We start from the raw sequence: 56,337 nt of genomic DNA, 5'->3' as shown, positions 1-56,337 counted from the left end.
CCTTTGGCTGCATCCATTAACGTTGCACTGCTGACCAGCGCATCTCCCACTATGACCAGTTTCATGGTTATTCTCCTTTATTCAGTGAGGGGCTTTTGTTCGTCATCAAGGCTGACTTGTCTTTCAAGATAAGCATGAATGGCATCTCGTTTGATGCGTACGAAAAGGTAGAACACGATGTAAACAACGACGCTAAGCGCAATATAAAGTGGGTTTTGCGTAAGGAAGATAAGGAATAATCCACCCATAAGATGGTTAGTCATTACGGCAAAACTGCAGATTAACAACGCGCCCGCGGGGAGAATAACGCCAACACTTTTGGCGACGTCGGTGAAGACCGGAGCCACTGCGGTAATAATATATAACCCGCCAACGCACCAGATTGCGCCAGAAATAAGCGATTTGAAAATGTTGCCACCCGAGATAGCGATAATAAGTTCAATCATATACGGGATAGCAATCAGGTCGACCATGGGGAGCGTCTGATTACCGGGTAAGATAATGGCCAAAATAAAGATGACAGGAATAAGCAACATTCCGGTCAGTAAGGTGGCGGATTCGCCATAGCCTGCGGCATCGTTAATCGCCAGATACCAGACCCGATTCTGGCCACTGCTTTTGGCGGTTCTTCTGGAGGCATCGGTAATGGTAGTGAATGCTGAGGCGAAAACCCCGGCGATTTTAGGGAAGATGCACATCACGGCTGCTGTGGCGATCCCCACTTTGCAGACTTCACCCCAGGCTTCTAAGGTCTCCAGGCGGGTATAGTTGCCGGCAAGCCCTATTAAGCAGCCTAATACCAGTCCCAGACTGATGGGCTCGCCCATAAAACCTAATTTTTGCTGTAAGGTTTCCGGGTTCCATTTAACTTTGTTGGCACCTAACTTATTCAGGATCCAGTCGACGACGATAGCTAAGGGAACCGAACAGACGTGGTGTGGAGCAGTCATGGTACAGCCGGGGTAGCCATAGTAAGTTGACCAGCGTTTGGCGACAATTTCGGAACAAACCAAAGAATATAAATTCGACAACAGCATTAACCCAATGGCCAGGTAAATGTTGCCTGTGGCGATATAGAGCATTGATCCCCAGAGCATAAAGGAAAAATTATTCCACATGTCCGAGGGCATAAAGATATTCGTGAAGCGGGTGATAAATAAAATTGTCTGAAACAGCAGCCCAAGGCCCAGAAAAATCATTCCCACATTGGTTGAGTAAGCGACAACGCTGGTTGCCTGCCAGCCAGTGTCCAGAATACGCAGCGAAATGCCGGAGGTTTCCACCATACGGGTGATAACGGGCGTCACGACAGGTGTATAGGCACCAATCAGCATGCCGAAGCCGGTTAAACCAATACCGGCATTCAAGCCTGCCTTCAGTGCCTTTTTATGATTCACCTTCATGATCAGCGCGATAATATAAATAATAAATGGAACAATTATCGCAGCGCCGAAGGAGTTCATGATTTTCGACAGAAGATCTAACATTTTCCCCTCTCATGCTTCTTGTGATCAGAATGAAGCTGAGAACGGTTGACTGTTCAGCAACACTTTCTGATGAATAGATAAAATCTACAGAGATCGTAAGCTGCAACCAAAAAGCAGAGTGCAGCGGCGGGTAGAAACGCTTTCTCCACAAACTCAGGTTTATGGAGATGTCGCGATTAAATGTTTAATTTCTCTACGGCGTTGAGTAACTCTTCGATAAAACCATCTTCGTCAGTGCCTATTAATAATCCTACGGCATTAATGGTCGGGATATCGTAGGTATCCTTGAGCGGGCTGGTATGAACAATAATGTCCCACTTGCCTGAACTCAATTGTCCTTCGACGCCGCCAGGATTGACTTCAACCGTTTTGGCTTTGTATCCATTGACCTCAAGAATATCTTTTACTTTTTCGGCAACCATGGAACTGGTTACGGTGCCGGACCCACAAACAGAAATGACATTGATATTTTTCATTTGTGCTTCCTTTATAGATTTATTGTTGGGTTATAAAATCCCTGGTCGTGGTGTGACATTGAATGTGTCGGCCAGCGCTCTGAGTTCATCGTTAGTGATCGATTGTTTGATTCCGGAGGATACCGCAGAGGCTCGCAGGTAAATCTCTGCGGCTTTGTCGACGGTTTCGACCAGACCGAATGCGTCATCCAGATTACAGCCTGCACCCATAATGCCGTGATGCGCCCAGATGACGATTCGGCAATATTCCATCTTTGCGGCTGAGGCCAGGCCGAGGTCAATGGTGCCAGCCACCATCCACGGCACAATCCCAACGCCTTCCGGGAACACCACCAGGCATTCGGTTATCTGCTGCCAGAGCGTGTTAGAAAATTTCTTTTCATCAAGGTCGTGGACAAATGTCATCGCAATAGTGGCTGTGGCATGGGTGTGTAAAATGACCCGATGACAGGGGTCTTGCTTCAGACGAGTGTCATGACATTTTAAATGGGAGGCTAATTCACTGGTGGGCGTGCCACCGTTAACCAGACCCCACAGGCGGTGATAATACCGGCCATCTGCGGAGACTTTCAGGATAACCAGCGTATCGGCAGGATTTTTGATCACATTGCGAAAATATTTCCCGGATCCCGATACCAGAAAGATTTTGTTGGCCAGATCCGGGAGAGCAACAGGCAGTTCGATTTGGTCGAGCAACTGTTCCGTATTCAGGTAAGGTGCAACCTCTTCTTCTTTCAGAAGATAGCTGATATTGCCGCCATTTCTTTCCGCCCACCCTTTCTCCCATAATTTAAGGGTAATATCGCTCATCTCTTTGATAAACGGCGCTTCATTAATGTTATAGATAATCATAGTGTCACCTTATAATGAGACTGAATTGAAAAAGGCAAAAACGTCATCGGCAGAAGTTAATGCCTTCAGCGCTTCGACTCTCTCGTGATGTGAAAATATGGACATCAATGTCTGCAACAGGAAAATTTGATTTTCTGCCTGGGTGACGCCCAGTGAAAATATCCAGTCGACATCGACTCTTTCATCCGTCGTCCCCATAACAAAAAAGGGCAGAGGGGTGGCCAACTGGGTGATCGCAATAAAAGGCTTCTTAATGTGCTGAGGATCGGTATGGGGAATAGCGATATTCAGCCCGGCGGCCACTAAGCCTGTTGGGTACTCTTTTTCCCTGGCTACTATCTTATTGAGGTAGCTTGCTTCGACGTACTCCTGCAGATACAAAGCCTGAAATGAGTGCTTAAAAAAATCCTCCTGACAATCATAGGCAGCCTTTAAGGTGATCAAAGAAGGCGAGATAAATTCACTTATCGTACTTCCCATCATGTGTTGTCCCTGCGTTTTATGTCCGGCCAGTGGCTAAGGTCGCCAGATAATGTTGCTGACAGCCATATTAGGGCGCAGAGCGGGGAATTCTTTAAGGCTGTGGACGGGTAACGATAAAAGCTGTCTGTATGATTAAAATGCGGGTGATACTCATCACAAGTTGCCAATCATTGTTTTCGGGGCGATAGCGGGAAGAAAAAAAGGAAGGGAGATGGCTCACCCTTCCTTATATATGGCATGTTGTCAAAAGTGTTGTGGTGGCCCTTAAGCCTTCTTCACCTTAGCCAACTCTTTCATCAATGGCAGCATCACGCGCACGACATCGCGGCTACGGTGTTCGATGCGGCCTGGCAGCGTTTTGTCGATGTACTGCTGGTTATCCAACTGGACGTTATGCCAGCTGGTGCCCTCCGGGAAGGCATGCGATTTTGCGCGCTGCTGGAATCCATCTTTATTGCCCAGCGACCAGTTAGTGGCCTCGACAGAAAGCACCGGAATACCCGCTTTATCAAAAATCTCGGCATCGTTACAGCAGCCGGTCCCTTTTGGATAGGCAGGGTTTAGCCCAGGATTGCTGATGGCTTGAATACCGTGGCTGTGCGCAATTTTCAGCGCCCGATCGCGCGTCAGTTTGCGCACGGAGGCAGGCGTGGTTTTGCCGCTGTTGAAATAGAGTTTGTCGCCCACCACCAGGTTATCAAGGTTAATCACCAGAAGGGTGTTTTTCTTCTCTTCAGGGCTCATGCGTTTGAGGATATTTTCTGCGCCCAGTTTCCCTTCTTCTTCACCGCTGGTGGCGATGAAACGAATACTGTATTCGGTAGGAATATCTTTCAGGCGCTCGGCCAGTTCGAGCATCACGCCAACGCCCATCGCGTTATCGTCGATGCCCTGTAGCGTCAAACCGCCGAGATTCTTTTCCACGTCGGTGTCGCTGTGCGGAGCATAGGTATCAAGGTGTGCCATCACGATAATCTGCTGGCTGGCTTTACCTTCGTGCGCGGCGATGACCGTACTGCCGGTGACGTTATGCCAGTTCTGTCGATTATCTTTGCTGGTATAAATGAAGCGGCTTTTAAACGTGCGGATATCGCTCTCATAACCCATCAGGGAGAACTGCTGACGGACATAATCGGCTGAAAGCATTTCGGCCGGGCTACCTGTCATTCGCCCAGGGAAATAGGTGGCGATGTGGCGTGCTTGCTCATTGGCGATATGACCGGCGGGCACCGCGGCGGCGAAAACAGAGGTCGAAAAACATGCGCCAATCGCGAGCGGCAGCAGGCGGCGGCACAATGCGGAAAACATAATGTGTCCTTACATGAGGGCAAAATAATTAACCGCACTAGTATGAAACTGTGACCGGCTCAACACAATTTCATTTCGTCTTAAACTGCCCAGAAAACGCGCACTAAGCACTTTTTTATCTGAACAATTCTGAAGTGTTATTCCTTTGCGGAACTACTCATTCCATTTCGTAATTTCATTTGCTCTAAGCCTCCCCCTATAGTCGCCCTATGACTGAATGTGAACGAGTGTCGCCCTGTGGACTATTTGCCTCTCTTTGCTGAACTGAAAGACCGCCCGGTTTTGGTTATCGGCGCAGGCGACATTGCTGCCCGTAAAATCATGCTGCTTCGCCGGGCAGGGGCTCGCGTGCTCCTGGTTGCCCGTGAGATCGCGTCGGAAATCGCCGAGCAGGTGAAGAGCGGTGATATCACTGTGCTTGCGGAAGAGTTTGACGAGGCCCAAATTGACACCGTGTTCCTGGTGGTTGCCGCGACGGACGATGCTGAACTCAATCAGCGCGTATTTGCGGCGGCGGATGCTCGCCAGCGTCTGGTGAATGTGGTGGATAACCCGCCGCTCTGCTCGTTCATTTTCCCCTCGATTGTCGACCGCTCACCATTGATGGTGGCTATCTCCTCCAGTGGTTCAGCGCCGGTACTGGCAAGACTGCTGCGGGAAAAAATTGAGGCGCTGTTGCCAACCAACCTTGGGCGCATGGCGCAAGCGGCGAGCTATTGGCGTCATCACTTGCAGACGCGGGTGACCAGTGTGGCTGAACGTCGTCGTTTCTGGGAGCGCGTCTTCACCGGGCGTTTCGCCAGCCAGATGCTGGCCGGAAATGAAGCGGCAGCTCAGCAGGCGCTGGAAGATGAGCTCAACCAGCCTGAACGTCGCATGGGCGATATCACGCTTGTTGGCGCAGGGCCGGGCGATGCAGGTTTGCTGACGCTTCGTGGGTTGCAGGTTATCCAGCAGGCCGATGTGGTGTTTTACGACCATCTGGTAACGGACTCGGTGCTTGAGCTTGTTCGCCGCGATGCAGATCTCATCTGCGTGGGCAAACGCGCAGGCAGCCATAGTGTGCCTCAGCATGAAACGAATCGGCTGCTGGTGGAGGCGGCGCTTCAGGGCAAAAGTGTGGTGCGTTTGAAAGGCGGTGACCCATTTATTTTCGGTCGCGGCGGCGAAGAGTTGCAAGCGGCAGCAGAAGCTGGCGTGCCGTTCCAGGTGGTGCCAGGTGTGACCGCAGCGGCAGGGGCAACGGCCTATGCCGGGATCCCATTAACTCACCGGGATCACGCCCAAAGTGTGACCTTCGTGACCGGACATTACAAAGCCGACAGCACGCCGTTTGACTGGGCGCACCTGGCGCAAAGCCGTCAGACGCTGGCGATTTACATGGGCACCATGAAGGCGGCGGACATCAGCCAACAGCTTATCCAGCACGGGCGCGATGCTTCGACCCCGGTGGCGGTGATAAGCCGTGGCACTCGCGCCGATCAACAGGTCAGCGTCGGCACATTACAACAACTCGAGAGCCTTGCGAAAGACGCCCCGATGCCAGCGCTGCTGGTGGTCGGTGAGGTGGTGCAACTGCATCATCAGCTCGCCTGGTTTCAACACAACCCACAACAGGAGGGCTTTAACTCCTCCGTGGTGAATCTGGCTTAAGGAACGGTTATGGACCAAAAACGACTCACTCACTTGCGGCAGCTGGAGGCGGAAAGCATCCACATCATCCGTGAAGTGGCGGCTGAATTTTCCAATCCGGTGATGATGTACTCCATCGGCAAGGATTCCAGCGTGATGCTGCATCTGGCGCGCAAGGCGTTCTACCCAGGAACCCTGCCATTCCCGTTGCTGCACGTGGATACCGGCTGGAAATTCCGTGAGATGTACGAATTCCGTGACCGCACTGCGAAAGCCTACGGCTGCGAGCTGTTGGTGCATAAAAACCCGGAAGGGGTGGCGATGGGCATCAACCCGTTCGTGCACGGCAGCGCTAAACACACTGACATCATGAAAACCGAAGGCCTGAAGCAGGCGCTGAATAAATACGGTTTTGACGCCGCATTCGGTGGGGCTCGTCGTGATGAAGAAAAGTCTCGAGCGAAAGAACGTATCTATTCTTTCCGCGACCGCTTCCACCGCTGGGACCCGAAAAACCAGCGTCCGGAGCTGTGGCACAACTACAACGGTCAGATTAACAAAGGCGAAAGCATTCGCGTGTTCCCGCTCTCTAACTGGACCGAGCTGGATATCTGGCAGTACATCTATCTGGAAAATATTGAAATCGTTCCGCTGTATCTGGCTGCCCCTCGTCCGGTGCTGGAGCGTGACGGCATGCTGATGATGATCGACGACGATCGTATTGATTTGCAGCCAGGCGAGGTTATCAAGCAGCGCATGGTGCGTTTCCGTACCCTCGGCTGCTGGCCGCTGACCGGCGCGGTGGAGTCTGAAGCGCAGACGCTGCCGGAAATCATCGAAGAGATGCTGGTCTCGACCACCAGTGAACGTCAGGGCCGCATGATCGACCGCGACCAGGCAGGCTCCATGGAGCTTAAGAAACGTCAGGGTTATTTCTAAGGAGCCGCCATGAACACAACGATTGCACAACAGATTGCCGATGAAGGCGGCGTGGAAGCGTATCTGCATGCGCAGCAGCACAAAAGCCTGCTGCGCTTTTTGACCTGCGGCAGCGTCGACGATGGCAAAAGTACGCTGATTGGCCGTCTGCTGCACGATACCCGTCAGATTTACGAAGATCAGCTCTCTTCGCTGCACAATGACAGCAAGCGTCACGGCACCCAGGGCGAAAAACTGGATCTGGCGCTGCTGGTGGATGGCTTGCAGGCTGAGCGCGAGCAGGGCATTACTATCGATGTGGCGTACCGCTATTTCTCCACCGAGAAGCGCAAATTTATTATCGCCGACACCCCGGGGCATGAGCAGTACACCCGAAATATGGCCACTGGCGCATCAACCTGTGAACTTGCCATCCTGTTGATGGATGCGCGTAAAGGCGTGCTGGACCAAACCCGTCGCCACAGCTTTATTTCCACCTTGCTGGGGATTAAGCACCTGGTGGTCGCGGTCAATAAAATGGATCTGGTGAACTACAGCGAAGAGACCTTCAACGAAATCCGTGAAGCTTATCTGACGTTTGCCGGGCAGTTGCCGGGTGATCTGGATATCCGCTTTGTGCCGTTGTCTGCCCTGGAAGGCGATAACGTTGCAAGCCAGAGCGAGAAAATGCCCTGGTACAGCGGCCCGACGCTGCTGGAAGTGCTCGAAACGGTGGAAATCAAACGCGTTGTGGAAAGCCAGCCGCTGCGTTTCCCGGTGCAGTATGTGAACCGTCCAAATCTCGATTTCCGTGGTTTTTCGGGAACGCTGGCTTCCGGCACAGTAAGCGTTGGTCAGCGCTTAAAAGTGCTGCCATCGGGCGTGGAATCTGCTGTCGCGCGGATCGTCACTTTTGACGGTGATCTGCAACAGGCGGCGGCGGGCGAGGCCATCACGCTGGTGCTGAAAGATGAAATCGACATCAGCCGTGGCGATCTGCTGGTGGATGTGACGGAAACACTGCCTGCGGTACAAAGCGCGAGTGTGGACGTGGTGTGGATGGCGGAACAGCCACTGCAACCCGGTCAAAGCTACGAGATTAAAATTGCAGGTAAGAAAACCCGGGCGCGTGTGGATGGCGTGCAGTACCAGGTGGATATCAACAACCTGACTCAGCTTGAAGCGACGCAGCTGCCATTGAACGGGATCGGGCTGGTTGATCTGACCTTTGATGAGCCGCTGGTGCTGGATAAATATCAGCAAAATCCGGTGACGGGTGGCCTTATCTTTATCGACCGTCTGAGCAACGTGACGGTCGGTGCGGGCATGGTGCGTGAACCGCAGCAAGAAAAAGCGGCACAGGCCGGTACGGATTACAGCGCTTTTGAGCTGGAACTGAACGCGCTGGTGCGCAAACACTTCCCGCACTGGGGCGCACGCGACCTGCTGGGAGGCAAGTAATGGCCCAGCATGACGAAAACGTCGTCTGGCACGCGCATCCGGTTACACAGCAGCAGCGCGAACAACTCCACGGGCATCGTGGGGTTGTGCTGTGGTTTACCGGGCTTTCGGGCTCGGGAAAATCCACTGTCGCCGGTGCGCTGGAAGAAGCGCTGCACGAAATTGGTGTCAGCACTTATCTGCTGGATGGCGATAACGTGCGTCACGGTCTGTGCAGCGATCTGGGCTTTAGCGATGACGATCGTAAAGAGAACATTCGCCGTGTGGGTGAAGTGGCAAAGCTGATGGTCGATGCCGGGCTGGTCGTGCTGACGGCGTTTATCTCGCCGCATCGTGCAGAACGGCAAATGGTTCGCGAACGTGTGGGTGAAACTCGCTTTATTGAGGTGTTTGTCGATACGCCGCTTGAGGTGTGCGAAACGCGCGATCCTAAAGGCCTGTACAAGAAAGCACGAGCCGGTGAACTGCGTAATTTCACCGGAATCGACTCCGTTTACGAAGCGCCTGAAAAGGCAGAAATCCACCTTGATGGCGAACAATTGGTAACAAATTTGGTTAACCAATTATTAGACCTGCTGAGACAGGGCGATATTATCAGATCCTGAGACCCGGCCGGTTTTCCGGCCAAGTCAGGAAACAGGATTTGATATGCGTAATACCCAAAATATAACCTTAAGCCGTGCAGAACCCATGAACAGCGACAGCGAAGAGACCACCTGGTCTTTTTCGGGCGCGGTCGTGGGTTTTGTTGCGTGGCTATTGGCGTTGGGTATCCCGGTTTTGTTCTACGGCAGCAACACCCTGTTTTTCTTCCTCTACACCTGGCCCTTCTTCCTGGCGCTGCTACCTGTCTCGGTGGTGATTGGTATCGCGCTGCATTCGTTGCTCAACGGCAGACTGCTTTATAGCATTGTGGTGACACTCATCACCGTGGCGGCGCTGTTCGCTTTGCTGTTTTTATGGCTGTTGGGTTGAGCCCTGTCTGATATGCTTTCTGATTGCAATGAGTCATACGACTCGACGAGCAAAATGTGGTACATTCCCGGCGTTATGCGGCATCGTCCGCACGCCAGAGGCGAGTACTCCGGCAAGTTACGGGATGATGATGCCGTTTTTCAGGGGGCAGGATGGGTAAATTAACGCTGCTATTGCTGGCTTTACTGGTCTGGCTACAGTATTCACTGTGGTTCGGCAAGAATGGTCTTCACGACTACAGTCGCGTCAATGACGACGTGGTCGCACAGCAGGCAACTAACGCCAAACTTAAAGCGCGCAACGATCAGCTTTTCGCCGAAATTGACGATCTCAATGGCGGCCAGGAAGCTATCGAAGAACGCGCTCGCAACGAACTGAGCATGACGCGCCCGGGCGAAACCTTTTATCGTCTGGTGCCTGATGCGTCAAAACGTAATCAAAGCCAAAGCTCAGGGCAAAACAATCGATAAACAAACGCCAGGATAACGACATGGCAGCCACTTTTCCGGGCATTTGTGCCGTGGTGCCGGCAGCCGGCTTTGGCCGCCGCATGCAAACGGAATGCCCGAAACAATACCTTTCAATCGGTAACAAAACGATTCTGGAACACTCTGTAGCCGCACTGCTGGCGCATCCGGGTGTGGAACGCGTGATCATCGCGATTAGCGACGGTGATGTGCGTTTCCAGCAACTTCCCCTCGCGCAACACCCCCAAATCACTGTTGTCGAAGGCGGCGCTGAACGTGCGGATTCCGTTCTGGCGGGCCTGCGTGCGGCGGGTGATGCGCAATGGGTACTGGTGCACGATGCGGCGCGGCCTTGTCTGCATCAGGACGACCTTGAGCGCCTGATCGCGCTACGTGAAACAAGCCATGTCGGCGGCATTCTGGCGGCACCCGTGCGTGACACCATGAAACGCGCCGAGCCGGGCAAAGACGCCATCGCCCACACTGTCGACAGAAACGATCTCTGGCACGCGCTCACCCCCCAATTTTTCCCCCGTGAATTATTGTTTGACTGCCTGACCCGGGCGCTCAACGAAGGCGCGGTGATAACGGATGAAGCGTCGGCGCTGGAATATTGTGGCTTCCATCCACAGTTAGTCGCCGGACGTGCTGATAATATTAAAGTGACCCGCCCGGAAGACCTGGCGCTGGCAGAATTTTACCTTACCCGATGCGGACTTCAGGAGCAGGCATAATGCGAATTGGACACGGTTTTGACGTACACGCTTTTGGCGGTGAAGGCCCGATTATCATTGGCGGCGTACGTATCCCTTACGAAAAAGGCCTGCTGGCGCATTCCGACGGTGACGTAGCGCTGCACGCGCTGACCGACGCGCTGTTAGGCGCCGCCGCTCTGGGCGACATTGGCAAATTATTCCCGGACACCGACCCGGCGTTTAAAGGCGCAGACAGCCGCGAACTGCTGCGGGAAGCCTGGCGTCGCATTCAGGCGAAAGGCTACAGCCTTGGAAACGTCGATGTCACCATTATTGCGCAGGCCCCGAAAATGCTGCCGCACATTCCACAGATGCGTGTATTTATTGCTGAAGATCTCGGTTGCCACATGGATGACGTTAACGTCAAAGCGACCACCACCGAAAAACTCGGGTTTACCGGGCGTGGAGAAGGGATCGCCTGTGAAGCCGTGGCGCTGCTGCATAAGGTCAAGCCATGATTGCCTTCGATGAACTCACTTACCTGCACGGAAAACCGCAGGGTCAGGGGCTGCTGAAAGCCAATCCTGAAGATTTTCTGGTGGTCGAGGACTTAGGGTTTGAGCCTGACGGCGAAGGCGAGCACGTGTTGGTGCGCATTCTGAAAAACGGCTGCAACACTCGCTTTGTGGCCGATGCGCTGGCAAAGTTCCTGAAAATTCATGCCCGTGAAGTGAGCTTTGCCGGACAGAAAGACAAACACGCCGTGACCGAGCAATGGCTTTGCGCGCGCGTGCCGGGCAAAGAGATGCCTGATTTAAGTAAATTTGAGCTTGAGGGCTGTAAAGTCCTTGAGTATGCCCGCCATAAACGCAAGCTGCGTTTGGGGGCGCTGAAAGGCAACGCGTTCACGCTGGTTCTGCGGGAAATCAGCAACCGCGATGACGTCGAAGCTCGTCTTCAGGCTATCGTGGAAAAGGGTGTGCCAAACTATTTTGGCGCACAACGATTCGGTATTGGTGGCAGCAATCTGCAGGGCGCACTGCGCTGGGCGCAGAGTGATGCGCCTGTCCGCGATCGTAATAAGCGCAGTTTTTGGTTGTCGGCAGCCCGTAGCGCGTTGTTTAATCAACTGGTCAGTGAACGGTTAAAAAAACCGGACTTTAATCAAGTTGTTGACGGCGATGCGCTACAATTAGCGGGACGGGGAAGCTGGTTCGTGGCAACGGACGAAGAGATGCCCGAACTTCAGTCCCGGGTCGACAGCCGCGCCCTGATGATCACCGCGTCGCTGCCTGGCAGTGGCGAGTGGGGAACACAGCGCGCCGCACTGGATTTTGAGCAACAAACGCTGGCTGACGACACGCTGCTGCAATCCTTATTGCTGCGCGAAAAAGTCGAGGCGGCGCGACGAGCAGTGCTGCTCTATCCGCAACAACTTAGCTGGAACTGGTGGGATGACGTCACCGTCGAGGTGCGTTTCTGGCTGCCTGCAGGCAGTTTTGCCACCAGTGTGGTAAGGGAACTTATCAACACAACAGGTGATTATGCGAATATTGCTGAGTAACGATGACGGGGTCCATGCGCCGGGCATTCAGACACTAGCCAAAGCCTTGCGCGAGTTTGCCGAGGTTCAGGTTGTCGCACCCGATCGTAACCGCAGCGGAGCGTCTAATTCGCTGACTCTGGAATCGTCGCTTCGCACTTTCAGCTTTGAAAATGGTGATATTGCCGTGCAGATGGGCACGCCGACCGATTGCGTGTTCCTTGGCGTCAATACGCTGATGCGACCACGCCCGGATGTGGTGGTCTCCGGCATCAATGCCGGGCCGAATCTTGGCGACGATGTCATCTATTCCGGCACGGTAGCGGCAGCAATGGAAGGCCGTCACCTTGGTTTTCCCGCACTGGCAGTCTCCCTCAATGGGCACAAACACTACGATACGGCAGCGGCGGTCACCTGCTCGATTCTGCGTGCCCTTGCCCGGGAGCCCCTGCGCACCGGCCGCATTCTGAATATCAACGTGCCGGACCTGCCGCTCTCTGAAATCAAAGGCATTCGTGTTACTCGCTGCGGCAGCCGCCATCCGGCCGATAAAGTCATTCCTCAACAAGATCCGCGCGGCAACACGCTTTACTGGATTGGGCCGCCTGGTGATGCCTGCGATGCGAGCCCTGACACAGACTTTGCCGCCGTTGATGAAGGCTATGTTTCTGTCACGCCGCTGCACGTAGATTTAACGGCTTACAGCGCTCAGGACGTGGTGGCTGGCTGGTTAGATCGTGTTGGAGTTGATGTGCAATGGTAAGCAAACGCGTACAAAGCCTTCTCAATCAACTGCGTAACCAGGGCATTCTGGACGAGCACGTGCTCGACGCCATCGCTCAGGTTCCGCGCGAAAAGTTTATTGACGAAGCCTTTGAACACAAAGCCTGGGAAAACGTTGCGCTGCCAATAGGTCAGGGACAAACCATCTCGCAACCGTACATGGTGGCGCGAATGACCGAGCTGCTTGAGCTGACACCGGAATCCAGGGTGTTGGAAATTGGCACCGGTTCAGGCTATCAGACGGCCATTCTTGCACACCTGGTGCATCACGTTTGTTCCGTCGAACGAATCAAAAGCCTGCAATGGCAGGCTCGCCGCCGGTTAAAGCAGCTTGATTTACATAATGTTTCAACTCGTCATGGCGACGGCTGGCAAGGTTGGCACGCACGAGCGCCATTTGATGCCATTATTGTTACCGCAGCGCCGCAGGAAATTCCGGCCGCGTTGATGTCACAGCTTGCTGAAGGCGGCATTCTGGTTTTACCCGTCGGCGAAGAACATCAGTTATTGAAACGTGTTCGCCGTCGGGGAAATGACTTTATTATCGATACCGTAGAAGCGGTTCGCTTTGTGCCACTGGTGAAGGGCGAACTGGCGTAATACAGGAGTTTTCCTGTTTCTTTCACTGCGCCCTTTGGCGTAGGGTTAGCACACTTTTTTTGTGTGATTACCGCTGCGCTATGCGGTTTCTAAGACACTGGCAGTTAACACATTCCTGGGGGATAAATGAGCACGGGAAGCCCAAAATTCACCGTTAGTCGCGTTGCGGCATTATCACTGGTTTCACTCTGGCTGGCAGGATGCACCTCGTCCAATAATGCGCCAGCTCCGGTCAGTTCTGTCGGCGGCAATGCCTCATCTGGCACCAATTCTGGAATGTTGATTACCCCGGCGCAAAAAGGGGGCATGGCACCGCAGACGGCTCCACAGCCGCAGCCTGTGCAAACGGCCCCTGTGCAACCCCAAATTCAGCCGATGCAGACGCAGCCTGCAGCCAGCCCGCAAAGCACTGTGCAGATTGTTAATGGCCATGCTGTCTATAACCGTAAATACGGTGATATTCCAAAAGGCAGCTATACCGGTGGCAGCACTTATACCGTTAAACGCGGCGACACCCTGTTCTATATCGCATGGGTAACCGGGAACGATTTCCGCGACCTGGCGCAGCGCAACAATGTGGCTGAACCTTATGCGCTGAACGTCGGTCAGGTGCTGCAAGTGGGCAGTGCGAGTGGTCAGCCAATTACCGGCAATAACGCCGTAGCACAGGCCAGCGAACAAGCCAGCACCGCCTCGCCTGGATTAGTCTCAAAACCTGCACAAAATTCCTCCGCAGTGGTTGCGTCTCAACCAACAATTACGTATTCTGAGGATTCAGGTGAACAAAGTGCTAACAAAATGTTGCCTAACAATAAGCCTGCGACACCAGTCACAGCGCCTGTTACGGCACCTGTTGTAAGCACAACCCAACCGACTGCAAGCAGTACGTCTACCAGTTCGCCGATCTCTTCCTGGCGCTGGCCGACTGACGGCAAAATTATCGAAAACTTCAGTGGCGGCGATGGCGGCAACAAAGGTATCGATATTGCAGGCAGTAAAGGACAGGCTATCGTCGCGACCGCAGATGGGCGCGTCGTCTATGCCGGTAACGCACTGCGCGGTTACGGTAATCTTATTATCATCAAACACAACGATGATTACCTGAGTGCCTACGCCCATAACGACACAATGCTGGTCCGGGAACAACAAGAAATAAAGGCGGGGCAGAAGATAGCTACCATGGGTAGCACCGGAACCAGTTCAACACGCTTGCATTTTGAAATTCGTTACAAGGGGAAATCCGTCAACCCGCTGCAGTATTTGCCGCAGCGATAATTTGGCGAAACAACCGTGAGGTGTGTTTCGTCCAGGGATCACGGGTAGGAGCCACCTTATGAGTCAGAATACGCTGAAAGTTCATGATTTAAATGAAGATGCGGAATTTGATGAGAACGGAGCAGAGACTTTCGATGAGAAAGCCTTAGTAGAAGAGGAACCCAGTGATAACGACCTGGCTGAGGAAGAGCTGTTATCGCAGGGCGCCACACAGCGTGTGCTTGATGCGACTCAGCTTTACCTTGGGGAGATTGGTTACTCCCCACTGCTAACGGCCGAAGAAGAAGTGTATTTCGCACGTCGCGCATTGCGTGGTGATGTCGCTTCACGCCGCCGGATGATAGAAAGTAACCTGCGTCTGGTGGTGAAAATTGCCCGTCGTTATAGCAATCGTGGTCTGGCATTGCTGGACCTGATTGAAGAGGGCAACCTGGGGCTGATTCGCGCGGTCGAAAAATTCGACCCGGAACGCGGATTCCGTTTCTCGACCTACGCAACCTGGTGGATTCGTCAGACCATTGAACGGGCAATCATGAACCAAACCCGTACCATTCGTCTGCCGATTCACATTGTCAAAGAGCTCAACGTTTACCTGCGTACCGCACGTGAGTTGTCCCATAAACTGGACCACGAACCGAGCGCCGAAGAGATCGCTGAGCAACTGGACAAACCGGTTGATGACGTCAGCCGTATGCTGCGTCTCAACGAGCGCATTACCTCGGTCGACACCCCGCTGGGTGGCGATTCAGAAAAAGCGCTGCTGGACATCCTGGCCGATGAAAAAGACAACGGCCCGGAAGACACCACGCAGGACGATGACATGAAACAGAGCATCGTCAAATGGCTGTTCGAACTGAACGCCAAACAGCGTGAAGTGCTGGCACGTCGTTTCGGTTTACTGGGGTATGAAGCGGCGACACTGGAAGATGTTGGCCGTGAAATTGGCCTGACTCGTGAACGTGTTCGTCAGATTCAGGTAGAAGGTTTGCGTCGCCTGCGTGAAATTTTGCAGGGGCAAGGGCTGAATATCGAAGCGCTGTTCCGTGAGTAATCAGTTAGATTAGCTTATCCGCATAAGCAAGTTTTCATCAAAAAGGCCAGATCGTCATGATCTGGCCTTTTTCTTTGGTGCTTTCCCCTCACCCCGACCCTCTCCCCAAAGGGGCGAGGGAGAAAAATTAGCCGGACAATTCTCTTACTCCAAAAGGGCGAGGGAGAAAAACGGCTCGATCAGTCCCCTCTCCCTTGAGGGAGAGGGCCAGGGAGAGGGGGAAAGCTTACACCAGACTCTTCAGTCGGTAGATCCACTCCAGCGCCTGGCGCGGGGTCAGGGAATCCGGGTCCAGGTTTTCCAATGCTTCTACAGCAGGAGACGTTTCTTCCGGAGCGGCAAGCAACGACATTTGCGTGCCATCGACCTGCGTCGCTGCTGCATTCGGTGACAGGCTTTCCAGCTCGCGCAGTTTCTGGCGCGCACGCTTGATAACTTCTTTTGGCACGCCAGCCAAAGCGGCTACTGCCAGACCATAGCTTTTGCTTGCCGCGCCATCTTGCACGGTGTGCATGAAGGCAATGGTGTCTCCGTGCTCCAGCGCATCAAGATGCACGTTTGCCACGCCTTCCATTTTCTCCGGCAGCTGCGTCAGCTCGAAATAGTGGGTCGCAAACAGCGTCAGTGCTTTGATGCGGTTTGCCAGGCTTTCGGCGCAAGCCCAGGCCAGAGACAGGCCATCGTACGTTGATGTCCCACGCCCGATTTCATCCATCAATACCAGACTTTGTTCGGTGGCGTTATGCAGAATATTGGCGGTTTCGGTCATTTCCACCATGAAGGTCGAACGGCCGCTGGCGAGATCGTCCGCGGCACCGACACGGGTGAAGATTCGGTCGATTGGGCCGATTTCCACTTTTTGCGCGGGAACGTAACTGCCGATATAAGCCAGTAACGCAATCAACGCAGTCTGGCGCATATAGGTACTTTTACCGCCCATGTTTGGCCCGGTAATGATCAGCATTCTGCGCTGGGGCGACAAGCTCAGCGGGTTAGCAATAAACGGCTCATTCAGCACCTGTTCCACCACCGGGTGGCGGCCCTCAGTGATGCGAATGCCCGGTTTGTCACTAAATTGTGGGCAGCTGTAATTCAGGGTGTAGGCGCGCTCAGCAAGGTTAACCAATACATCAAGTTCAGCCAGCGCCGTGGCACTTTGCTGAAGGTCAGCCAGATGAGGCAGCAGCATATCGAACAGCTCGTCATAAAGCTGTTTTTCCAGCGCCAGCGCTTTCCCTTTGGAAGTCAGTACTTTGTCTTCGTACTCTTTCAGTTCGGGAATGATGTAGCGTTCGGCATTTTTGAGCGTCTGACGGCGCACGTAGTGGATCGGCGCCATGTGGCTTTGACCGCGGCTAATCTGGATGTAGTAACCATGAACGGCGTTATAGCCGACCTTCAGGGTATCCAGACCCAAACGCTCACGTTCGCGGATCTCCAGCTTGTCGAGATAGTCGGTCGCACCGTCAGCCAGTGCGCGCCACTCATCCAGCTCTTCATGGTAACCCGGGGCGATCACACCACCGTCGCGCACTAGCACCGGTGGTGACTCAATGATGGAGCGCTCAAGCAGTTCGCGAAGCTCGCTGAACTCACCCATGGTTTCACGCAGTTTCTGCACGGCTGGGCTATTAACGTCAGCCAGTTGTTGGCGTAGCTCGGGTAGCTGCTGGAAAGCATGGCGCATACGGGCGAGATCGCGCGGGCGTGCGGTACGTAAGGCCAGACGAGCAAGAATACGTTCCAGATCGCCAACCTGACGCAGCACAGGCTGCAATTCGTCGCATCTGTCCTGTAAAGCGCCAATGGTTTGCTGGCGTTCGGTCAGAATACTGGTGTCGCGAACGGGCATGTGCAGCCAGCGTTTGAGCATACGGCTGCCCATCGGTGTGACGGTGCGATCCAGTACCGCGGCCAGCGTGTTGTCGAAACCACCAGCGAGATTCTGGGTGATCTCCAGATTACGGCGTGTGGCGGCATCCATGATAATGCTGTCCTGCTGACGTTCCATGGTGATGGAACGAATATGCGGCAGGGAGGTGCGCTGCGTATCTTTGACATACTGAAGCAAACAACCCGCAGCACACAGGCCGCGCGGCGCGTTCTCTACGCCAAAGCCAACCAGATCGCGCGTGCCAAATTGCAGGTTCAGCTGCTGGCGCGCCGTGTCAATTTCGAATTCCCACAACGGGCGACGACGCAGGCCACGACGACCTTCAATCAGCGCCGTTTCGGCAAAGTCTTCGGCATACAGTAATTCTGCCGGATTAGTGCGCTGCAGCTCGGCAGCCATGGTTTCGCGGTCTGCCGGTTCGCTCAGACGAAAACGCCCGGAGCTGATATCCAGCGTGGCGTAACCGTAGCCTTTGCTGTCCTGCCAGATGGCTGCCAGCAGGTTGTCCTGACGTTCCTGAAGCAGGGCTTCGTCACTGATGGTGCCAGGCGTGACGATGCGAACAACCTTGCGTTCAACCGGGCCTTTACTGGTCGCCGGGTCGCCAACCTGTTCGCAAATGGCCGCCGATTCACCCAGATTGACCAGCTTCGCCAGATAGTTTTCGACAGCATGATGCGGCACGCCTGCCATAGGGATGGGCTCACCTGCGGAGGCACCACGCTTGGTCAGTGAGATATCGAGCAACTGCGAGGCACGTTTGGCATCGTCATAAAAAAGCTCGTAAAAATCGCCCATACGATAAAACAGCAGGATCTCCGGATGCTGAGCTTTCAGCTTCAGGTACTGCTGCATCATGGGGGTATGGGCTTCGAAATTTTCAGTCGTGGTCATGGAGGCAAGATGTCCATTTCGTTGAAAAAAAATAATATTCAGGCATTTTTCATACTCATCGTTGCCGTTATTGTCGCATGAACGGCAACGATCACGCAGCAAAAACTGCGCCTGTGAGTGTGCCAAAACTTCAACAAAAAGTGACACCCCATTGGCCTCAACCAGAGGTTGTGTCTCCTTGCTGTTTTGCCTGCAAAATCAACCTACCTTGTTGTATCGACACGTTAACGCCAACGCCTGTTGCGAAGCCGGCTTCTTCCAGCCAGTTTCCGGTGAGCACCAGGCTTGGATGGCGGCTGTAATGCCGCGTGCGTCTTGTTTTGGGGTCCTGATGGCGTTTTCTGACATAGCTCACTGTCAGTTGACGAGTCACTTTGGAAATTTCATTGGCAACGGTTTGTCCTTGAATCATTGTTCGTCACTCCTTATCAGCCTGCGCAGAGTATACGTTTACTGGATAAAAAATCAGGAGTGGCTGGCAGGGAATGTTCCTGATTGCGAGCTGGGTTCCAGCCTTTCTCTACGGTATGCACTGTTTCATGGAACGCTGGATTGCAGCTCGCTGTTTTTCTGCTGTGCCCGAATCCTCAGGGCGAGGATTATCGCCGATAGCGCAATGCCTAAACCGAGCGTAAGCGAAAACCACAGCGTCCCCTGAACACCCGTATGCATCGTGAGCCATGCCCAGACATAAGGCGAAGCCGCGGCCAGTAACTGGGCCGGGAGCAAAAGCAGGCCGGTACGTTCTGCGTAGTTAAGGGGGTCAAACAGTTGTAAAGGGAGCGTGGCCTTAACGACCGTCATCAGGCCATTCACTGCGCCATATCCGAACACAAAACTAATAATGCAGGCAGGGGCGTGCTGAGCTGACAATGCCAGCCAAAAACAGCAAGGAATAAGCAACGAGGTGACCAGCGCCAATGAAACAGGCGAAAGGCGTGAACCTGTCAGCACATCCAGTAGACGCGCACCGGTTTGCCCCACACCCCAGAGCATGCCGAGGGCAACAGGAAAACCAAAGCTGCTGATAAGTTCAGGCAAATGGGTCGACGTCCCGTTCGACACAAACGTCATCAGCGCGATAAACAGGGCATAGAGAAGGGCTGAAAACCGCTCATTGTGGGGGATGCTGTTGCCACGTTGCTGGCATGACAGAGGCGTTTTTTTATTCCTTAAAATACTGAGGATGGCGGCATTGATAAGGCCTGCACAGCCATACACCCACACCACTTCGCGCCAGCTCAATTCCGTTAACAGCCAGGAGCCCAACGGCCAGAAGAGTGCCGAAGCGAGGCCACCAAAAAGCGCAATCTGTGAAATGCTTCGGCGAGCGTGCTGCCCATAAAGACTGACGAACACGGCAAACAGGGCGTCATACAACGACAGACGCATGCCAGCCCCAATCACTAACCAGGACAGCATCCACAGGGATTTTGATGTGGTTAACGCAATCGCAAAACAGCCGCTGGCAATTAGCAGCGTGCCGATAATCAGCGTTCTCTGCCCGCCGAGGCTGGCAAGTATTCTGGCTATCAACGGCGAAATGACGGCCATGGTCAGCATGGCGAGCGTGAGCCCGCCATAAATAAAAGAAGATGACCAACCGCTCTGTGAGGTGATGGCTCCGGCAAGCGTGCCGGGCATGTAGAACGATATCCCCCAGTTGATGAGCTGGCTGATACCGGCACAGGTCGTGATGCGTCGGGTGGGCAGAAGAGTTTCGCTGGTCATTGTTTTCGCTGAATGTTATTACAAAGGCTCTCAGCATATGCCCGCTGCGGCTCGTCAGGCAGGGGCCTCCCTTAATGTGAAGTATGAGAAAAACTTTGAGATGACCCACCTCAATCTGAGTCACCTGGCCACCTTTCGTCTGGTGGTGGGCTGCGGGAGTTTTTCCGCGGCCGCCGATGCGCTGGGGCTTTCGCAGCCTGCTGTTAGCTTGCAGATTCGGCATCTGGAGCAATTTCTGCGAACCCGGCTCGTCGAACGAACGGGGCGGGGAATTAGCCCAACGGCCGCCGGGTTAGCTCTTTTAGATCACAGCGAGCAGATCGGCATTGCCGTTGATAACGCCGTGCGCGCGGTCAGTGAAGCTTCGCAAGAAGTGAGCGGCGTCGTCAGAATTGGCACCGGCGCGACAGCCTGTATTCACCTTTTGCCGCCGCTTTTACAGACGTTACGTACACAATGGCCTGCGTTACAGGTCAGCGTCACAACGGGCAATACCGTTGATATCACCAGGGCCGTTGAGGCAAATCTTCTGGATGTCGGTTTAGTCACGCTGCCTGTTCATCGATCACAGCTAAGTGTGAGTCACTGCCGCGACGAAGAGTTTGTTTTTATTGGTCAAACATCGATGAACTTAACGACGCCGGAAAGTTTGCAGCAGCAACCGTTTATCGCTTTCGAAACGGGCAGCGGAACACGAACGCTCATTGATAGCTGGTTTGCTGAGCGAGGGATGACATTGGTGCCGGTTATGGAATCGGGCAGTGTGGAAGCCATAAAACGAATGGTGAGAGCGGGGCTTGGCATCAGTATTGTGCCGCGCATGGCCGTGGAGCAGGAAGAGGACAGGGAAGGGTTAAGCTTCTCTTCGCTAACCCCTGTTCTTCATCGCCAGTTGGCGCTGGTTATGCGTCCGGATAAAGTTTTGAACCGCGGGCTAACAGAAGTGGTGCGTTTATTGGCATAAAAAAGCCTCTCGCGTTGAGAGGCTTTGTGCACAAACGTTATGCGTCAGCATCCAGCCTGCGGGCGGTTTCGTAGTGAGCCAGCCAGTATTCATTATCAAGGTTCGAGACGGTAACGCCTTTCTTCTTCGAGGCGTGAATGAACTCGTTATTCCCCACGTACACACCGACATGGCGAGTCGCCCGGGACGTTTTAAAGAACACCAAATCACCCGGTTTTAACTCCCCTTTACTGATGCGATAGCCGTTGTGCATCTGCTCACCCGTGGTGCGGGGCAGGTTCACGCTCATTGAGCCCTGAAATATTTCCTGCATCAACGCAGAGCAGTCGATCCCGCGATGCGAATGCCCCCCTAAATGGTAGCGGGTGCCTTTCCATTGCGAATATTCGGCGAGAATTTTTGCTTTTACGGCTTCGGTCTGAGGGTGAGAAACCTGACGGGTCAGGCTGTGGTCATTAAGCGACGTAAAATTTGAGGGCAGATTAAAAGCGCAAGCGTGACCGGCAATGAGCGTGGAGGCGCACAGCACCATGGCAGGAAAAAGTTTCGTTAAGAGCATAAAAGAGAAGTTCTACAAAAAAGAGCGAAGACATCCTTACGAGAAAGTGACCGGACTCCTCCCGGAAAGTGCGCAAATAATAACCACTGTTTATTTTTCATCCAACAAAAAAGGAGTCTCTTTTTGGACTCTGGCCCAGCGGATGGTGCCGGATAGCGTTAAGGAGTATTATTGATGCAACTTATTGGTTGAAGGTTTGGGATCATGGGAAACCGCATCCGCAGAGAAAAATTGACGATAAACAGGATGATCGCGTTATACGAACAACGCTGCCCGCAGGCGAATCAGCAACCCGGACATTATGCCGCGTTGAATGCGTATGCTGACAAAAGGCTGGATAAATGTGTCTTTGGCGAAGAAAAGCCTGCCTGCAAGCAGTGCCCCGTGCACTGTTATCAGCCAGCGAAGCGCGAAGAGATGAAGCAGATTATGCGCTGGGCGGGGCCGAGAATGCTGTGGCGACACCCGATTTTAACGGTGTTGCACCTGATTGATGATCGTCGTGCCGTACCGGCACTGCCGGAAAAGTATCGCCCTAAGAAATAAGTAAACGCTGCAAAATCACAGCGTCTCTTTCTCGATCCCCAACCGTTTCATACGGGAAAGCAGCGTGGTGCGCTTTAAGCCGAGACGCTGTGCGGCACCTTTCGGACCCGCGACCACACCATTGGTTTCTCGCAATATACGGACGATTTGTTGATATTCATCCTCGCCTTCGAGCGGCGGTTCTACAGGGGTTATCGCTGTCGCCACTTGCGTCAAAAAAGGGTCCTGTAGCGAAAGTTGCAACACGTTTCCTGGGCTCAACAGCACCGCCCGCTCAATGACATTTTCCAGTTCGCGCACGTTGCCCGGCCACGGCATCTGGCTCAGGGCACGTAATGTTTCCGCTGGAATGCTGTCAATTTTACGGCCAAGGCGTTGTGCAATTTTGCTGGTGAACGCCTTTGCCAGCAGGGGAATGTCTTCTGCTCTGTCACGCAGTGGCGGAAGCTCGATGGGAAAGACGTTCAGGCGATAGTACAGATCGCTGCGAAACTCCCGATCTTCCACCATCTGGCGCAGATCGCGGTTGGTGGCGGCGATCAGTCTGACATCCGTCTGGATCAGTTTATGGCTACCGAGTCGTTCGAATTCCTGCTCCTGAAGCACGCGCAGCAGTTTAGGCTGTAGTTCCAGCGGCATATCGCCGACTTCATCCAGAAACAGCGAACTCTTATCGGCCAGTTCGAAGCGCCCCGTTCGGGGGGCACTGGCCCCTGTAAATGCGCCTTTGGAGTGGCCAAACAGATCGCTTTCCAGCAGCCCGGAAGGCATTGCGGCGCAGTTCATCTTGATCATTCGCCGTTCGCGACGGTGACTTAGATGATGAATGGCACGCGCAATCAGCTCTTTTCCGGTGCCGGTTTCACCCAGAATCAGCACTGTGCTGTCGCTTTGCGCGACCATCTCGACTTGTTTAAGCACTTTGAGCATGGCGTCGCTGCGACCGATTATCTCGCCAAAGTCGTTATCGAGACTGTTCAGTTGTTCCGTCAGGACTTTGTTTTCATCCGTCAGCCGTTCCTTCAGCCTGCGAATTTCCTGATAGGCCAGCGCGTTATCGACGGCGATGGCGACACGCCCGGCAATCTGGCGCAATAAGCGAAGGTTGCTGGCGCTGAACACTTCTTCACTGCACTGCGCCAGTTTCAGCACACCCAACAGTGTCGAGCCGGACATCAGCGGCAGCAAGCACAGGCTTTTCAGTTCGTTGCCCCACATGGCAAACAGGTTGCGATCGCCCTGTGCCAGCAGGCTTAACGTGGGATTCGGCAAAAGCAGCATCTCTCTGCTTTTGAAAACCTGCTCGCTGAGCGTGCCGTTCTCATCCATTTCACTCAGGCTGTGCAGCGGCGTTTCACCATCCAGATAGTGGCTGGTGAAGACGTTGAGCTTGCCTTCTTCATTCCCGCGCAGCACCACACTGATGGCATCAATGCGGAAATAGTGATGGATTTCTTTTGCGACTTCGCTCACCAGTTCGTCGATATCCAGCCGCGAGAGCACAGCGTTGGTGATATCCACCAGAATGCGGAAGTTATCGCGTTCCTGGCACAACTGCTGGTAATCGCTGCTGGAACGTTGCCGCGTCTGGAATTGTTCCGTGACGACGGCGAGCAACTGAGCCAGCGTTTGCAGGCGCTGAAGTTCTTTACTGCTCCAGGGGCGATTTTCACCACGCAGCACCTCGAAGCCACCAAAAATACGGCCCTCGGTCGCCAGTGGCAGTAATCCGTAGCGAGCAAATTTCTCGTAATGAGGATGCTGACGAAGCTCGGGCCAGGTTTCACAAAACGCGGCGTAATCGCAATTCAGCGTATCTGGCCGGGAAAGCAGACGCCGCATCGGCCCCTGTTCCAGCGGAAGTTTATCGCCATTAGCGAGCGTGCTGCTGTGGACATTCAGCGTTTGGTAGCTTTGCTGCCAAAACAGTAAGGCGACCCGGTCGGCAAGCCCTGCTTGCCTTACCAGATGCGTGATTGTCTCACTGACAGCGGTTAAATCTGTCTGTTGCAGCAAAGTACGGGTCAGCTCAAACAAGCCCTGCTGGCTAAGATCGCTTATCGGTGTCGTTGGCATGATTCTGTCCTGGCGCGGAGTCAGTGCTTAGCAAATCCGCGGCAGCGGTTCGGCATGCGGTAAATCGAGCGTGCGCTTCACGCCGTAAAGCCCTTGCAGATGGACGCCTCTTTGCTCTGTCACTTCACCAATGATGGCGGCATCGCGACCAAGAGGATGCGCTCGCAACTGGCTAAGCACACGCTCGGCGGCTTCAGCGGCTACGCCAATCACCAGTTTGCCTTCATTGGCGAAATTTAGTGCATCCAGCCCCAGCAGCTCGCAAACGCCACGCACGGCGAGTTTAACTGGCAATTGAGCTTCGTTGAGCAAGACACCGCAGCCGCAAGCCGCCGCAAACTCATGGGCGACAGCATTCACGCCACCGCGCGTCGCATCACGCAGCGCTTTTACGCCGGGGATATCCCGCAGGGACTGAATCAGCGGGGTTAAGACTGCGCAGTCGCTTTGCAGGTCGCCATCAAGCCCAAGATTTTCGCGCAGGTTGAGAATGGCCGCGCCGTGATCGCCGAGCGTGCCGCTCACCAGCAACACATCCCCTGGAGTTAATTGCGAAGCGCCCCAGTGAATGTTTTGCGGAATTGCGCCAATGCCCGCGGTGTTGATAAACAGCTTGTCTGCCGCGCCTCTCGGCACCACTTTGGTGTCGCCGGTGACTATCGAGATATCCGCCGCTTTTGCCGTCTGAGCCATGCTCATCACAACCTGTTCCAGCACAGCCATTTCCAGACCTTCTTCCAGGATAAAGCCGCAGGAAAGATAGCGGGGAATGGCACCACTGACGGCAACATCATTGGCCGTGCCGCAAATGGCCAGCTTGCCGATATCACCGCCCGGGAAAAACAGCGGGTCGATAACATAGCTGTCGGTCGAGAAAGCCAGGCGGTCGCCGCTGGCGGTGAGCGTTGACAGGCTGATACGCGCCTGATCTTCCTGTTCAGCCAGCCAGGGATTGGAAAATGCCTGCATAAACAGCGTGTTGATTAACTGCTGCATGGCCTGGCCGCCGCTGCCGTGAGCGAGTTGTACGGTTTTCATTGTTGACCTTCCTGACTGCGATACTGATACCAGGCCGCGCACGCGCCTTCTGAAGACACCATCAGCGCGCCAAAGGCGCTTTGTGGATTACAGGTTTTGCCAAACAGCGGACATTGATGCGGTTTGCAACGCCCGGTTAGTACTTCGCCGCAACGGGCCAGGGGATCGTCGCTGACTTCACGCTGCGGTGGCTGGAAATGCGCTTCGGCATCAAAGCGTTGATAGTCTGCTGTTAACTGCACTCCGGATTCAGCGATCACGCCAAGGCCGCGCCATTCGCTGTCGCCTTTCACCGCAAAAACCTCCGCGATGGCTTTTTGCGCCAGCGCGTTGCCAGCATCGGGAACCACGCGGCGATACTGATTTTCAACCTGCGAATGCCCGGCAATTTTCTGCTCGACCAGCATGCAAACGCCTTGCAGAAGATCCAGTGGCTCAAACCCGGCAACCACCAGCGGGCGCTGAAAATCAGCGGCGATAAAGTTATAGCTTTCGGTGCCAATCACCATGCTGACATGGCCTGGGGCGAGGAAGGCGTCGATGCTGTTATCGGGTTGCTCAAGCAAACTGCGGAGCGTGGGGATGAGCGTGATGTGCTGGCAGAAAAAGAAAAAATTCTCAAGATGCTGCGCGCGAGCCTGTTGCAACGTGATGGCGGTGGCGGGCATCGTGGTTTCAAACCCGAGGCCGAAGAACACCACTTTGCGCTGCGGGTTTTCCTTCGCAATCCTCAGGGCATCTATCGGGGAATAAACGATGCGGATATCTGCGCCACGCGCTTTGGCCTGCATCAGCGAACCGTTTTTACCCGGCACGCGCATCGCATCGCCAAAGGTGCAGAAGATAACTTCCGGCAGCGTAGCGATATCAATGCAGGTATCAATGCGGCCCATCGGCAGAACGCAGACCGGGCAGCCTGGCCCATGAATAAACTCGATGTTGTCGGGCAACAGTTGGTCGAGGCCGAAGCGGAAAATGGCGTGAGTGTGCCCGCCGCACACTTCCATGATGCGCAGTGGGTGTTCTGCGGACCAGGGCAGCAGCGGTGCTCGCTTTTTCAGGTGCTCAATAAGCTGCATCACCTGTTCTGGCGCGCGGTATTCATCGACGAAACGCATTATCGCTCCTCACCCCACATCAAAGCCCCAACGTCAGGTTCAACTTCGAACATGTTCTGGAGCGCCGCGAGGGTGTCACGGGCTTCGTGCTCATCAATCACGCTCATGGCAAAACCGACGTGCACCAGCACCCACTGGCCCATGCGCGGCTGACCTTGCTCGTCCTGTGCGCCGACCAGCGTCAGGTCGACATCTCGCTGCACGCCGCAGACATCTACTTTGGCCTGATTGCCATTAATGGCGCAGATTTGCCCCGGAACGCCTATGCACATCGCTGTGTCTCCAGCCAGGTCAGCCACTGGTCCATGCCTTCACCGCTGGTGGCTGAAATCAGGATGGCTTCAATATCAGGATTCACCTGCCGCGCGTAGGCCAGGCATTTTTCTACATCAAAATTCAGGTAGGGCAGCAGGTCGATTTTGTTCAGCAATAGCAGGGAAGCGGCGGCAAACATTTGTGGGTATTTCAGCGGTTTGTCTTCACCTTCAGTGACCGAAAGCACCGCGACTTTGTGGCGCTCGCCCAGGTCGAAACTCGCAGGGCACACCAGATTGCCCACGTTTTCGATAAACAGAATGCCGTTCTCTTTCAACGGCAGGCGCGGCGCGGCATCCGCAATCATCTGCGCATCCAGATGGCAGCCTTTGCCGGTATTCACCTGAATCGCGGGGGTGCCTGTGGCGCGAATGCGTTCGGCATCGTTAACGGTTTGCTGATCGCCTTCGATAACCGCACAGGGGACTTTTTCTTTCAGCCTTTGCAGCGTTTCGGTCAGCAGCGTCGTTTTACCGGAACCCGGGCTGGAAACCAGATTCAACACCAGTAACTTGCTGGCCGCGAAACGGGCCCGGTTACGTGCGGCAAGCTGGTTATTTTTATCCAGCACGTCGATTTCCACTTCCAGCATTTTGCGCTGGCTCATGCCGGGCGCGTGCGTGCCTGCTTCGCCGTGACCGTAATGCAAGTCACCGTCGGTGGATTGCTGTGGGCTAAAGTCTTGTTTGAGTCCCGTTATCGTCATTGCCGGGCGTGACGCCGGGGCGAAAGGGGCACTGCGAAACGCAGAATGGGGATTATGTTCGTCCCCTTCGATATAACGGTTGCCGTCCGCGCAACCACAGGTTGTACACATGTCTTATTCCTCTATCACTTCGATGCGCTGAATTTGCAGGCCGTCATCCGCGACGATTTGCAGCTTGTCGCTGTTGCACTGCGGGCAGCGACGAACGTGTTGCGACACCAGTTGCACATAGGCCTGACACTCTGGGCACCAGCACTCGGCGGTCTGTTCTTCTAAGTGCAGTTCACAGCCTTCCGCCAGCGTGCCGCGGCACACCAGTTCAAAACAGAAATTCAGCGCCGAAGGCTCAACGCAGGAAAACGCCCCCACTTTCAACCACACGGCGCTGACCCGGCGAGCGCCATTGGCCTGCGCCTGTTGTTCAATGATTTCTACTGCCCGCTGGCAGAGGGTTATCTCGTGCATAACGACTCCGGACTGAATGCTTCCTCGCGTCAAAGCAAGATGCAGGCCACTTTTTATCTCTTTGATTTTTAGTATTTAAGTGCGAGTCGACACCTCGTGAATGACATTTCTGACGTGAGTTCGCCACAAGTGACGGCGGCGAATGGATGCCGTCAAACACCATCGACACAAACGTCGTCATGCTGTCGATGACAGTCGTCGTTGCGTGTTGAATGCCGTTATTTCATTGGTTTTTATGGTGATTTTTATGTGGCATGCAATTTGCTAGACCAGCGCAAATCCTTTTCTTCCGTTCACGAGGAATCACCATGAACCGCTTTGTGATTGCGGACCCTCAGTGGTGCATCGGGTGCAATACCTGCCTGGCAGCTTGCTCTGATGTCCATAAATCTGTGGGACTTCAGCAACATCCGAGGCTAACGATGGCGCGAACTGATGACCACACGGCCCCGGTGCTGTGTCGTCATTGTGAAGATGCGCCCTGCAAACGCGTTTGTCCGGTCAACGCCATCGCCCTGCAAGGGGACTGCGTGCAGATCAACGAAAGCCTGTGCATTGGCTGCAAACTGTGTGGCCTGGTTTGCCCGTTCGGCGCGATAACGCCCGCGGGCAGCACACCGCTGGACGTACCGACTCAGTTTGAGCACTTCGTGCCAGCCTCATTGCTGAGTGATGTGCCGGTTAGCAACGACAGTATGAATCCTTTCCTGAGCTGGAATGCGGGTGTGCGCACCATCGCGGTGAAATGCGATATGTGCCACTTCCTGCCGGAAGGCCCGGCCTGTGTGCGTTCGTGCCCGACACATGCGCTGCATCTGGTTGAACCTGATGCCGTTGCGGAGCAGATGAAACAGCGTCGGGCGCAAACGGCTCTGTTGATGCCAGATACGCTGACCAACCACGCCGGGGAGCAACGCTAATGGACTCACTGCAATTACTGTTGTGGTCGGTGGGGCTGTACGTCCTTGGGAGCGTGCTCTCTTTGCTGCTGCAAAAAAATGAAGCGCTGGCAATCAAACTCGCCGGTATCAGCGCTATTGCGGGCGGCCTGCTGGGGTTGTGCAGCGCGGTGCCTGTTCTGCTGAGCGGGGAAGTGCACACCTGGCTTGCCGCCGGGCCTTTCCCTTTCGCGGCCTTCAGCGTGCGAATGGACAGTCTCGCCGCGTTTATGGTGATGGTTATCTCGCTGCTGGTGACCCTGTGCGCGCTCTACTCGCTCTCTTATATGCAGGAGTACTTGGGCAAAGGCGCGGCCTCGATGGGGTTCTTTATGAACCTGTTTATCGCCTCGATGGTTGGCCTGGTGGTGATGGATAACGGCTTCTGGTTCATCATTCTGTTCGAGATGATGTCGCTGGCGTCCTGGTTCCTGGTGATCGCCGACCAGAGCGAAGAGTCGATCAAAGCGGGCTTGCTTTACTTCTTCATTGCCCACGCCGGATCGGTGCTGATCATGGTGGCGTTTTTCCTGATGTGGCGGGAAAGTGGCAGCCTGGAATTTGAATCCTTCCGTCAGTTACACCTGTCGCCTGCTGTGGCGTCGTGGGTCTTTATCCTCGCGTTTCTGGGCTTCGGCGCGAAAGCGGGGATGCTGCCATTACATAGCTGGTTACCCCGTGCGCACCCGGCGGCACCTTCCCACGCTTCGGCATTGATGTCGGGCGTGATGGTGAAAATCGGGATTTTCGGCATTCTCAAAGTCGGGGTCAATCTCCTTGGTGCCACTGAAAGCTGGTGGGGGATTGTGGTGCTGGCCTTTGGCGCAGTCTCTTCCGTACTGGGCGTGTTGTATGCGCTGGCAGAACACGACATCAAACGCTTGCTGGCGTGGCATACCGTCGAGAACATCGGCATCATCCTGATGGGCGTTGGTGTCGGCATGGTCGGCATTGCCACTCATCATCCTGTGCTGGCGACCATTGGTCTGCTCGGCGCACTGTTCCATTTGCTCAACCACGCCTTGTTTAAAGGGCTGCTGTTCCTTGGCGCAGGCGCGGTGATTTTCCGTGTTCATACCCGTGATATGGAAAAAATGGGCGGCCTGGCGAAGCTGATGCCGCTGACCGGCACCGCGTTCCTGATTGGTTGTATGTCCATTTCTGCCTTACCGCCGTTAAACGGCTTTGTCAGTGAATGGTTCACCTATCAGTCGCTGTTCACCATGAGCCACGACGGTGATTTCGCGATGCGTCTGGCGGGGCCGATTGCCATTGTGATGCTGGCGATCACCGGTGCGCTGGCGGCGATGTGTTTCGTGAAAGTGTACGGCATTAGCTTCTGCGGCGGCGCTCGCAGCGAACAGGCTGAGCACGCACGCGAAGTGCCGTGGCCGATGACAGCGGCGATGATTGTGATGGCGCTGCTCTGTGTCGCGCTGGGCGTGGGGGCCTCTGTCGCCGCACCGATCCTGACGAAAGTCGCCACTTCCTTAACGCACGCTTCAGATGTGATTGTTGCCGGCAACGCTGTCTTACAGCCGGGTAACAGCGCTCAGGCCATGCTTTCTCCTGCGATTTCCTTCCTGTTGCTGATTGCTCTGCCTGTGCTGCCGCTGGCGGTGTGGTGGGTGCTGCGTGGCGAGCGCGGTGCTTTCCGTCGTCGCGGTGAGCCATGGGCTTGTGGTTATGCGTGGGAAGAATCCATGTCGGCTTCGGCGGGCAGTTTCACCCAGCCTTTGCGCGTGATGTTCGCGCCGCTCTACAGGATGCGTAAACAGCTCGATCCTTCGGCCGCACTTGGCCGCGGTCTGACCAAAGCGACAGACGGCGCGGCAGCCGTCGAACCGTTCTGGGATGAGCGAATTATCTGGCCTGTGGTGCGTGCCGTTCAGCGCGTGGGTGCGGTCGTTCAACGGATGCAGAGCGGCGATTTCCGCCTGTATTGCCTGTACGTGGTGGTGGCGCTGGTGGTGCTGCTACTGACCGTGGCCTTGTGAGGAGAGTGAAATGTTAATCCAACAAACGCCAGAGTGGGGCATGGGGCTGTTTGCGGTTTGTCAGGCCGCCATTCTGCTGGCGCTGACGCCGTTAATGACCGGAATTTCCCGCCAGATCCGCGCCCGTATGCACTCACGCCGTGGGCCGGGCATTCTTCAGGATTATCGGGATCTCGGCAAACTGTTCAAACGCCAGCCCGTCGGGCCCGATCAATCCGGAGCGATGTTCCGCGTGATGCCGTGGGTGCTGCTCAGCAGCATGCTGCTGGTGGCAATGGCTCTGCCCGTGTTCACCCAAACGTCACCGTTCGGCGGGGCAGGCGATTTAATCACTCTGTTGTACCTGTTCGCGCTGTTTCGTTTCTTCTTCTCGCTCTCCGGGCTGGACAGCAGTTCGCCATTTGCCGGAATTGGCGCCAGCCGCGAGCTGACGCTGGGCATTCTGGTCGAACCGATTCTGATCCTCGGCCTGATTGTGGTGGCGCTGATTGTCGGCTCCACCAACATCGGCACCATCAGCGCCACGCTGGCAGACGGCTGGTCTTCGCCGCTGGCGATTTTCATGGCATTTCTGGCCTGCGGTTTCGCCTCGTTTATCGAAATGGGCAAAATCCCGTTTGATGTCGCCGAAGCCGAGCAGGAGCTACAGGAAGGGCCGCTTACCGAATATTCAGGGTCTGACTTCGCGCTGGTGAAATGGGGGATTGGCCTCAAGCAGGTGGTGGTCGCCGAACTGTTCCTCGCGGTGTTTATTCCGTTCGGCAAAGCCGCAAGCCTGACGGCATCGGCGTTGCTGCTGGCGCTTGGGGTGATGGTCGTCAAGCTGCTGGTGGTGTTTGTGCTGGCATCGCTTGTGGAAAACTCGCTGGCGCGAGGCCGTTTCCTGCTGACGCACCGCGTGACCTGGCTTGGCTTCGGCGTGTCCGCGCTGGCCTTCGTCTTCTATTTTACCGGTCTGTAAGGAGCGCCGTTAAATGATGGAAAACATAGCTCTGACGACTCTGCTGGTGCCGTTTGTCGGTGCGCTGCTGACGGCCTGTGCGCCGCAGCGGCTGGCGAAAAAAATCTGCACCTTGTTTGCCTTGCTGGCAACACTTGGCACGGTGATCCTGGGGTGGCAGTTTCTTGCGGGCGGTAAAGTTGATGTGACTTATACGCTCATCAGCGTGCACGGCGTGGCGCTGTTTGGCTTTACGGTCGACCGAATCAGCACGCTGATTGCGTTTGCGGTAGTGTTCCTCGGGTTATTGGTGAGCCTTTATTCCATGGGCTACCTGACCAGAGGCAACCGCGAGCATCCGCATGATGGCGGCAATCGCTATTACGCTTTTCTGCTTATCTTCATCGGTGCGATGGCGGGGCTGGTCCTTTCTTCCACCCTGCTGGGGCAACTGCTGTTCTTCGAAATTACCGGTGGCTGTTCGTGGGCGCTGATTGGCTATTACCAGACGCCAAAATCTCAGCGTTCAGCGATGAAAGCGTTGCTGATAACCCACGTGGCCTCCCTTGGGCTTTACCTCGCAGCAGCCACCTTATTCCTCAACACTGGCACATTTGCGCTTAGCGCATTAAGCCAGCTGCACGGCACCGCCAGCTACGTGGTTTACGGCGGGATCCTGTTTGCGGCGTGGGGCAAATCAGCCCAATTGCCGATGCAAGCCTGGCTGCCGGATGCGATGGAAGCGCCAACCCCAGTTAGTGCTTACTTACACGCCGCGTCAATGGTCAAGGTAGGTGTTTACATCTTTGCCCGCGCCATTCTGGAAGGCGGCAACGTGCCGCACGCCATCGGTTGGGTCGGCATTGTGATGGCGACGATCACCATGATTTACGGCTTCATGATGTACCTGCCGCAGAAGGACATGAAACGCCTGCTGGCCTGGTCGACCATCACTCAACTGGCGTGGATGTTCCTCGCGTTATCGATGGCGGCGTTGGGGTCAAAACAGGCGCTGGACGGCGGCATTGCCTACATCTTCAACCACGCGTTTGCCAAAAGCCTGTTCTTCCTCGTTGCCGGGGCATTCAGCTACAGCTGCGGGACTCGTCTGCTGCCAAAACTGCGCGGCGTGATGAGCAAATCCCCACTGCTGGGGATTGGTTTCTGCGTCGCCGCCCTGGCGATCGCCGGGGTGCCACCGTTCAACGGCTTCTTCAGCAAATTCCCTGTCTTTGCCGCCGGGTTCACGCTCTCGTCAGAACACTGGCAACTGCTGCCCGTCATGGTGCTGGCGCTGGTGGAATCCGTGGCGAGCTTCGCCTGGCTGATTTACTGGTTCGGGCGTGTGGTGCCTGGGGAGTCGAGCCCGGAAGTGGCGCAGATGTCACCGCTGCCGCTGGCGATGCGCGCTGTGTTGGTCGTTCTGGTAGTGATGTCGCTGCTTTCCAGCGTCATGGCTGCGTACTGGCTTAATTAAGGGAGTCGATGATGACCGGAGCCTTACTCGTTAATAACCTCGCCGGGCTGATGATGGTGACATCACTGCTGGTGATTGGGGCGAAACACCCACGCAGCTCCTGCTGGTTCTATGCCCTGCAGTCGCTGGTGTTGGTGCTGATTTTCTTCACGCTCTCCCGGACGCTCGATTCTGAACAACTGCTGATGTGGTCTTTCAGCGCGTTGCTCACCAAAGTGATTCTGGTGCCGCTGATCATGGGCTTTGCGCTACGCAAACTGGCAGACCCGAAAGCGGATGTCAGCCTTATTAGCCCGACGGTGCTGACGATCGCCGCCGCGGTGATTGTGGTGCTGTGCTGGTATGTGGTGCGCCCGGTGCAGTTGCCGCTGTTGCAGGATTTAAAACCTGCGCTGTCGGTGGCGCTGGGCCATTTCCTGCTTGGCCTGCTGTGCATCGTCACCCAGCGCAACATTCTCAAACAGGTGTTTGGCTACTGCCTGATGGAGAACGGCTCGCACCTGGTGCTGGCGCTGCTGGCGCATAAAGCGCCGGAGCTGGTGGAGATTGGCATCGCCACCGACGCGATTTTCGCGGTGATTGTCATGGTGCTGCTGGTGAGAAAAATCTGGCGCACGCTCGGCACGCTCGATGTGGATCAACTGACGGCGCTGAAGGGATAACACAATGAGTCATACTGCTATTTTCACCCTGTTACTGCTGACGCCGCTGCTGTTTTCGCTGCTGGCGTTTGCCTGTCAATTGTTGGGTTCTGGCTCGCGTGCGGCGGTAACATTTCTGCACGCTGTAGGCATTGCCGCGCTGTTGGGCGTAACGCTTTATGCCGTCAGCGTGGTTTATCAGCAAGGCGAGATGTTCTCGGACAACCTGTGGCTGCACGTTGATAGCCTGAGCGCGCTGTTCCTTGCGCTTCTGGGGATTATTGGCTGCCTGACTGGCCTTTATTCGATTGGCTATATGCGCCACGAAGTGGACGAGGGGGAAATTTCCGTCGCCACGCTGTGTAACTACTACGGCTTCTTCCACCTGTTCCTGTTCACCATGATGCTGGTCGTCACCAGCAACAACCTGATTGTGATGTGGGCGGCAATCGAAGCCACCACGCTCAGTTCGGCATTTTTGGTGGGCATTTACGGCCAGCGTTCTTCGCTTGAAGCAGCCTGGAAGTACATCATCATTTGTACGGTGGGCGTGGCGTTTGGCCTGTTTGGCACCATTCTGGTGTACGCCAACGCAGCCAGTTTTATGCCGGATGCGCACAACGCTATTTTCTGGAGTGAAGTGCTCAAACACGCGAGCCAGCTTGATCCGACCTTAATGCACCTCGCCTTTGTTTTCGTGCTGATTGGCTTTGGCACCAAAACCGGGCTGTTCCCGATGCACGCCTGGCTGCCTGATGCGCACAGTGAAGCGCCAAGCCCAACGAGTGCGCTGCTTTCCGCGGTGCTGCTCAACTGCGCGCTGCTGGTCATCATTCGTTTCCACATCATTATCACCAGCGCAATTGGCACCCCGTTCCCGAACATGCTGCTGATGATTTTTGGCCTGCTGTCGGTGGCGGTGGCCGCGTTCTTCATTCTGGTGCAACAGGATGTGAAACGCCTGCTGGCTTATTCCAGCGTCGAGAACATGGGGCTTATCGCCGTGGCGCTGGGCATTGGTGGGCCACTGGGCGTGCTGGCAGCATTGCTGCACACCCTCAACCACAGCCTGGCGAAAACGCTGTTGTTTTGTGGTTCCGGTAACGTGCTGCTGAAGTACGGCACCCGTGATTTAGGCGTGGTGCGCGGCATGCTGAAGCTGATGCCTTTTAGCGCCGTGCTGTTGGCTGGCGGTGCGCTCGCCCTTGGCGGTATGCCACCGTTCAACGTTTTCCTCAGTGAGTTTATGACCGTCACCGCGGGCCTGGCTGCGGGACATATCTGGCTGACTATCGGCCTGCTGCTGTTGCTGACGGTGGTGCTCGGCGGGTTGGTACGAATGGTGGCTTGCCTGTTGTTTGGTACCGCGCCAGAAGCCACCAGCAAAGGCGAACTGGGTCTGCTGACCACGCTGCCGATGGCGATTCTGCTGGTGCTTATGTTGGTGATGGGCACTCACATTCCGCAGCCGGTGAGCCGCCTGCTGGAAAACGCCGCGTCGATTGTGATGAAAACATCCCCGCAGCAAGGTTTTCAGTGGCCGTGGGCAGGAACGTCTGCCGCGGTCACTTCCCATTGTAATAGCACCCGCGAGTGCGCTGGAGAAATGAAGTGAGTTATCAACAATATATGAACGGTCTCGCGCAGGGCGATGTACGTGGGTTGGGGTATCTGGCCGCAGTGAGGGAAAAATTCCCTGGCGCGATTCTGGATGAAGAGCGTCAGACCGGCGATCAGGTAACCATTACTGTCAAAATTAACCTGCTGCCAGAGATTGTTGAATTTCTCTATTACGGCTGCGGCGGCTGGTTGCCGGTGCTGTTCGGCAACGATGAACGTACGCTGAACGGACATTTTGCGGTGTATTACGCGCTGTCGATGGAAGAGGGAGAGAAGTGCTGGGTGGTGGTGAAAGCGTTAGTCGATCATTCGCTCGAATTTCCTTCCGTCACGCCTCGCGTACCGGCTGCTGTCTGGGGCGAGCGCGAAATTCGCGACATGTATGGCCTGAAGCCAATTGGCCTGCCGGATGAGCGTCGTCTGGTGCTACCGGATGACTGGCCGGATGATATGTATCCGCTGCGCAAAGACGCAATGGATTATCGCCAGCGCCCGGCTCCGACGACGGAAACAGAAACCTATTCGTTTATCAACGACGGTGACAAAAAAGCTCGCGTGGTGCCGATTGGCCCAATGCACATCACTTCGGACGAACCGGGCCACTTCCGTCTGTTTGTCGACGGCGAGACGATTGTCGATGCGGATTACCGTCTGTTCTACGTTCACCGCGGTATGGAAAAACTCGCTGAAACCCGCATGGGCTATAACGAAGTGACTTTCCTTTCTGACCGAGTGTGCGGCATCTGCGGGTTTGCACACAGCGTGGCGTACACCACATCAGTCGAAAATGCGCTGGGGATTGTGGTGCCGCAGCGTGCGCACACCATTCGTTCCATCTTGCTGGAAGTCGAACGCCTGCACAGCCATCTGCTGAACATCGGGCTTTCGAGCCACTTTGTCGGCTTCGACACGGGCTTCATGCAGTTTTTCCGCGTGCGTGAAAAATCGATGATGATGGCGGAAATGCTGACCGGCTCGCGCAAAACCTACGGCCTGAACCTGATTGGCGGCATTCGTCGCGACATCCTCAAAGAGCAGCGCATCAAGACTATCCAGCTGGTTCGTGAGATGCGTGCCGAAGTGACTCAACTGGTCGATATGCTGCTCTCTACGCCAAACATTGGCGAGCGTACGCAGGGCGTCGGCATCCTCGACAGACAAGTAGCGCGTGATTACAGCCCGGTTGGGCCACTGATCCGCGGCAGCGGGTTCAAACGCGACATGCGATTCGATCACCCGTATTCCGACTACGGCAATCTGCCAAAAACGCTGTTTGCCTATGACGGCGGCGATGTGTTCTCGCGCGTGATGGTGCGCGTCAAAGAGACGTTTGATTCGCTGGCGATGATTGAGTATGCGCTGGACACCATGGGCAACGGCCCACTGCTGACGGAAGGCTTCACCTATCAGCCGCATAAATTTGCGCTGGGCTACGTGGAGGCACCGCGTGGGGAAGACGTTCACTGGAGCATGCTTGGCGACAACCAGAAGCTGTTCCGCTGGCGCTGCCGTGCGGCGACTTACGCCAACTGGCCGGTGCTGCGCTATATGCTGCGCGGCAACACGGTGTCTGATGCGCCACTCATCATCGGCAGTCTTGATCCTTGCTACTCCTGCACCGACCGCGTAACGCTGGTGGATGTGCGCAAACGCAAGTCCACCACGGTGCCGTACAAAGAGATTGAACGTTATAGCATTGAGCGCAAGCACTCGCCGCTCAAGTAAGGACTGAACAATGCTGAAACTGTTTAAAACCATCCTTAAAGCGGGCGAGCCGACGGTCAAATACCCGTTTGCGCCACTGGAGATCAGCCCGGATTTTCGTGGCAGACCAGAGCTGAACCCGGAGCAGTGTATTGCCTGCGCCGCCTGCACTATGGCTTGCCCGGCGAATGCGCTGACCATGGAAACGCATCCTGAAAATAACGAGCGCCTCTGGCAGCTGTTTATCGGCCGCTGCATTTTCTGCGGGCGCTGCGAAGAAGTGTGCCCAACCAAAGCGATTCGTTTGACCAACGACTTCGAGCTGGCGGTCACCAACAAAGCGGATTTGTATGTGAAAGCGGTGTTTCGTCTGCAGCACTGCGAAGTCTGCCAGCAGCCCTTTACGCCGGAAAAATCCGCGCACTATGCCGTGGAATTGCTGCGCCAGTCGGGCGTCAGCGACGAAGCGCTGGAAAGCATGAAATCTCAGTTCACCACCTGCCCGGCGTGCAAACGCAAGCAAACCGTGGGTCGTCACGATCAACAAGGGCTCAGTTTTAACGTCGTGGAGAAAGCCGATGAGCGAGTTTAATCATCACGTCAGCCAGCCCGTCACTCTGGCGGACGATGCGGCCCGCATGAAGCAAATGCTACTCAAAGACATCAAACGTTCAGCCTACGTGTATCGCGTGGACTGCGGCGGGTGTAACGGCTGTGAGATTGAGATTTTCTCCGCCATTACGCCGGTTTTCGATGCGGAGCGCTTCGGCATCAAAGTGGTGGCTTCCCCTCGTCACGCAGATATTTTGCTGTTTACCGGTGCGGTCACTCGCGCGATGCGTGTCCCTGCGTTGCGTGCCTATGAGTCTGCGCCCGATCCGAAAATCTGCATTTCCTACGGGGCTTGTGGCGTGGGCGGCGGTATCTTCCACGATCTTTACTGCGTGTGGGGCGGCAGTGACACCATTGTGCCCATTGACGTGTGGATCCCAGGTTGCCCACCAACGCCCGCCGCGACCATTCATGGTTTTGCCGTGGCGTTGGGCTTGCTGGATCAAAAACTCAAAGGCGTGGATCACGTTCAGGGCGCAAAAGAAAAACCAGCGTTGATCCTACCTGATGTGCCGCTGGCGCTGCGCGTGGCGGTGGAAAGGGAAGCTCGCAGAATGGCGGGTTATCGTCAGGGCGGAGATATCTGCCAGCGGTTCCTGACGCTGATTCAGCATAAGCAGCCGAAACAAGCGGCGCAGGAGGTTGAAGCCTGGCTTCGCAAAGAGAACGATCCGCGCCTGGGCGAAATTATCCATAACCTGATGGCGGTGGTCGCCGGGGAGGTCACGGCGTGAGCGACAAAGGAAAAGTGACGTTCTGGTCGCTGCGGCAGAAGTTCGTCGACAGCGATGACGATATGCCCGCCGAAAGCCAGCAGGTGATGTATTACTCGCTGGCGATTGGTCATCACGTCGGGATGATCGACTGCCTGAAAACGGAACTGGAATGCCCGCTGGACGGGTATACCGAATGGCTGAAATGCCTGCCTGAAGGCGAAGGGCGGCGTAAGCTGCGCGGCCTGCTGACTTTTGGTGAAATCACTATTGATTCCACCCATACGTCGCTGCTGGCAAATGCAGTTTCGGCACTCAGTAAAACAGGGGATGAACCCTATAAAGGCTGGAGTCTGCGGCTGATTGAGCTGCTGGCGGAAATTGAGCGCGAGCCAGCTATCTATCTGATAGTGAAAAGGCAGAGCGCCTGATGGCGCTTTGCTTATCAGGCCTACAAAATCAAAGTGTGATGATGAATTTGTAGGCCCGAGCAGGCGAAGCGCCGCCGGGCGGCGGTTACAAATCCCGCGTGCTGATCCCCAGACGCTGCATTCTTGACAGCAGCGTCGTTCTTTTTAATCCCAGTTTTTTCGCCGCCCCTTTCGGCCCGGCTACGATGCCGTTGGTTTCCCGCAGCGCCTGTAAAATCCTTTCTTTTTCACTCTCGTCATTTTCCGGCACCTGCGGGCTAAACATCGGCGGCAGCTTGATCGGCGCAGGCTGAGCACGGGGCGCGCTGGCTGGCGAGGCGGGGATTTTCAGATCGCTTAGCTGAAGATTTAACGTATTCCCTTGTGTCAGGATCACCGCACGCTCAATCACGTTTTGCAGCTCACGAACATTGCCCGGCCACGGATAGTTGCACAGCGCTTTTAACGCCGCGGCGGGAATAGTGTCGATGGTTTTATTCATTCGCGCGGCGAGCTTTTGGGTGAACCAGGTTGCCAGCAGCGGAATGTCCTCCGGGCGTTCACGCAGCGGCGGGATCACAATCGGGAAGACATTCAGGCGATAGAAGAGATCGCTGCGAAATTCACGATCCTGCACCATCTGATGCAGATCACGGTTGGTGGCGGCGATCATCCTGACGTTGACCGGAATCACCAGGCTGCCGCCAAGGCGCTCGACTTCCCGTTCTTGCAGTACGCGCAATAATTTTGGCTGAAGCTCCAGCGGCATATCGCCAATTTCATCGAGGAACAGCGAACCGTTATCGGCCATTTCAAAACGCCCGATGTGCGTGCTGGTGGCCCCGGTAAACGCGCCTTTTTCATGACCAAAGAGATCGCTTTCCAGCAGGCTCGCTGGGATGGCAGCGCAGTTCATCTTCATTAACGGTTTGGCTGAACGCTGGCTGAGTTTATGAATGGCTCGCGCGATAAGCTCCTTACCAGTGCCTGTTTCACCGAGCAGCAGCACGGTACTGTCGCTCATGGCGACCATTTCCACCTGGCGAAGTAAATTTTTCATCGCCGCGCTCTGATAGATAATGTCGTTCAGGCTTTCCGCATTTTGCAGTTGCTCATTCAGCCAGATATTTTCTTGTTTTAACGAATCTTTCAGGCGTGTGATTTCATTCCACGCATTGGCGTTATCCACGGCAATACTGATGCGCGAGGCTATTTGGCCCAACAGTGAGCACACCGCGGGCGTAAAAGCACCGGCATCGGTATGTGCAAGAATGAATATGCCTGGCGAGTGAGCATTAAAGGTCAGTGGCAGCAGCAACACCGCCCGCATTCCGGCAGAAAATAAATCTTTCAATAACGGATCGTTCACATCCTCCGCTAATGCGACCGCTTGCGGCTGACCATTTTCCAGCACGCTTTTGATTTTGCCAGCCGTGAGCGGATAGGTCTTTTGCTGGCAATAATGTTGGTTATCGTCATACCAGCCGCAGGCCGTCACCGGGAAAGTGCTGGCCTGTTCGCCGTCAAAGAAGGCTATCGCCACAGAGGGAATGGCAAAGAAGCGATGGATGTCCTGGGATATCGCGCTGACCAGACCTTCGCGGTCGAGATGGGCCAGCACCGAGTTAGTGATGTCCACCAGAATGCGATATTCGTCGCGCTCATCTTTTAATTGATGAAAGAATTCCAGCAGTTCCGGGTCGATGCCGGAATTAATCATGGCGATCAAATGATTATTCCATTCACTGCTTGTAATGGGAATGGTTCTTATTTTCTTGCCACCTAACTTCTTTACATCATTCATCACATTAGCCTGGTTGAGAGGAATTGCTGATTGTCGCAAGGGTTCAGCAACCCTATTTGAGATCAGTATTTGCGGGCTGCGTGCAATATAAGATACCCCTTAAGGATCATTCGTTGATATCGATGGGTAGTTTGCGCATTCAGGCCATTTTAGGGGGAGAAAAGGGTGACCAACGTTTTACTTTGTGTCGGCAATAGCATGATGGGCGACGACGGTGCCGGCCCGTTACTGGCTGAAATGTGTGCCGCACAGCCGAAAGGCGACTGGCAAGTGTTTGACGGTGGCAGCGCGCCAGAAAGAGAAGTGGCCGCAATTCGTGAACTCAAGCCAGAGCGATTGTTGATTATTGATGCAACCGATATGGGGCTCGAACCGGGGGATATCCGCATAGTCGACCCGGACGACATTGCCGAAATGTTCCTGATGACCACGCACAATATGCCGCTTAACTACCTGATTGAGCAGCTTGAAGAGGATATCGGCGAGGTCATTTTTGTCGGTATTCAGCCGGACATTGTCGGCTTTTATTATCCAATGACGGAGAAAGTGAAGGCGGCGGTTGAAGTGGTGTATCAGCGGCTGGAAAACTGGGTCGGTGACGGTGGGTTTGAGCGACTGTAGCGGTCGATACCCTCACCCCGGCCCTCTCCCTGAAAGGGAGAGGGAGAAAAGAACAGTTCCCTCGCCCCTTTGGGGAGAGGGTTAGGGTGAGGGAAAAATCAGCTCAGATCCGTCCCGTTACTCGCAATCACTTTCTTATACCACCAGAAAGATTTCTTACGGGTGCGGGCCAGCGTGCCGTTGCCTGCGTCATCACGGTCAACGTACACAAAGCCGTAGCGCTTGCTCATTTCCCCGGTCGATGCGGCGACCAAATCAATGCAGCCCCAGGTGGTGTAACCGATAACCGGAATGCCATCGTCAATGGCTTCGCCCATCGCCTGAATATGTTCGCGCAGGTAGCTGATGCGGTAGTCGTCGTTGATTTCGCCGTTGGCTTCCACCACGTCTTTCGCACCCAGGCCGTTTTCCACCAGGAACAGCGGCTTCTGGTAGCGGTCGTACATCATGTTCATGGTGATGCGCAGGCCGAGCGGGTCGATGCCCCAGCCCCATTCACTGGCTTTGATGTGCGGGTTTTTCAGCGACTTCACGATGTTGGCGGCGTTGGTGTTATTGGCGTTCATATCCGCCGAAGCGCAGCGTGAGGCGTAATAGCTGAACGAAACGAAATCGACGGTGTTTTTGAGGATGTCATCGTCGCCCGGCGCTTTCTCAATGACCACGCCTTTCTCACGGAATACGCGCGCAGAATAGGCCGGGTAAGCGCCACGCGCCTGCACGTCGATAAAGAACAAGTTCTCGCGGTCTTTCTCCAGCGCCATCCAGACATCTTCCGGTTTGCAGGAGTATGGGTAGAAATTGCCACCCGCCAGCATGCAGCCGACCTGGTTTTGCGGGTTCACCTCATGGGCGATTTTGGTCGCCAGGGCGCTGGCAATCAGCTCGTGATGTGCGGCCTGATATTTTACCTGCTCCTGATTTTCACCTTCTTCGAACACCAGCCCGGCCCCGGAGAAGGGGCTGTGCAGCATAATGTTGATTTCATTGAAGGTGAGCCAGTACTTCACCAGCCCATCGAAGGCTTCAAAACAAGTACGCGCATAACGGGCGAAGAAATCCACCATTTTGCGGTTACGCCAGGAGCCGTATTCCACCACCAGATGCATCGGCACGTCGAAGTGGCACAACGTGACCAGCGGTTCGATATTGTACTTTTTGCACTCCAGGAACAGGTCGCGGTAAAACGCGATGCCTTCTTCGTTTGGCGTCAGTTCATCGCCGTTGGGATATAAGCGAGCCCAGGCGATGGACGTGCGGAAGACGGTGAAGCCCATCTCCGCCATCAGGGCGATATCTTCTTTATAGCGATGGTAAAAATCGATGGCCTGATGGCTTGGATAGTATTCGTCCTCGCGCAGGCTAAAGCGTTTTTCCAGCCCCAGTTTGACCGGCATACGGTTTGCGCCGTGAGGGATCATATCGACGGTGGTTAACCCCTTTCCGCCTTCCAGATAAGCGCCCTCTGACTGGTTCGCGGCTAGCGCGCCGCCCCATAAAAATCCTTTAGGAAACATCTTTTACCTCGCTTCTAACGGTTGTGCGGTAGCAGGAACGCCTTGTGCCTGGCGTGCTTTTTCCGCCTCTTCGACCGGAATGTCTTCAAACCCTAACAGCAGCGTCAGGACAAAGGAGAGCACCACAGCCAGCGCCATCACCCCAAACACCCAAACGATGGTCATCGGATTGGCGGGGTCAAAGAACTGCACGCTGGTGAACAGCCCTGGTGCGGCCATCGAATGGCTCGCCAGCCCGGCAATACCGGCGACGGCGCCACAAACAAAGCCGCTGATTAAGCTGGCGATCAGTGGGCGCTTCAGGCGAATGGCCACGCCGTAAAGTGCCGGTTCGGAAATGCCCGCCAGAATGGCAGAAGCGGCTGCGGCGAGCGCGGTCTGACGCAGTTCCGGGTTTTTCGTTTTCCACGCGACGGCAAGTGAAGAGCCGCCGAGCGACAGGTTGGCGCCAATTTCTGACGGCATCACCATGCCTTCTTTGCCAGTGGTGGCAATGGTCTGAATGATGGTCGGCGTAAAGACCCGGTGCATCCCGGTCATCACCAGCAGCGGCCACAGTGCGCCCATGATGGCGACGGAAAGCCAGCCGAGGTAGTCATGAACGGTGTACACCAGCGCGGAAATGGCGGTACCAATCCAGATGCCAATTGGGCCAATCAACAGGATAGCCAGCGGGGCGGCAATCAGCACAATCAGCATCGGCTTGAGGAAGTTTTTCGTGACCGCAGGTGTGATTTTGTCGACCCAGCGTTCAATAAACGACAGACACCAGGTCATGACCAGCGCCGGGATAACGGTGTAGGTGTATTTCACCGCCGTGACCGGAATAAAGGCGAACTCAACGTGTTCCCCTTGCGCGGCTTTTGCCATTAGTTCGATAAAGCTTGGGTGGACCAGAACGCCAGCAATCGCAATCGCGAGCGACATGTTGGTTTTGAATTTCACCGCAGCGGAAGCGGCCACCATCAATGGCAGGAAGAAAAATGCGCCATCGCCGATGACGGTCAGAATAGTCAGCGTTGGCGTGCCTTTGGCGAGCACACCGGACATCTCCAGCACCATCGCCAACAGCTTCACCATTGAGCCACCGATGATCGCCGGGATCAGCGGAGACATGGTGCCGATCAGCGCATCAAGAATGCCCGCGCCCACGCGACGCAGCGTCCATTTTTGCGGATTTTGTTCCACGGCGGGCTGAAGATTACCCGGCAGCAGCGCCATCACTTCTTTGTACGCCTGTGAAACGGTGTTGCCGATAATCACCTGGCACTGGTTATCGCTGCGCACCACGCCGAGCACGCCGCTAAGGGCTTTCAGTGTGGCAACATCCGCGAGAGAGGGGTCATTCAGCACAAAGCGCAGACGCGTCATGCAGTGAGTGGCGGCGGCGATATTGTCGGCCCCGCCAAGCGCGGACAGAACATCCTGAGCCAGCGCGGCATAGTTTTTTGACATCGGGTTAATCCATCTTGGTGTGGTTAATCTTTGTGTAGGAAACCGGTTCCACAAAATCATGAAGAGATCGGCTCGGTGAAACAAGAGAGTCATGAGAACTATTTTATTTTCGTGATGACGATCACCGAAGATCGCGATTGCTGAAAATCCTCAGATCCTGAAGTACACTGCCAGCACTTTTTTCAGACGGATGAGCAACATGACAACGATGCTGGAAGTGGCGAAGCGCGCTGGCGTGTCGAAAGCCACCGTATCCCGCGTGCTGTCGGGCAATGGTTATGTCAGCCAGGACACCAAAGACAGAGTGTTTAAGGCGATTGCGGAGAGCGGCTATCGCCCCAATTTGCTGGCGCGAAACCTGGCAACGAAGAAAAGTCAGACGCTCGGGCTGGTGGTGACCAACACGCTGTATCACGGCGTCTACTTCAGCGAACTGCTGTTTCATGCGGCACGCCTGACAGAAGACCAGGGGCGTCAGCTGATCCTCGCGGATGGTAAACACAGTGCAGAAGAGGAAAGGGCGGCGATTCAGTACCTGCTCGATTTGCGCTGCGATGCGATCATCATTTATCCCCGTTTTCTGACCCCCGATGAGATGGATGAAATCATCCGCAACCACGAGCAACCGATCATGGTGCTTAACCGTCGTCTGCGGCAAAACGGCAGTCACTGCGTCTGGTCGGATCAAAAAGCCTCAAGCCAGATGGCGGTGGAACAGTTGATTCAACAGGGCCACAGGGATATCGCGTTTATCACGGGTTCGCTGGATTCACCGACGGGTATTGAGCGTCTGGCAGGCTACAAAGAGGCGCTGAACAGCCACGGTATTGCTGTGCGGGATGAACTGATTGCCCAAGGAAAATGGACCCCCGCGACAGGGGCAGCGGGCGTGGAAACATTACTCGAACGCAATGTGTCATTCAGCGCACTGGTCGCCAGTAACGATGACATGGCGATTGGCGCGATGAAGCAACTCTATGCCAAAGGCGTACGCGTGCCTGAACAAGTTTCGGTGATTGGTTTTGATGACGTGGCGCTCGCGCCGTACACCATTCCGGCGCTCTCCAGCGTGAAAATCCCGGTTACTGCGATGATTGAAGAAACCATCAACCGTCTGATTTTTATGCTGGATGGCGGCGAATTCAATCTCCAGCACGCCTTCCCCGGCGAGCTTATCATGCGAGATTCCGTCACTGCGGGCCCCTTTACCTGACCTTGTGTCCTGTCGTCGTCATAAGTGACGATGACAGGCTGACACTTCACGAGTGAAATCGTTAATCTATTGATAAATAGCCATTTTAATAATGGCGCGGAAAATGCATAGCCCCAGCCTTAACGCGAAATGCTGGAGGAGTGGATGAACCGTTTCATCATCGCGGAAGCGAGCAAATGTATTGGCTGTCGCACCTGTGAAGTGGCTTGCGCCGTGGCGCATCAGGAAGATCAGGACTGCGCGGCGTTAACCCCGCAAACTTTTTTGCCCCGCATCCATGTTATCAAAGGCGTGAATATCTCCACCGCGACAGCCTGTCGCCAGTGTGAAGATGCGCCCTGTGCCAACGTGTGTCCTAACAATGCCATCGCCCGTGAAAATGGGTTTGTCCATGTGATGCAGGAACGCTGCATTGGCTGCAAAACCTGTGTCGTGGCGTGCCCTTATGGCGCGATGGAAGTGGTGGTTCGGCCGGTCATTCGCACCAGCGGCTTTGGCATGAAGGTGAAGATGGAAAAAGCGGAAGCCAACAAGTGCGACCTCTGCCATACCCGTGAAGAAGGCCCTGCCTGTATTGCTTCTTGCCCAACGTTCGCCCTGACCTGCATTGACCGCATGGCGCTTGAAAAACTGAATGAAGAAAAACGCCGCCGCACTGCGCTGGCCTGGTGATAGCACGATGAACGGAATTGCCCTTCGTGTTCGGGGCAAAGTGCAGGGCGTGGGGTTTCGGCCGTTTGTCTGGCAGGTTGCGCAGCAGTTACAGCGCTGTGGAGATGTCAGCAATGACGGTGAGGGCGTGCTGGTGCACCTTGTCGGTGCAGATAATGGGTTTGTTGCCCATTTGCAGCGCCATTGCCCCGCGCTGGCGCGTATCGATTCCACGGATATCACGCCTTATCACTGGGAAACACAGCCCGAAGATTTCAGCATTCGCGCAAGCGGTGCCGGAGCCATGAGCACGCAAATTGTGCCGGATGCGGCGACGTGTCCGGCCTGTCTCGCTGAAATGAATGACCCGCACAACCGGCGTTACCGTTATCCGTTTATCAACTGCACTCACTGCGGCCCGCGATTTACCATTATTCACGCCATGCCTTATGACCGCCCCTTTACCGTGATGGCGGCGTTTCCACTTTGCCCGGCTTGCGAGAAAGAGTATCGCGACCCGCGAGATCGTCGCTTTCATGCCCAGCCAGTGGCCTGTGCCGACTGCGGCCCGCAGCTCAGTTGGCAAGACGATACGGCAAATATGGACGGTGAAGCGGCGCTGATGGCGGCGGTCGGAAAGATTGCGCAGGGCGGCGTTGTCGCGGTGAAAGGGCTGGGCGGTTTTCATCTTGCCTGCGATGCCGGAAATCCTTCTGCTGTTGCGCTATTGAGAGCGCGCAAGCATCGCCCGGCTAAGCCGTTGGCGGTGATGGTGGCGCAGTCAGAAGGCTTTTCATCTCAGGCACAAAAGTTGCTTACCTCTCCGGCGTCGCCCATCGTGCTGGTTGCCAAAAAAGGCGTCAATGGGCTGTGCGAAGAGATTGCGCCAGGGCTTGATGAGGTTGGCATCATGCTGCCATCGAACCCCATTCAGCACTTGTTGATGCAGGCGCTGAATCGCCCATTAGTGATGACTTCCGGCAATCTTAATGGCAGGCCTCCCGCTATCAGCAACGAGGATGCGCTCAGGGATTTGGCGCAGATAGCGGACGGTTTTCTGCTGCATAACCGCGATATCGTTCAGCGCATGGATGATTCCGTTTTGCGTCAGAGCGGCGAAATGCTGCGCCGGGCGCGGGGCTATGTGCCGGATGCCATGCCGCTGCCTGCTGGCTTCAACGACATTCCGCCAATGCTTTGCTGCGGAGCAGACATGAAAAACACCTTCTGTCTGGTACGTGGCAAAGAGGCCGTGTTGAGCCAGCATCTTGGTGATTTGAGCGAAGAAGGCGTGGAAGCGCAGTGGCAAAAGGCGCTGGCGCTGATGCAGTCGATTTATGATTTTAAGCCCCAAAAAGTCGTCGTAGATGCGCATCCTGGCTATCGCTCCGGGCAGTGGGGCAAAGCGCTCGGCCTGCCGTTTGAGGAAGTGTTTCACCATCACGCCCACGCCGCAGCCTGTATGGCGGAACAGGGCTGGCCGCTCGACGGTGGAGACGTTATTGCTCTTACGCTCGACGGCATTGGAATGGGCGAAAACGGCGAACTGTGGGGCGGGGAATGCCTGCGGGTGAACTATCACCAGTTTGAACGGCTTGCAGGTTTGCCTGCAGTGGCTTTGCCGGGTGGCGATTTGGCGGCGCGACAACCGTGGCGAAACTTGCTGGCGCAGGGAATGGCGTTCGTGCCGGAGTGGCCATCACGATTGCCGCTAAAAAATTATCCGGCAGAAGCGCTGGCTCGCGCGGTGGAGAGAGGGATTAACGCACCGCTCGTTTCCTCTTGTGGGCGGTTGTTTGACGCGGTTGCCAGCAGCCTTGGTTGCGCGGCTGAATCACTCAGTTATGAAGGGGAAGCGGCCTGCCAGCTTGAAGTTTTAGCCCGGCAAAGCGCTGGCGGGAAACACCCGATTGTGCTGCCGTGGCGCAACGGGGCGCTGGAGATGGCGACCTTCTGGCGACTGTGGTTTGACTGGCCTGCGGCAAACGCGGAAAAAGCCTGGGCGTTTCATGATGCGCTGGCTTGTGGCCTGGCTGAAATGTTGCGCCATTTTGCCCGGCAAGCCCAAATCAACACCCTGGTCTTTGGCGGCGGCGTGCTGCATAACCAGCTTCTTCGCGAGCGGCTGGCGTTTTATCTGACTGGTTTTACACTTTTATTTCCGCATCGGTTGCCTGCAGGCGACGGCGGTATTTCATTTGGACAGGCGGTCATCGCGGCCGCCCGTTGGCAGAAAGAAAGGAAGGGATGATGCTGATTAGGCTTTTACGTCAACAACCTCGTGCGGCGCTGCTGGTCGGCGCGCTGCTGCTGGCGAATGTGTTGGCCTGGTGCTGGGCATGGCAGGTGTTTGGTCACAGCGGGGCGCTGATGGCGGCCAGCCTGCTGGCGTGGGGATACGGCCTGCGCCATGCGGTCGATGCCGACCACATTGCCGCCATCGACAGCGTCACGCGTAAAATGATGCAGCAGGGCAAGCGCCCGTTCGGCGTCGGTGCCTGGTTCTCCCTTGGACACTCTTCTGTCGTGGTGCTGGCATCGGCCGCGATCGCCGCGACAGCCACCGCCTTCCAACAAAAAATGGGCTGGTTTCATGATACCGGCAGCCTGATTGGCACGGCGGTCTCATCGCTTTTCTTACTGGCGATGGCCTTTGTGAACCTGATTATTCTGCGCAGCGTGTGGCGTAGTTTTAGAGCCTTCCGTCAGGGCAAGCCGTTTACGGCGGACGTGGCGGCCAGCGGCGGGATGATGAGCTGGATCTTTGGCAAAACCTTTCTCCTGATTGGGAAAAGCTGGCACATGTATCTGGTCGGGTTCTTGTTCGGCCTGGGCTTCGATACTGCGACTGAAATTGGCGTGCTGGGCATCACCGCCGCCAGTGCCTCCAGCGGCATGTCGATCTGGAGCATCATGATTTTCCCGGCGCTGTTTGCAAGCGGGATGGCGCTTATCGACACGCTGGATAACGTGCTGATGGTCGGTGCCTACGGCTGGGCGTTCAACAAGCCGCAGCGCAAGCTCTATTACAACATGACCATTACTGGCACGTCTGTGGTGGTGGCGCTGTTTATCGGCGGGCTGGAAGCGCTGGGGCTGCTGATGGACAAATTCGGCTTCAGCGGCGGTCTCTGGAAGGTGGTGGGTGCCCTGAATGAGAATCTGGGCAACGCGGGCTTCGTGGTTATCGGCCTGTTCATGGCCTGCTGGATTGTGTCCTGGGCGGTGTATCGCTGGCGAGGGTATGACGCACTTCCCTGTGCGTGAAGCGATTACAGTAATTTCAGCAATGTGAAGGCCTCTTTCATTCGGCCTTCACTCACCACAAATCCTCGTAATTTTCCGTCGCGGTCTGTTCCTTTCGCCACCATCCCTTCTGCGCTGCTGGCGAGAGTCCACTCCAGATCATCACGCTGCGTTTCCCCTGCCAACTGTAATGGCAGCAGAGGCGTTTTAATTTTCACCAGCATCGGCGGCAGTTTCAGCTCGGCGGTATCGCCCAACAGCGTTTTCGCAAGCGTCAGTGAACTCAGCAGAATGGGCTGCAGGAAAGGAAGAAGCCTGCGCTTGATTTCTGCGCAGTCGCCCAGGGCGTAAATGTGCGGATCGCTGGTTTGCAACTGAGCGTTGACCACAATCCCGCGGTTTACTGTGATTCCCGCACGCTGCGCAAGGGCGGTTTCAGGACGTAAACCCGTTGCGGCGACGACGGCATCAACATCGAACAGTTGCTCTGTATTGAGCGTCACCTGAATGCCCGTACTGCTTTGGGTCAATGCCTGAACCTGACGATTAAGCCGCAGCTCCGCGCCGTTTTGCGTGAGGCAATGTTGCAGGCGGCTGCTGACTTCCGGCGGCATGAGCGAGGCGAGCAGGCTCGCTGAACTGTCGACCACGGTGACGGCTTTCCCCGCGCTGAGAAAATCCATCGCCAGCTCGCAGCCAATCAGGCCGCCGCCCAGGATTAGTATTCGCCTTGCATCACACAATCCTCTGCGTGCCGCGGCATATTCCTGCTGGCTGTTCAGCGTGAGCAGCAACTCCTTTCCCACAATCGGCGGTATTGCCGTTCTGGCCCCGGTTGCCAGCACCAGTTTGTCATAGCGCCAGCTTTGATCGACACTCTTGACCTTTTGGGCTTGCGGATCGATCTCCGTAATCCAGGTGTTCGGGAACAGGCGAAGGTTGTACTGTTCGGCAAAGTCGCCCGCCGTTTGTAATGTCAGATCCTCTGCCTGCTGATCGCGGCTGATCACATGGCTGAGATCCGGCTTGTTGTACTCGTCGATGCTGTCGGCGGCGATCAGCGTTAACGGCACCTGAGCGTCCTGTTTGCGGATATTTTTCACCAGCTGGCGAGCGGCAAATCCTGAGCCGAGGATAACAATGCCGCTCGTCATTTTGCCTCCGTTGCCAGCACGTCAAACACCTCTTTGCCGAGCGAGCATTCCGGGCACAGGAAGGTTTCTGGCACGTCGCTCCATGGCGTACCCGGAGCGACATCCTGATTCGGTTCACCCGTGGCAGGATCGTAAATCCACTGGCAGACGCTGCACAGCATGTAGGGGCCGAGATCGGCGGCTGCGTTCATCTTCGCTTTTGGCTGAATTTGCGGGGAGGAAGACGCAGCAGGCAGCGGTGACAGCGCCCACTGACGGGCGATTTCACGGCCATGTTCACGGCAAACGTCCAGTGCGTCGAGGTCAGGACGCCATTTGGCCTTCAGGCTTAATGACATCTCAAACCCGGCATCCTGAAGCCTTGTGGAAAGCCGATCGACTGCGCCACCGCTCCAGCCATGTGAACCAAAGGCACTGGCGCGTTTATTGCGAAAACGCAGGCCGGTCATCTCCTCCACCAGTCCTGCAATTTTCGGCATCATCACATTGTTCATGGTCGAGGTACCCGCCAGCACGCCTTTAGAGCGGAAGACGTTGGTTAACACCTCATTCTTATCGCTACGGGAAACGTTAAAGATTTTTACGGCCACCCGTGGATCGACTTCGTTGATGCCCTGGGCAATGGCGTCGGCCATCATGCGCGTGTTGTTCGACATGGTGTCGTAGAAAATCGTGATCCGATCTTCCTGATAATCTGCCGCCCATTTCAGGTACAGCTCGACGATCTGCGTCGGATTATCGCGCCAGACCACGCCGTGAGAGGTCGCAATCATTTCGACGGGCAGATTGAAGCCGAGGATCTCGGTAATTTTTGGCGTCACCAGACGGCTGAACGGCGTGAGGATATTGGCATAGTAGCGCTGGCACTGCTCAAACAGTTCAGTCTGATCCACTTCATCGTTGAACAGGTGCTCGTCACAATAATGCTGGCCGAACGCGTCGTTGCTGAACAGTACAGCGTCGCCTGTCAGGTAGGTCAGCATGCTGTCTGGCCAGTGCAGCATGCGGGTTTCCACAAAAATGAGCTGCTTGCCATTGCCAATGTCGAGCGTATCGCCCGTTTTCACCACCCGGAAATCCCACTCAGGATGATGATGATGACCGTTAATGGAGTCGATGGCGTTGGCAGTGCAATAGATGGGCGTGTCCGGAATGCAGGACATCAGTTCGGTCAGCGCGCCCGCATGATCTTCTTCGGCGTGATTTATGATGATGTAGTCGATATCGGCAAGGTCGATTTCTGCCCTCAGGTTCTGCACGAAGTCGCGGCTGAATTTATGATCGACGGTGTCAATCAGCACGTTTTTTTCTTCGCGGATCAGATAGCTGTTGTAGCTGCTGCCACGCAGGGTTTTATATTCGGTGCCGTGAAAATCACGAACTTCCCAGTCGCGTTGCCCAACCCAATGAATATTATTTTTAACATGAATAGCCATAACGTCCTCAGTCACTCTTTTGGTTCATAAAAGTTGTCTGACTATTACAAGTTACGTGCCATTTTATATCTTATTGATTTATAGTTATTTTATATATTCCTTGTTGCTGAGCTTTGTCATTTTGACTATCCTTTGTGTTGTCAAAAAGACAATGAGCAGAGTCATAATGACCATGAGGCCGGTATGAGTTTCTCCACCGAAGCGTTGGCGAAAATCGCCATCGAGTTGCAAAGCGATATCGGACATCCGGATCGCTTTTCCCGCCTGATAACGACCCTGCGCCAACTGCTGGGGTGCGATGCGTCAGCGCTGCTGCGTTACGACGCGCATCAGTTTATTCCGCTGGCGATTGATGGGCTGGCAAAAGACGTGCTGGGGCGGCGGTTTTCGCTCGAAGGCCATCCGAGGCTGGAAGCGATTGCCCGCGCCGGGGATGTGGTGCGTTTTCCGGCAGACAGCGATTTGCCCGATCCTTATGACGGCCTGATACCCGGGCAAGAGAGTTTAAAGGTTCACGCCTGTCTTGGGTTGCCGCTTTTTGCCGGGCAAAACCTGATTGGTGCGTTGACGCTGGACGGCATGGATGAGCATCAGTTCGACAGCTACAGCGATGAGGAATTAAGGTTGATTGCGGCCCTGGTTTCGGGGGCGTTAAACAACGCGCTGCTGATTGCTCGTCTGGAGAGTCAGAACGTGCTGCCGGGTCAGTCGGGGGACGCTGCCGCGACGGGAGAGCAGGAGATCATTGGCCTTTCGTCCCCGATGCTGCAGTTGAAAAAAGAGATTGAGATTGTTGCGGCGTCCGATCTGAATGTGTTGATTGGCGGCGAAACGGGCACCGGGAAAGAGCTGGTGGCCAGGGCCATTCATCAGCATTCGCTTCGTGCAGCGCATCCGCTGGTGTACCTCAACTGCGCGGCGCTGCCGGAAAGCGTGGCGGAAAGCGAGCTGTTCGGGCATGTGAAAGGGGCGTTCACCGGGGCCATCAGCCACCGTAGCGGGAAATTTGAGATTGCGGATCGCGGCACGCTGTTCCTTGATGAGATTGGTGAACTGTCGCTGTCGCTTCAGGCTAAATTACTGCGGGTGTTGCAGTATGGTGATATTCAGCGAGTCGGGGATGATCGCAGCCTGAGAGTGGACGTGCGGGTGCTGGCAGCAACGAACCGGGATTTGCGTGAAGAAGTGCTGGCCGGGCGTTTTCGTGCGGACCTGTTCCACCGTCTGAGCGTGTTCCCGCTTGCCGTTCCATCCCTGCGGGAGCGCAGCGATGATGTTGTGCTGCTGGCAGGGTATTTCTGTGAGCAGTGCCGCCTGCGAATGGGGCTTTCGCAGGTGGTGCTGAACCCGGCCGCGCGCGCGCAGCTGAAAACTTACGGCTGGCCTGGCAATGTGCGGGAACTGGAACATGCGATTCATCGGGCTGTGGTGCTGGCTCGTGCAGCCCGAACGGATGATAGCGTGGTGCTTACGCCGGGGCATTTTTCTTTCGAAGCGTCTTCACCACCCGTGGTGCAGAGTAATCCGGTTCATGTTGAAGCCGTCAACTTACGGGAAGCCACTGAAGCATTCCAGCGCCAGACCATTACGCAGGCGCTGGAAAGTCAGCAACACAACTGGGCCGCCGCGGCCCGGGCGCTATCACTGGACGTTGCCAACCTGCATCGGCTGGCAAAACGTCTGGGGATGAAAGCTTAGAGAATGCCTGCCTGGTAGAAATCCTGCAGGTTGATTGCGCCGCAAAGGTGACCGTTTTTATCGACCACCGGCGCGGCAGCAATTTTACGTTTCATCAGTTCGTCTTTGGCATCCACTGCGCGGCTGTCTGCTTCGAGGGTGACGCCGCCTTGGGTCATCGCTTCTGACACGGCTGCTTCCAGCTTGCCACCACCGACCAGCCAACGACGCAAATCGCCATCAGTGAACACGCCTTTGACCTTTGCGCTGTCATCACACACGGCAACCAGGCCCAGCCCGGTACGGCTTAATTCCAGCATCGCGTCCATCACGCTTGTCGTCAGTTTGACCTGCGGGATCTGGTCGTCGGTGCGCATCAGGTGATGAACTTTGTTCAGCAATCGCGCGCCTAACGCTCCCGCAGGATGAGAGCGGGCAAAATCTTCTTCGTTAAAGCCACGTGCCTGCATAACGGCCATCGCCAGTGCGTCACCCATCATCAGGGTATTGACGGTGCTGGACGTCGGGGCCAGATGCATCGGGCAGGCTTCGCGCTCAACGGCGATATCCAGCACGGCCGCCGCGGCAAGGCCCAGCGGGGAACCCGGTTTGCCAGTCATCGCCAGCAGGGTTATCGATTTCTCTTTCAGGCGCGGCACGATGAAATCCAGCTCTTTCGCTGTGCCGGAATAGGAGATAAACAGCATCACATCGCGGCTTTCAATCATGCCTAAGTCACCGTGCAGCGCTTCTGCCGGGTGAACAAAGAACGCGGGCGTTCCGGTGCTGGCGAGCGTGGCGGCGATCTTTTTACCGATATGTCCGGATTTGCCAATCCCGGCGACGATCACTTTGCCTTTGCACTCCAGCAGCGCTTTGGCGGCGCGAACGAACTCGTCGCCCAGACGATCCGGCAGGCGGCTCGCTTCTTCCAGTTCGATTTGCAGGGTCTGACGACCGGCGTTCAACAACAGGTTATTCATGACGTTCTCCGGTGATAATGACGTTAATACCTTTGGCTTCCAGCGCTTGTTTAAAGGACGGTTCGATGCCTGCATCGGTGATCAGGGTGTCGACGCTTTCCAGACTACAAACAATGTTCGGGCTTTTGCGGCCAAACTTGGACGAGTCCGCCATCAGAATGACTTCGCGGGCCGCATTACACATGGCTTTACTGACGCTGAACACTTCGTTGAAGGTCGTCACGCCTGCGTTCAGATCGATGCCGTCGGTGCCCATAAACAGCTTGTCGAAGCTGAAATGCTCAAAGGCATTTTCCGCCAGTTGCCCGTGAAAAGAGGCGGATTTCTTACGGAACGTGCCGCCTGGCATCAGAATGGTTTGTTCGTTATCGAATTCAGACAGGGCGTTGACGATATGCAGGCTGTTGGTCATCACGGTGATGTTGTTGAAGCGGCTCAGCATCGGCACCATCTGCAACACGGTGCTGCCTGCATCGAGGATTATCGAGTCGCCATCATGAATAAAGGCCACGGCGGCTTCGGCGATGAGCTGTTTCTGAGAGGTGTTGATCAGCGTTTTGTGGTCAATAGGCGGATCGGCTTCATCTTTGTTGAGCACCACGCCACCGTAGGTTCGGATCACCGCGCCGGTGTTTTCCAGCGCGACTAAATCTTTGCGGATGGTGGTGCCGGTGGTGTCAAAGTACAGGGCTAAATCCTCTACCGAGCATTTTCCCTGCTTTTGCAGATGTTCGATAATGGCCGCCTGGCGCTGCCGTGGTTTCATGGGCGCTGAGTTCCTTAAGTTGCGAAATGATAATTTCGCAAGCTTAGAGCGTTTACAACGAAATTATCTGTGTTTCAATTTAAGCGCTAATGATAGAGCATTCTGACAGCTCTGATCATGGGGAAAGATCACATCAGGCTCGATTTGCCCGAACAACTGCCCTTCGATCGCCTCAATTTTTCGGGTTCGGGCGAAGACGGTTAGCCCGCGCAGGATCAGTGAATCGGAAATTATCCCCTGTTGATCGACGGCGACAGCGATGACGACTCGTGGCTTAAAGCGCCCGCCAGAACGGCCGACGCCGATGCGGCCAAGCTGTGCGAGCTGGTCGAAAGCCTGATTGAACCGATGAATTTGCCAGCCGCCCAGCGCCAGTTGGCAAATCCAGGCGATAGCGGCAACGGTGATAAGAGCGGTGACCATAGGTTTCTCCTGATGCTTTGCCGGATG

Annotated in this window: 55 protein-coding genes (1 of these 55 only partly in view); 31 read left to right on the top strand and 24 right to left on the bottom strand. The window is 55.4% G+C overall.

Features of this window, described 5'->3' with window-relative positions; genetic code table 11:
* The 6 genes from ACI2I2_RS13365 to ACI2I2_RS13340 all read right to left on the bottom strand — a co-directional run.
* Nucleotides 1–65 carry the start of a 2-hydroxyacid dehydrogenase gene (locus tag ACI2I2_RS13365; RefSeq protein ID WP_404658342.1) on the bottom strand. Its footprint begins 991 nt before the window's first position, so 65 of the gene's 1,056 nt are visible here — the first part of the coding sequence; the start codon lies at nt 63–65; its stop codon lies off the left edge, out of view.
* Between the two features lie 12 nt (nt 66–77).
* Nucleotides 78–1,487 carry a PTS galactitol transporter subunit IIC gene (locus ACI2I2_RS13360; RefSeq protein WP_404658341.1) on the bottom strand — a complete coding sequence of 470 codons (1,410 nt, stop codon included), beginning with the start codon at nt 1,485–1,487 and terminating at the stop codon, nt 78–80.
* Between the two features lie 176 nt (nt 1,488–1,663).
* Nucleotides 1,664–1,963 (bottom strand): PTS sugar transporter subunit IIB, encoded by a 300-nt coding sequence (locus tag ACI2I2_RS13355; protein ID WP_404658340.1) that lies wholly within the window; start codon nt 1,961–1,963, stop codon nt 1,664–1,666.
* A gap of 30 nt (nt 1,964–1,993) precedes the next feature.
* Nucleotides 1,994–2,815 carry a rhamnulose-1-phosphate aldolase gene (gene rhaD / locus ACI2I2_RS13350; RefSeq protein WP_404658339.1) on the bottom strand — a complete coding sequence of 274 codons (822 nt, stop codon included), beginning with the start codon at nt 2,813–2,815 and terminating at the stop codon, nt 1,994–1,996.
* 9 nt (nt 2,816–2,824) lie between these two features.
* Nucleotides 2,825–3,298 (bottom strand): PTS sugar transporter subunit IIA, encoded by a 474-nt coding sequence (locus tag ACI2I2_RS13345; RefSeq protein ID WP_404658338.1) that lies wholly within the window; start codon nt 3,296–3,298, stop codon nt 2,825–2,827.
* 264 nt (nt 3,299–3,562) lie between these two features.
* Nucleotides 3,563–4,606 (bottom strand): aminopeptidase, encoded by a 1,044-nt coding sequence (locus ACI2I2_RS13340; protein ID WP_404658337.1) that lies wholly within the window; start codon nt 4,604–4,606, stop codon nt 3,563–3,565.
* Nucleotides 4,607–4,843: 237 nt separating this feature from the next.
* Here ACI2I2_RS13340 and cysG point away from each other — a divergent pair, with 237 nt between their 5' ends.
* The 13 genes from cysG to rpoS all read left to right on the top strand — a co-directional run bounded on the left by cysG (nt 4,844) and on the right by rpoS (nt 16,006).
* Nucleotides 4,844–6,259, top strand: a complete 1,416-nt coding sequence (cysG, locus tag ACI2I2_RS13335; RefSeq protein WP_404658336.1) for a siroheme synthase CysG — start codon at nt 4,844–4,846, stop codon at nt 6,257–6,259.
* Between the two features lie 9 nt (nt 6,260–6,268).
* Nucleotides 6,269–7,177 (top strand): sulfate adenylyltransferase subunit CysD, encoded by a 909-nt coding sequence (cysD, locus tag ACI2I2_RS13330; protein WP_404658335.1) that lies wholly within the window; start codon nt 6,269–6,271, stop codon nt 7,175–7,177.
* A gap of 9 nt (nt 7,178–7,186) precedes the next feature.
* Complete coding sequence (cysN, locus tag ACI2I2_RS13325; protein ID WP_404658334.1) at nt 7,187–8,617, top strand: sulfate adenylyltransferase subunit CysN; 1,431 nt, start codon at nt 7,187–7,189, stop codon at nt 8,615–8,617.
* On the top strand, nt 8,617–9,222 hold the full coding sequence (cysC, locus tag ACI2I2_RS13320; protein ID WP_404658333.1) for an adenylyl-sulfate kinase: 606 nt from the start codon (nt 8,617–8,619) through the stop codon (nt 9,220–9,222). The genes cysN and cysC overlap by 1 nt, the downstream gene beginning before the upstream one ends.
* Before the next feature lie 43 nt (nt 9,223–9,265).
* Nucleotides 9,266–9,592, top strand: coding sequence for a DUF3561 family protein (locus ACI2I2_RS13315; protein ID WP_404658332.1), 327 nt, complete (start codon nt 9,266–9,268; stop codon nt 9,590–9,592).
* Between the two features lie 152 nt (nt 9,593–9,744).
* Nucleotides 9,745–10,062: a cell division protein FtsB gene (gene ftsB / locus ACI2I2_RS13310; RefSeq protein WP_330982890.1), complete on the top strand. Its 318-nt coding sequence runs from the start codon at nt 9,745–9,747 to the stop codon at nt 10,060–10,062.
* A gap of 20 nt (nt 10,063–10,082) precedes the next feature.
* Nucleotides 10,083–10,793 (top strand): 2-C-methyl-D-erythritol 4-phosphate cytidylyltransferase, encoded by a 711-nt coding sequence (ispD, locus tag ACI2I2_RS13305; RefSeq protein ID WP_404658331.1) that lies wholly within the window; start codon nt 10,083–10,085, stop codon nt 10,791–10,793.
* Complete coding sequence (gene ispF, locus ACI2I2_RS13300) at nt 10,793–11,272, top strand: 2-C-methyl-D-erythritol 2,4-cyclodiphosphate synthase (protein ID WP_404658330.1); 480 nt, start codon at nt 10,793–10,795, stop codon at nt 11,270–11,272. Before ispD ends, ispF begins: the two co-directional genes overlap by 1 nt.
* Nucleotides 11,269–12,318: a tRNA pseudouridine(13) synthase TruD gene (gene truD / locus ACI2I2_RS13295; RefSeq protein ID WP_404658329.1), complete on the top strand. Its 1,050-nt coding sequence runs from the start codon at nt 11,269–11,271 to the stop codon at nt 12,316–12,318. Before ispF ends, truD begins: the two co-directional genes overlap by 4 nt.
* The gene (gene surE / locus ACI2I2_RS13290) at nt 12,299–13,060 is read left to right on the top strand and encodes a 5'/3'-nucleotidase SurE (protein ID WP_404658328.1); all 762 of its coding nucleotides are present in this window, start codon (nt 12,299–12,301) and stop codon (nt 13,058–13,060) included. Before truD ends, surE begins: the two co-directional genes overlap by 20 nt.
* Nucleotides 13,054–13,680 carry a protein-L-isoaspartate(D-aspartate) O-methyltransferase gene (locus ACI2I2_RS13285; RefSeq protein ID WP_404658327.1) on the top strand — a complete coding sequence of 209 codons (627 nt, stop codon included), beginning with the start codon at nt 13,054–13,056 and terminating at the stop codon, nt 13,678–13,680. The genes surE and ACI2I2_RS13285 overlap by 7 nt, the downstream gene beginning before the upstream one ends.
* Nucleotides 13,681–13,806: 126 nt before the next feature.
* Nucleotides 13,807–14,955 carry a murein hydrolase activator NlpD gene (nlpD, locus tag ACI2I2_RS13280; protein ID WP_404658326.1) on the top strand — a complete coding sequence of 383 codons (1,149 nt, stop codon included), beginning with the start codon at nt 13,807–13,809 and terminating at the stop codon, nt 14,953–14,955.
* Nucleotides 14,956–15,013: 58 nt separating this feature from the next.
* Entirely contained in the window at nt 15,014–16,006 is a 993-nt protein-coding gene (gene rpoS / locus ACI2I2_RS13275; RefSeq protein ID WP_154158553.1) for an RNA polymerase sigma factor RpoS, read from the top strand.
* 226 nt (nt 16,007–16,232) lie between these two features.
* Here the strand turns inward: rpoS and mutS are convergent, their stop codons facing one another.
* The 3 genes from mutS to ACI2I2_RS13260 form a co-directional block, all read right to left on the bottom strand.
* Entirely contained in the window at nt 16,233–18,794 is a 2,562-nt protein-coding gene (mutS, locus tag ACI2I2_RS13270) for a DNA mismatch repair protein MutS (RefSeq protein ID WP_404658325.1), read from the bottom strand.
* A gap of 157 nt (nt 18,795–18,951) precedes the next feature.
* The gene (locus ACI2I2_RS13265) at nt 18,952–19,206 is read right to left on the bottom strand and encodes a SymE family type I addiction module toxin (protein WP_404658324.1); all 255 of its coding nucleotides are present in this window, start codon (nt 19,204–19,206) and stop codon (nt 18,952–18,954) included.
* A gap of 125 nt (nt 19,207–19,331) precedes the next feature.
* A complete protein-coding gene (locus ACI2I2_RS13260; RefSeq protein ID WP_404658323.1) occupies nt 19,332–20,525 on the bottom strand; it encodes an MFS transporter in 1,194 nt (397 codons plus the stop codon).
* 100 nt (nt 20,526–20,625) lie between these two features.
* Here ACI2I2_RS13260 and ACI2I2_RS13255 point away from each other — a divergent pair, with 100 nt between their 5' ends.
* Entirely contained in the window at nt 20,626–21,489 is an 864-nt protein-coding gene (locus ACI2I2_RS13255) for a LysR family transcriptional regulator (protein ID WP_404658322.1), read from the top strand.
* Nucleotides 21,490–21,526: 37 nt separating this feature from the next.
* Here the strand turns inward: ACI2I2_RS13255 and ACI2I2_RS13250 are convergent, their stop codons facing one another.
* Complete coding sequence (locus tag ACI2I2_RS13250) at nt 21,527–22,048, bottom strand: NlpC/P60 family protein (RefSeq protein ID WP_404658321.1); 522 nt, start codon at nt 22,046–22,048, stop codon at nt 21,527–21,529.
* A 204-nt stretch (nt 22,049–22,252) separates the two neighbouring features.
* On the opposite strand from ACI2I2_RS13250, the gene ACI2I2_RS13245 reads away from it, so the two are divergent.
* Nucleotides 22,253–22,594 (top strand): nitrous oxide-stimulated promoter family protein, encoded by a 342-nt coding sequence (locus ACI2I2_RS13245; protein WP_404658320.1) that lies wholly within the window; start codon nt 22,253–22,255, stop codon nt 22,592–22,594.
* Nucleotides 22,595–22,609: 15 nt separating this feature from the next.
* On the opposite strand, the gene flhA is transcribed toward ACI2I2_RS13245, so the two are convergent.
* Genes flhA through hypA form a run of 6 tightly spaced genes read right to left on the bottom strand, consistent with a single transcriptional unit; the run spans nt 22,610 to nt 28,312 of the window.
* A complete protein-coding gene (gene flhA / locus ACI2I2_RS13240) occupies nt 22,610–24,670 on the bottom strand; it encodes a formate hydrogenlyase transcriptional activator FlhA (RefSeq protein WP_404658319.1) in 2,061 nt (686 codons plus the stop codon).
* Between the two features lie 27 nt (nt 24,671–24,697).
* On the bottom strand, nt 24,698–25,708 hold the full coding sequence (hypE, locus tag ACI2I2_RS13235; RefSeq protein ID WP_404658318.1) for a hydrogenase expression/formation protein HypE: 1,011 nt from the start codon (nt 25,706–25,708) through the stop codon (nt 24,698–24,700).
* On the bottom strand, nt 25,705–26,826 hold the full coding sequence (gene hypD, locus ACI2I2_RS13230) for a hydrogenase formation protein HypD (protein ID WP_404658317.1): 1,122 nt from the start codon (nt 26,824–26,826) through the stop codon (nt 25,705–25,707). Before hypD ends, hypE begins: the two co-directional genes overlap by 4 nt.
* On the bottom strand, nt 26,826–27,098 hold the full coding sequence (locus ACI2I2_RS13225) for a HypC/HybG/HupF family hydrogenase formation chaperone (RefSeq protein WP_330983923.1): 273 nt from the start codon (nt 27,096–27,098) through the stop codon (nt 26,826–26,828). The genes hypD and ACI2I2_RS13225 overlap by 1 nt, the downstream gene beginning before the upstream one ends.
* On the bottom strand, nt 27,089–27,958 hold the full coding sequence (gene hypB, locus ACI2I2_RS13220; protein WP_404658316.1) for a hydrogenase nickel incorporation protein HypB: 870 nt from the start codon (nt 27,956–27,958) through the stop codon (nt 27,089–27,091). Before hypB ends, ACI2I2_RS13225 begins: the two co-directional genes overlap by 10 nt.
* 3 nt (nt 27,959–27,961) lie before the next feature.
* Nucleotides 27,962–28,312: a hydrogenase maturation nickel metallochaperone HypA gene (gene hypA / locus ACI2I2_RS13215; protein WP_404658315.1), complete on the bottom strand. Its 351-nt coding sequence runs from the start codon at nt 28,310–28,312 to the stop codon at nt 27,962–27,964.
* A 308-nt stretch (nt 28,313–28,620) separates the two neighbouring features.
* Between hypA and ACI2I2_RS13210 the strand changes: the two genes are divergently transcribed.
* The 10 genes from ACI2I2_RS13210 to ACI2I2_RS13165 are packed head-to-tail and all read left to right on the top strand — an operon-like array spanning nt 28,621 to nt 39,385.
* Nucleotides 28,621–29,232, top strand: a complete 612-nt coding sequence (locus ACI2I2_RS13210; RefSeq protein ID WP_404658314.1) for a 4Fe-4S dicluster domain-containing protein — start codon at nt 28,621–28,623, stop codon at nt 29,230–29,232.
* Nucleotides 29,232–31,247 carry a hydrogenase 4 subunit B gene (gene hyfB, locus ACI2I2_RS13205; RefSeq protein ID WP_404658313.1) on the top strand — a complete coding sequence of 672 codons (2,016 nt, stop codon included), beginning with the start codon at nt 29,232–29,234 and terminating at the stop codon, nt 31,245–31,247. Before ACI2I2_RS13210 ends, hyfB begins: the two co-directional genes overlap by 1 nt.
* Nucleotides 31,248–31,257: 10 nt before the next feature.
* Nucleotides 31,258–32,208, top strand: a complete 951-nt coding sequence (locus ACI2I2_RS13200; RefSeq protein ID WP_404658312.1) for a respiratory chain complex I subunit 1 family protein — start codon at nt 31,258–31,260, stop codon at nt 32,206–32,208.
* A 16-nt stretch (nt 32,209–32,224) separates the two neighbouring features.
* Nucleotides 32,225–33,664 (top strand): hydrogenase 4 subunit D, encoded by a 1,440-nt coding sequence (locus ACI2I2_RS13195; protein WP_404658403.1) that lies wholly within the window; start codon nt 32,225–32,227, stop codon nt 33,662–33,664.
* Between the two features lie 11 nt (nt 33,665–33,675).
* Complete coding sequence (gene hyfE / locus ACI2I2_RS13190; protein WP_404658402.1) at nt 33,676–34,326, top strand: hydrogenase 4 membrane subunit; 651 nt, start codon at nt 33,676–33,678, stop codon at nt 34,324–34,326.
* Nucleotides 34,327–34,330: 4 nt separating this feature from the next.
* Complete coding sequence (locus tag ACI2I2_RS13185) at nt 34,331–35,920, top strand: hydrogenase 4 subunit F (RefSeq protein WP_404658311.1); 1,590 nt, start codon at nt 34,331–34,333, stop codon at nt 35,918–35,920.
* A gap of 14 nt (nt 35,921–35,934) precedes the next feature.
* Complete coding sequence (locus ACI2I2_RS13180) at nt 35,935–37,650, top strand: NADH-quinone oxidoreductase subunit C (protein ID WP_404658401.1); 1,716 nt, start codon at nt 35,935–35,937, stop codon at nt 37,648–37,650.
* Nucleotides 37,651–37,660: 10 nt separating this feature from the next.
* Nucleotides 37,661–38,221, top strand: coding sequence for a hydrogenase 4 subunit H (gene hyfH, locus ACI2I2_RS13175; RefSeq protein WP_404658310.1), 561 nt, complete (start codon nt 37,661–37,663; stop codon nt 38,219–38,221).
* A complete protein-coding gene (locus ACI2I2_RS13170) occupies nt 38,208–38,975 on the top strand; it encodes an NADH-quinone oxidoreductase subunit B family protein (RefSeq protein ID WP_404658309.1) in 768 nt (255 codons plus the stop codon). The genes hyfH and ACI2I2_RS13170 overlap by 14 nt, the downstream gene beginning before the upstream one ends.
* The gene (locus ACI2I2_RS13165) at nt 38,972–39,385 is read left to right on the top strand and encodes a formate hydrogenlyase maturation HycH family protein (RefSeq protein WP_404658308.1); all 414 of its coding nucleotides are present in this window, start codon (nt 38,972–38,974) and stop codon (nt 39,383–39,385) included. The genes ACI2I2_RS13170 and ACI2I2_RS13165 overlap by 4 nt, the downstream gene beginning before the upstream one ends.
* Before the next feature lie 85 nt (nt 39,386–39,470).
* Here ACI2I2_RS13165 and ACI2I2_RS13160 read toward each other — a convergent pair whose 3' ends face one another.
* On the bottom strand, nt 39,471–41,084 hold the full coding sequence (locus ACI2I2_RS13160; RefSeq protein WP_404658400.1) for a sigma 54-interacting transcriptional regulator: 1,614 nt from the start codon (nt 41,082–41,084) through the stop codon (nt 39,471–39,473).
* A gap of 249 nt (nt 41,085–41,333) precedes the next feature.
* Here ACI2I2_RS13160 and hycI point away from each other — a divergent pair, with 249 nt between their 5' ends.
* Entirely contained in the window at nt 41,334–41,789 is a 456-nt protein-coding gene (gene hycI / locus ACI2I2_RS13155) for a hydrogenase maturation peptidase HycI (protein WP_404658307.1), read from the top strand.
* 98 nt (nt 41,790–41,887) lie between these two features.
* Here hycI and ACI2I2_RS13150 read toward each other — a convergent pair whose 3' ends face one another.
* Entirely contained in the window at nt 41,888–43,306 is a 1,419-nt protein-coding gene (locus ACI2I2_RS13150) for a 6-phospho-beta-glucosidase (protein ID WP_404658306.1), read from the bottom strand.
* Between the two features lie 3 nt (nt 43,307–43,309).
* Entirely contained in the window at nt 43,310–44,761 is a 1,452-nt protein-coding gene (ascF, locus tag ACI2I2_RS13145) for a PTS cellobiose/arbutin/salicin transporter subunit IIBC (protein ID WP_404658305.1), read from the bottom strand.
* Nucleotides 44,762–44,960: 199 nt separating this feature from the next.
* Here ascF and ACI2I2_RS13140 point away from each other — a divergent pair, with 199 nt between their 5' ends.
* From ACI2I2_RS13140 to ACI2I2_RS13125, 4 genes are all read left to right on the top strand, one after another.
* Nucleotides 44,961–45,974, top strand: coding sequence for a LacI family DNA-binding transcriptional regulator (locus ACI2I2_RS13140; protein WP_404658304.1), 1,014 nt, complete (start codon nt 44,961–44,963; stop codon nt 45,972–45,974).
* Between the two features lie 144 nt (nt 45,975–46,118).
* Complete coding sequence (gene hydN / locus ACI2I2_RS13135; protein WP_404658303.1) at nt 46,119–46,646, top strand: electron transport protein HydN; 528 nt, start codon at nt 46,119–46,121, stop codon at nt 46,644–46,646.
* Nucleotides 46,647–46,653: 7 nt separating this feature from the next.
* Entirely contained in the window at nt 46,654–48,876 is a 2,223-nt protein-coding gene (gene hypF / locus ACI2I2_RS13130) for a carbamoyltransferase HypF (RefSeq protein WP_404658399.1), read from the top strand.
* The gene (locus ACI2I2_RS13125) at nt 48,876–49,892 is read left to right on the top strand and encodes a HoxN/HupN/NixA family nickel/cobalt transporter (protein WP_404658302.1); all 1,017 of its coding nucleotides are present in this window, start codon (nt 48,876–48,878) and stop codon (nt 49,890–49,892) included. Before hypF ends, ACI2I2_RS13125 begins: the two co-directional genes overlap by 1 nt.
* A 5-nt stretch (nt 49,893–49,897) precedes the next feature.
* On the opposite strand, the gene norW is transcribed toward ACI2I2_RS13125, so the two are convergent.
* Together norW and norV are read right to left on the bottom strand one after the other, a co-directional pair.
* Complete coding sequence (gene norW / locus ACI2I2_RS13120; RefSeq protein ID WP_404658301.1) at nt 49,898–51,025, bottom strand: NADH:flavorubredoxin reductase NorW; 1,128 nt, start codon at nt 51,023–51,025, stop codon at nt 49,898–49,900.
* Complete coding sequence (norV, locus tag ACI2I2_RS13115; protein WP_404658300.1) at nt 51,022–52,461, bottom strand: anaerobic nitric oxide reductase flavorubredoxin; 1,440 nt, start codon at nt 52,459–52,461, stop codon at nt 51,022–51,024. The genes norW and norV overlap by 4 nt, the downstream gene beginning before the upstream one ends.
* 183 nt (nt 52,462–52,644) lie before the next feature.
* Here norV and norR point away from each other — a divergent pair, with 183 nt between their 5' ends.
* Entirely contained in the window at nt 52,645–54,159 is a 1,515-nt protein-coding gene (norR, locus tag ACI2I2_RS13110; protein WP_404658299.1) for a nitric oxide reductase transcriptional regulator NorR, read from the top strand.
* Here norR and gutQ read toward each other — a convergent pair.
* The 3 genes from gutQ to gutM form a co-directional block, all read right to left on the bottom strand.
* Complete coding sequence (gutQ, locus tag ACI2I2_RS13105) at nt 54,156–55,121, bottom strand: arabinose-5-phosphate isomerase GutQ (protein WP_404658298.1); 966 nt, start codon at nt 55,119–55,121, stop codon at nt 54,156–54,158. The two genes, norR and gutQ, sit on opposite strands and share 4 nt — an antisense overlap.
* Nucleotides 55,114–55,887: a DNA-binding transcriptional repressor gene (locus ACI2I2_RS13100; protein ID WP_404658297.1), complete on the bottom strand. Its 774-nt coding sequence runs from the start codon at nt 55,885–55,887 to the stop codon at nt 55,114–55,116. The genes gutQ and ACI2I2_RS13100 overlap by 8 nt, the downstream gene beginning before the upstream one ends.
* A gap of 63 nt (nt 55,888–55,950) precedes the next feature.
* Nucleotides 55,951–56,310, bottom strand: coding sequence for a transcriptional regulator GutM (gene gutM, locus ACI2I2_RS13095; RefSeq protein WP_404658398.1), 360 nt, complete (start codon nt 56,308–56,310; stop codon nt 55,951–55,953).
* Between the last annotated feature and the right edge of the window lie 27 nt (nt 56,311–56,337).

The organism is Scandinavium sp. NPDC088450 (genome assembly GCF_044900545.1).
In the GTDB taxonomy this organism is placed as follows: Bacteria; Pseudomonadota; Gammaproteobacteria; order Enterobacterales; family Enterobacteriaceae; genus Scandinavium.
Note: the sequence above shows the minus strand (reverse complement) of the source record. Positions and strands in the feature narration are given on the sequence as shown.

What these genes read in the sequence shown, in the direction of transcription:
- ACI2I2_RS13360 (WP_404658341.1), bottom strand. Translation starts at nt 1,487, where the DNA reads ATGTTAGATCTTCTGTCGAAAATCATGAACTCCTTCGGCGCTGCGATA.
- ACI2I2_RS13355 (WP_404658340.1), bottom strand. Translation starts at nt 1,963, where the DNA reads ATGAAAAATATCAATGTCATTTCTGTTTGTGGGTCCGGCACCGTAACC.
- rhaD (WP_404658339.1), bottom strand. Translation starts at nt 2,815, where the DNA reads ATGATTATCTATAACATTAATGAAGCGCCGTTTATCAAAGAGATGAGC.
- ACI2I2_RS13345 (WP_404658338.1), bottom strand. Translation starts at nt 3,298, where the DNA reads ATGATGGGAAGTACGATAAGTGAATTTATCTCGCCTTCTTTGATCACC.
- ACI2I2_RS13340 (WP_404658337.1), bottom strand. Translation starts at nt 4,606, where the DNA reads ATGTTTTCCGCATTGTGCCGCCGCCTGCTGCCGCTCGCGATTGGCGCA.
- cysD (WP_404658335.1), top strand. Translation starts at nt 6,269, where the DNA reads ATGGACCAAAAACGACTCACTCACTTGCGGCAGCTGGAGGCGGAAAGC.
- cysN (WP_404658334.1), top strand. Translation starts at nt 7,187, where the DNA reads ATGAACACAACGATTGCACAACAGATTGCCGATGAAGGCGGCGTGGAA.
- cysC (WP_404658333.1), top strand. Translation starts at nt 8,617, where the DNA reads ATGGCCCAGCATGACGAAAACGTCGTCTGGCACGCGCATCCGGTTACA.
- ACI2I2_RS13315 (WP_404658332.1), top strand. Translation starts at nt 9,266, where the DNA reads ATGCGTAATACCCAAAATATAACCTTAAGCCGTGCAGAACCCATGAAC.
- ftsB (WP_330982890.1), top strand. Translation starts at nt 9,745, where the DNA reads ATGGGTAAATTAACGCTGCTATTGCTGGCTTTACTGGTCTGGCTACAG.
- ispD (WP_404658331.1), top strand. Translation starts at nt 10,083, where the DNA reads ATGGCAGCCACTTTTCCGGGCATTTGTGCCGTGGTGCCGGCAGCCGGC.
- ispF (WP_404658330.1), top strand. Translation starts at nt 10,793, where the DNA reads ATGCGAATTGGACACGGTTTTGACGTACACGCTTTTGGCGGTGAAGGC.
- truD (WP_404658329.1), top strand. Translation starts at nt 11,269, where the DNA reads ATGATTGCCTTCGATGAACTCACTTACCTGCACGGAAAACCGCAGGGT.
- surE (WP_404658328.1), top strand. Translation starts at nt 12,299, where the DNA reads ATGCGAATATTGCTGAGTAACGATGACGGGGTCCATGCGCCGGGCATT.
- ACI2I2_RS13285 (WP_404658327.1), top strand. Translation starts at nt 13,054, where the DNA reads ATGGTAAGCAAACGCGTACAAAGCCTTCTCAATCAACTGCGTAACCAG.
- nlpD (WP_404658326.1), top strand. Translation starts at nt 13,807, where the DNA reads ATGAGCACGGGAAGCCCAAAATTCACCGTTAGTCGCGTTGCGGCATTA.
- rpoS (WP_154158553.1), top strand. Translation starts at nt 15,014, where the DNA reads ATGAGTCAGAATACGCTGAAAGTTCATGATTTAAATGAAGATGCGGAA.
- mutS (WP_404658325.1), bottom strand. Translation starts at nt 18,794, where the DNA reads ATGACCACGACTGAAAATTTCGAAGCCCATACCCCCATGATGCAGCAG.
- ACI2I2_RS13265 (WP_404658324.1), bottom strand. Translation starts at nt 19,206, where the DNA reads ATGATTCAAGGACAAACCGTTGCCAATGAAATTTCCAAAGTGACTCGT.
- ACI2I2_RS13260 (WP_404658323.1), bottom strand. Translation starts at nt 20,525, where the DNA reads ATGACCAGCGAAACTCTTCTGCCCACCCGACGCATCACGACCTGTGCC.
- ACI2I2_RS13255 (WP_404658322.1), top strand. Translation starts at nt 20,626, where the DNA reads ATGACCCACCTCAATCTGAGTCACCTGGCCACCTTTCGTCTGGTGGTG.
- ACI2I2_RS13250 (WP_404658321.1), bottom strand. Translation starts at nt 22,048, where the DNA reads ATGCTCTTAACGAAACTTTTTCCTGCCATGGTGCTGTGCGCCTCCACG.
- ACI2I2_RS13245 (WP_404658320.1), top strand. Translation starts at nt 22,253, where the DNA reads ATGGGAAACCGCATCCGCAGAGAAAAATTGACGATAAACAGGATGATC.
- flhA (WP_404658319.1), bottom strand. Translation starts at nt 24,670, where the DNA reads ATGCCAACGACACCGATAAGCGATCTTAGCCAGCAGGGCTTGTTTGAG.
- hypE (WP_404658318.1), bottom strand. Translation starts at nt 25,708, where the DNA reads ATGAAAACCGTACAACTCGCTCACGGCAGCGGCGGCCAGGCCATGCAG.
- hypD (WP_404658317.1), bottom strand. Translation starts at nt 26,826, where the DNA reads ATGCGTTTCGTCGATGAATACCGCGCGCCAGAACAGGTGATGCAGCTT.
- ACI2I2_RS13225 (WP_330983923.1), bottom strand. Translation starts at nt 27,098, where the DNA reads ATGTGCATAGGCGTTCCGGGGCAAATCTGCGCCATTAATGGCAATCAG.
- hypB (WP_404658316.1), bottom strand. Translation starts at nt 27,958, where the DNA reads ATGTGTACAACCTGTGGTTGCGCGGACGGCAACCGTTATATCGAAGGG.
- hypA (WP_404658315.1), bottom strand. Translation starts at nt 28,312, where the DNA reads ATGCACGAGATAACCCTCTGCCAGCGGGCAGTAGAAATCATTGAACAA.
- ACI2I2_RS13210 (WP_404658314.1), top strand. Translation starts at nt 28,621, where the DNA reads ATGAACCGCTTTGTGATTGCGGACCCTCAGTGGTGCATCGGGTGCAAT.
- hyfB (WP_404658313.1), top strand. Translation starts at nt 29,232, where the DNA reads ATGGACTCACTGCAATTACTGTTGTGGTCGGTGGGGCTGTACGTCCTT.
- ACI2I2_RS13200 (WP_404658312.1), top strand. Translation starts at nt 31,258, where the DNA reads ATGTTAATCCAACAAACGCCAGAGTGGGGCATGGGGCTGTTTGCGGTT.
- ACI2I2_RS13195 (WP_404658403.1), top strand. Translation starts at nt 32,225, where the DNA reads ATGGAAAACATAGCTCTGACGACTCTGCTGGTGCCGTTTGTCGGTGCG.
- hyfE (WP_404658402.1), top strand. Translation starts at nt 33,676, where the DNA reads ATGACCGGAGCCTTACTCGTTAATAACCTCGCCGGGCTGATGATGGTG.
- ACI2I2_RS13185 (WP_404658311.1), top strand. Translation starts at nt 34,331, where the DNA reads ATGAGTCATACTGCTATTTTCACCCTGTTACTGCTGACGCCGCTGCTG.
- ACI2I2_RS13180 (WP_404658401.1), top strand. Translation starts at nt 35,935, where the DNA reads ATGAACGGTCTCGCGCAGGGCGATGTACGTGGGTTGGGGTATCTGGCC.
- hyfH (WP_404658310.1), top strand. Translation starts at nt 37,661, where the DNA reads ATGCTGAAACTGTTTAAAACCATCCTTAAAGCGGGCGAGCCGACGGTC.
- ACI2I2_RS13170 (WP_404658309.1), top strand. Translation starts at nt 38,208, where the DNA reads ATGAGCGAGTTTAATCATCACGTCAGCCAGCCCGTCACTCTGGCGGAC.
- ACI2I2_RS13160 (WP_404658400.1), bottom strand. Translation starts at nt 41,084, where the DNA reads ATGATTAATTCCGGCATCGACCCGGAACTGCTGGAATTCTTTCATCAA.
- ACI2I2_RS13150 (WP_404658306.1), bottom strand. Translation starts at nt 43,306, where the DNA reads ATGTTTCCTAAAGGATTTTTATGGGGCGGCGCGCTAGCCGCGAACCAG.
- ascF (WP_404658305.1), bottom strand. Translation starts at nt 44,761, where the DNA reads ATGTCAAAAAACTATGCCGCGCTGGCTCAGGATGTTCTGTCCGCGCTT.
- ACI2I2_RS13140 (WP_404658304.1), top strand. Translation starts at nt 44,961, where the DNA reads ATGACAACGATGCTGGAAGTGGCGAAGCGCGCTGGCGTGTCGAAAGCC.
- hydN (WP_404658303.1), top strand. Translation starts at nt 46,119, where the DNA reads ATGAACCGTTTCATCATCGCGGAAGCGAGCAAATGTATTGGCTGTCGC.
- hypF (WP_404658399.1), top strand. Translation starts at nt 46,654, where the DNA reads ATGAACGGAATTGCCCTTCGTGTTCGGGGCAAAGTGCAGGGCGTGGGG.
- ACI2I2_RS13125 (WP_404658302.1), top strand. Translation starts at nt 48,876, where the DNA reads ATGCTGATTAGGCTTTTACGTCAACAACCTCGTGCGGCGCTGCTGGTC.
- norW (WP_404658301.1), bottom strand. Translation starts at nt 51,025, where the DNA reads ATGACGAGCGGCATTGTTATCCTCGGCTCAGGATTTGCCGCTCGCCAG.
- norV (WP_404658300.1), bottom strand. Translation starts at nt 52,461, where the DNA reads ATGGCTATTCATGTTAAAAATAATATTCATTGGGTTGGGCAACGCGAC.
- norR (WP_404658299.1), top strand. Translation starts at nt 52,645, where the DNA reads ATGAGTTTCTCCACCGAAGCGTTGGCGAAAATCGCCATCGAGTTGCAA.
- gutQ (WP_404658298.1), bottom strand. Translation starts at nt 55,121, where the DNA reads ATGAATAACCTGTTGTTGAACGCCGGTCGTCAGACCCTGCAAATCGAA.
- ACI2I2_RS13100 (WP_404658297.1), bottom strand. Translation starts at nt 55,887, where the DNA reads ATGAAACCACGGCAGCGCCAGGCGGCCATTATCGAACATCTGCAAAAG.
- gutM (WP_404658398.1), bottom strand. Translation starts at nt 56,310, where the DNA reads ATGGTCACCGCTCTTATCACCGTTGCCGCTATCGCCTGGATTTGCCAA.